49 protein-coding genes, 1 tRNA gene and 2 pseudogenes (2 of these 52 running past the window's edge) are annotated in these 56,218 nt (G+C 73.2%); 26 read left to right on the top strand and 26 right to left on the bottom strand.

From position 1 onward, the window contains the following. The 4 genes from IE217_RS10735 to IE217_RS10720 all read left to right on the top strand — a co-directional run. On the top strand, positions 1 to 193 hold the end of the coding sequence (locus IE217_RS10735; RefSeq protein WP_190177550.1) for an ABC transporter permease. The gene continues 689 nt to the left of window position 1, outside the view; 193 of the gene's 882 nt are visible here — the last part of the coding sequence; its start codon lies beyond the left edge, outside the window; the stop codon is at positions 191 to 193. Between the two features lie 57 nt (positions 194 to 250). Next, positions 251 to 1,345, top strand: coding sequence for an ABC transporter substrate-binding protein (locus IE217_RS10730; protein ID WP_229865203.1), 1,095 nt, complete (start codon positions 251 to 253; stop codon positions 1,343 to 1,345). A gap of 175 nt (positions 1,346 to 1,520) precedes the next feature. After that, a complete protein-coding gene (locus IE217_RS10725; RefSeq protein ID WP_190177548.1) occupies positions 1,521 to 1,781 on the top strand; it encodes a hypothetical protein in 261 nt (86 codons plus the stop codon). 121 nt (positions 1,782 to 1,902) lie between these two features. Continuing rightward, positions 1,903 to 2,139 carry a VOC family protein gene (locus tag IE217_RS10720; protein ID WP_190177547.1) on the top strand — a complete coding sequence of 79 codons (237 nt, stop codon included), beginning with the start codon at positions 1,903 to 1,905 and terminating at the stop codon, positions 2,137 to 2,139. A 103-nt stretch (positions 2,140 to 2,242) separates the two neighbouring features. Here the strand turns inward: IE217_RS10720 and IE217_RS10715 are convergent, their stop codons facing one another. Together IE217_RS10715 and IE217_RS10710 are read right to left on the bottom strand one after the other, a co-directional pair. Beyond that, positions 2,243 to 2,434 carry a DUF397 domain-containing protein gene (locus IE217_RS10715; protein WP_190177546.1) on the bottom strand — a complete coding sequence of 64 codons (192 nt, stop codon included), beginning with the start codon at positions 2,432 to 2,434 and terminating at the stop codon, positions 2,243 to 2,245. Then, positions 2,431 to 3,342, bottom strand: coding sequence for a helix-turn-helix domain-containing protein (locus IE217_RS10710; protein WP_190177545.1), 912 nt, complete (start codon positions 3,340 to 3,342; stop codon positions 2,431 to 2,433). The genes IE217_RS10715 and IE217_RS10710 overlap by 4 nt, the downstream gene beginning before the upstream one ends. A gap of 171 nt (positions 3,343 to 3,513) precedes the next feature. On the opposite strand from IE217_RS10710, the gene IE217_RS10705 reads away from it, so the two are divergent. Further along, the gene (locus IE217_RS10705; protein WP_190177544.1) at positions 3,514 to 3,966 is read left to right on the top strand and encodes an ATP-binding protein; all 453 of its coding nucleotides are present in this window, start codon (positions 3,514 to 3,516) and stop codon (positions 3,964 to 3,966) included. A gap of 83 nt (positions 3,967 to 4,049) precedes the next feature. On the opposite strand, the gene IE217_RS10700 is transcribed toward IE217_RS10705, so the two are convergent. Beyond that, complete coding sequence (locus IE217_RS10700; RefSeq protein ID WP_190177543.1) at positions 4,050 to 5,435, bottom strand: APC family permease; 1,386 nt, start codon at positions 5,433 to 5,435, stop codon at positions 4,050 to 4,052. After that, entirely contained in the window at positions 5,432 to 6,349 is a 918-nt protein-coding gene (locus IE217_RS10695) for a carbon-nitrogen hydrolase family protein (RefSeq protein ID WP_190177542.1), read from the bottom strand. The genes IE217_RS10700 and IE217_RS10695 overlap by 4 nt, the downstream gene beginning before the upstream one ends. Positions 6,350 to 6,472: 123 nt before the next feature. Between IE217_RS10695 and IE217_RS10690 the strand changes: the two genes are divergently transcribed. Then, positions 6,473 to 7,084: a TetR/AcrR family transcriptional regulator gene (locus IE217_RS10690; RefSeq protein WP_190177541.1), complete on the top strand. Its 612-nt coding sequence runs from the start codon at positions 6,473 to 6,475 to the stop codon at positions 7,082 to 7,084. A gap of 94 nt (positions 7,085 to 7,178) precedes the next feature. Here IE217_RS10690 and IE217_RS10685 read toward each other — a convergent pair whose 3' ends face one another. Together IE217_RS10685 and IE217_RS10680 are read right to left on the bottom strand one after the other, a co-directional pair. Continuing rightward, positions 7,179 to 7,376, bottom strand: coding sequence for an antitoxin (locus IE217_RS10685; RefSeq protein ID WP_190177540.1), 198 nt, complete (start codon positions 7,374 to 7,376; stop codon positions 7,179 to 7,181). A gap of 101 nt (positions 7,377 to 7,477) precedes the next feature. After that, positions 7,478 to 8,245: an AraC family transcriptional regulator gene (locus IE217_RS10680; RefSeq protein ID WP_190177539.1), complete on the bottom strand. Its 768-nt coding sequence runs from the start codon at positions 8,243 to 8,245 to the stop codon at positions 7,478 to 7,480. Positions 8,246 to 8,299: 54 nt separating this feature from the next. On the opposite strand from IE217_RS10680, the pseudogene IE217_RS10675 reads away from it, so the two are divergent. Together IE217_RS10675 and IE217_RS10670 are read left to right on the top strand one after the other, a co-directional pair. Then, positions 8,300 to 9,520 (top strand): annotated as a pseudogene (locus IE217_RS10675) (MFS transporter); the annotation flags it as partial. Between the two features lie 689 nt (positions 9,521 to 10,209). Next, complete coding sequence (locus IE217_RS10670; RefSeq protein WP_190177538.1) at positions 10,210 to 11,430, top strand: metallophosphoesterase; 1,221 nt, start codon at positions 10,210 to 10,212, stop codon at positions 11,428 to 11,430. 10 nt (positions 11,431 to 11,440) lie between these two features. Here IE217_RS10670 and IE217_RS10665 read toward each other — a convergent pair whose 3' ends face one another. The 3 genes from IE217_RS10665 to IE217_RS10655 all read right to left on the bottom strand — a co-directional run bounded on the left by IE217_RS10665 (position 11,441) and on the right by IE217_RS10655 (position 14,315). After that, positions 11,441 to 13,585: a SpoIIE family protein phosphatase gene (locus IE217_RS10665; protein ID WP_190177537.1), complete on the bottom strand. Its 2,145-nt coding sequence runs from the start codon at positions 13,583 to 13,585 to the stop codon at positions 11,441 to 11,443. 160 nt (positions 13,586 to 13,745) lie between these two features. Beyond that, complete coding sequence (locus IE217_RS10660; RefSeq protein WP_190177536.1) at positions 13,746 to 14,078, bottom strand: DUF3140 domain-containing protein; 333 nt, start codon at positions 14,076 to 14,078, stop codon at positions 13,746 to 13,748. Between the two features lie 6 nt (positions 14,079 to 14,084). Further along, complete coding sequence (locus IE217_RS10655) at positions 14,085 to 14,315, bottom strand: hypervirulence associated TUDOR domain-containing protein (protein ID WP_190177535.1); 231 nt, start codon at positions 14,313 to 14,315, stop codon at positions 14,085 to 14,087. A 250-nt stretch (positions 14,316 to 14,565) separates the two neighbouring features. Here IE217_RS10655 and IE217_RS10650 point away from each other — a divergent pair, with 250 nt between their 5' ends. The 3 genes from IE217_RS10650 to IE217_RS10640 all read left to right on the top strand — a co-directional run bounded on the left by IE217_RS10650 (position 14,566) and on the right by IE217_RS10640 (position 18,610). Then, complete coding sequence (locus IE217_RS10650) at positions 14,566 to 16,164, top strand: oleate hydratase (protein ID WP_190177534.1); 1,599 nt, start codon at positions 14,566 to 14,568, stop codon at positions 16,162 to 16,164. 144 nt (positions 16,165 to 16,308) lie between these two features. After that, positions 16,309 to 17,073, top strand: coding sequence for a crotonase/enoyl-CoA hydratase family protein (locus tag IE217_RS10645; protein WP_190177533.1), 765 nt, complete (start codon positions 16,309 to 16,311; stop codon positions 17,071 to 17,073). A gap of 460 nt (positions 17,074 to 17,533) precedes the next feature. Beyond that, the gene (locus IE217_RS10640; RefSeq protein ID WP_190177532.1) at positions 17,534 to 18,610 is read left to right on the top strand and encodes a mechanosensitive ion channel family protein; all 1,077 of its coding nucleotides are present in this window, start codon (positions 17,534 to 17,536) and stop codon (positions 18,608 to 18,610) included. 62 nt (positions 18,611 to 18,672) lie between these two features. On the opposite strand, the gene IE217_RS10635 is transcribed toward IE217_RS10640, so the two are convergent. Together IE217_RS10635 and IE217_RS10630 are read right to left on the bottom strand one after the other, a co-directional pair. Beyond that, the gene (locus IE217_RS10635) at positions 18,673 to 20,442 is read right to left on the bottom strand and encodes an outer membrane protein assembly factor BamB family protein (RefSeq protein ID WP_190177531.1); all 1,770 of its coding nucleotides are present in this window, start codon (positions 20,440 to 20,442) and stop codon (positions 18,673 to 18,675) included. Positions 20,443 to 20,588: 146 nt separating this feature from the next. Next, the gene (locus tag IE217_RS10630) at positions 20,589 to 21,641 is read right to left on the bottom strand and encodes a LacI family DNA-binding transcriptional regulator (protein ID WP_190177530.1); all 1,053 of its coding nucleotides are present in this window, start codon (positions 21,639 to 21,641) and stop codon (positions 20,589 to 20,591) included. Positions 21,642 to 21,884: 243 nt separating this feature from the next. Here IE217_RS10630 and IE217_RS10625 point away from each other — a divergent pair, with 243 nt between their 5' ends. From IE217_RS10625 to IE217_RS10615, 3 genes are all read left to right on the top strand, one after another. Further along, a complete protein-coding gene (locus IE217_RS10625) occupies positions 21,885 to 24,104 on the top strand; it encodes an NADP-dependent isocitrate dehydrogenase (protein WP_190177529.1) in 2,220 nt (739 codons plus the stop codon). 185 nt (positions 24,105 to 24,289) lie between these two features. Further along, complete coding sequence (locus tag IE217_RS10620) at positions 24,290 to 25,150, top strand: N-formylglutamate amidohydrolase (RefSeq protein ID WP_190177528.1); 861 nt, start codon at positions 24,290 to 24,292, stop codon at positions 25,148 to 25,150. 61 nt (positions 25,151 to 25,211) lie between these two features. Continuing rightward, positions 25,212 to 26,489, top strand: a complete 1,278-nt coding sequence (locus IE217_RS10615) for a cytochrome P450 (protein ID WP_190177527.1) — start codon at positions 25,212 to 25,214, stop codon at positions 26,487 to 26,489. Positions 26,490 to 26,513: 24 nt separating this feature from the next. On the opposite strand, the gene IE217_RS10610 is transcribed toward IE217_RS10615, so the two are convergent. The 3 genes from IE217_RS10610 to IE217_RS10600 are packed head-to-tail and all read right to left on the bottom strand — an operon-like array spanning position 26,514 to position 29,049. Then, positions 26,514 to 26,981, bottom strand: a complete 468-nt coding sequence (locus tag IE217_RS10610) for a hypothetical protein (RefSeq protein WP_190177526.1) — start codon at positions 26,979 to 26,981, stop codon at positions 26,514 to 26,516. Further along, entirely contained in the window at positions 26,978 to 27,616 is a 639-nt protein-coding gene (locus IE217_RS10605) for an RNA polymerase sigma factor (protein WP_190177525.1), read from the bottom strand. Before IE217_RS10605 ends, IE217_RS10610 begins: the two co-directional genes overlap by 4 nt. Next, a complete protein-coding gene (locus IE217_RS10600) occupies positions 27,613 to 29,049 on the bottom strand; it encodes a S8/S53 family peptidase (protein ID WP_190177524.1) in 1,437 nt (478 codons plus the stop codon). Before IE217_RS10600 ends, IE217_RS10605 begins: the two co-directional genes overlap by 4 nt. 183 nt (positions 29,050 to 29,232) lie before the next feature. On the opposite strand from IE217_RS10600, the gene IE217_RS10595 reads away from it, so the two are divergent. Beyond that, on the top strand, positions 29,233 to 31,797 hold the full coding sequence (locus IE217_RS10595; RefSeq protein WP_229865224.1) for a CHAT domain-containing protein: 2,565 nt from the start codon (positions 29,233 to 29,235) through the stop codon (positions 31,795 to 31,797). A gap of 80 nt (positions 31,798 to 31,877) precedes the next feature. On the opposite strand, the gene IE217_RS10590 is transcribed toward IE217_RS10595, so the two are convergent. Beyond that, positions 31,878 to 33,752: a LuxR family transcriptional regulator AbsR2 gene (locus IE217_RS10590; protein ID WP_190177522.1), complete on the bottom strand. Its 1,875-nt coding sequence runs from the start codon at positions 33,750 to 33,752 to the stop codon at positions 31,878 to 31,880. Between the two features lie 71 nt (positions 33,753 to 33,823). Here IE217_RS10590 and absR1 point away from each other — a divergent pair, with 71 nt between their 5' ends. Next, a complete protein-coding gene (gene absR1, locus IE217_RS10585; protein ID WP_190177521.1) occupies positions 33,824 to 34,909 on the top strand; it encodes a beta-glucuronidase AbsR1 in 1,086 nt (361 codons plus the stop codon). 205 nt (positions 34,910 to 35,114) lie between these two features. Here absR1 and IE217_RS10580 read toward each other — a convergent pair. Together IE217_RS10580 and IE217_RS10575 are read right to left on the bottom strand one after the other, a co-directional pair. Continuing rightward, positions 35,115 to 35,188 (bottom strand) — tRNA-Pro (locus IE217_RS10580). Between the two features lie 158 nt (positions 35,189 to 35,346). Next, positions 35,347 to 35,883 (bottom strand): MarR family winged helix-turn-helix transcriptional regulator, encoded by a 537-nt coding sequence (locus IE217_RS10575; RefSeq protein WP_190177520.1) that lies wholly within the window; start codon positions 35,881 to 35,883, stop codon positions 35,347 to 35,349. 216 nt (positions 35,884 to 36,099) lie between these two features. Between IE217_RS10575 and IE217_RS10570 the strand changes: the two genes are divergently transcribed. Next, positions 36,100 to 36,552, top strand: a complete 453-nt coding sequence (locus IE217_RS10570; RefSeq protein WP_190177519.1) for an SH3 domain-containing protein — start codon at positions 36,100 to 36,102, stop codon at positions 36,550 to 36,552. A 181-nt stretch (positions 36,553 to 36,733) separates the two neighbouring features. Next, complete coding sequence (locus IE217_RS10565) at positions 36,734 to 37,675, top strand: helix-turn-helix domain-containing protein (RefSeq protein ID WP_190177518.1); 942 nt, start codon at positions 36,734 to 36,736, stop codon at positions 37,673 to 37,675. 113 nt (positions 37,676 to 37,788) lie between these two features. Here IE217_RS10565 and IE217_RS10560 read toward each other — a convergent pair whose 3' ends face one another. Next, positions 37,789 to 38,301: a hypothetical protein gene (locus IE217_RS10560; protein WP_190177517.1), complete on the bottom strand. Its 513-nt coding sequence runs from the start codon at positions 38,299 to 38,301 to the stop codon at positions 37,789 to 37,791. A gap of 175 nt (positions 38,302 to 38,476) precedes the next feature. On the opposite strand from IE217_RS10560, the gene IE217_RS10555 reads away from it, so the two are divergent. Then, positions 38,477 to 38,821 carry a cupin domain-containing protein gene (locus IE217_RS10555; RefSeq protein ID WP_190177516.1) on the top strand — a complete coding sequence of 115 codons (345 nt, stop codon included), beginning with the start codon at positions 38,477 to 38,479 and terminating at the stop codon, positions 38,819 to 38,821. A gap of 36 nt (positions 38,822 to 38,857) precedes the next feature. Here IE217_RS10555 and IE217_RS10550 read toward each other — a convergent pair whose 3' ends face one another. Next, entirely contained in the window at positions 38,858 to 39,898 is a 1,041-nt protein-coding gene (locus tag IE217_RS10550) for a LacI family DNA-binding transcriptional regulator (protein ID WP_190177515.1), read from the bottom strand. Between the two features lie 138 nt (positions 39,899 to 40,036). On the opposite strand from IE217_RS10550, the gene IE217_RS10545 reads away from it, so the two are divergent. From IE217_RS10545 to IE217_RS10535, 3 genes are all read left to right on the top strand, one after another. Further along, entirely contained in the window at positions 40,037 to 41,212 is a 1,176-nt protein-coding gene (locus IE217_RS10545; protein ID WP_190177514.1) for a phytanoyl-CoA dioxygenase family protein, read from the top strand. Between the two features lie 52 nt (positions 41,213 to 41,264). Continuing rightward, a complete protein-coding gene (locus IE217_RS10540; RefSeq protein WP_190177513.1) occupies positions 41,265 to 42,053 on the top strand; it encodes an SDR family oxidoreductase in 789 nt (262 codons plus the stop codon). Positions 42,054 to 42,150: 97 nt separating this feature from the next. Further along, entirely contained in the window at positions 42,151 to 43,155 is a 1,005-nt protein-coding gene (locus IE217_RS10535; RefSeq protein ID WP_190177512.1) for a Gfo/Idh/MocA family protein, read from the top strand. A gap of 127 nt (positions 43,156 to 43,282) precedes the next feature. On the opposite strand, the gene nhaA is transcribed toward IE217_RS10535, so the two are convergent. The 7 genes from nhaA to IE217_RS10500 all read right to left on the bottom strand — a co-directional run bounded on the left by nhaA (position 43,283) and on the right by IE217_RS10500 (position 51,598). Then, positions 43,283 to 45,160: a Na+/H+ antiporter NhaA gene (gene nhaA / locus IE217_RS10530; protein ID WP_190177849.1), complete on the bottom strand. Its 1,878-nt coding sequence runs from the start codon at positions 45,158 to 45,160 to the stop codon at positions 43,283 to 43,285. A gap of 81 nt (positions 45,161 to 45,241) precedes the next feature. Next, positions 45,242 to 46,525 carry a serine hydrolase domain-containing protein gene (locus tag IE217_RS10525; RefSeq protein ID WP_190177511.1) on the bottom strand — a complete coding sequence of 428 codons (1,284 nt, stop codon included), beginning with the start codon at positions 46,523 to 46,525 and terminating at the stop codon, positions 45,242 to 45,244. Between the two features lie 247 nt (positions 46,526 to 46,772). Further along, positions 46,773 to 47,378, bottom strand: coding sequence for a GOLPH3/VPS74 family protein (locus IE217_RS10520; protein WP_190177510.1), 606 nt, complete (start codon positions 47,376 to 47,378; stop codon positions 46,773 to 46,775). A 240-nt stretch (positions 47,379 to 47,618) separates the two neighbouring features. After that, a complete protein-coding gene (locus IE217_RS10515; protein ID WP_190177509.1) occupies positions 47,619 to 48,521 on the bottom strand; it encodes a sugar phosphate isomerase/epimerase family protein in 903 nt (300 codons plus the stop codon). Between the two features lie 4 nt (positions 48,522 to 48,525). Then, entirely contained in the window at positions 48,526 to 49,503 is a 978-nt protein-coding gene (locus tag IE217_RS10510; RefSeq protein WP_229865200.1) for an ATP-binding cassette domain-containing protein, read from the bottom strand. Positions 49,504 to 49,508: 5 nt separating this feature from the next. Further along, entirely contained in the window at positions 49,509 to 50,585 is a 1,077-nt protein-coding gene (locus IE217_RS10505) for an ABC transporter permease (protein ID WP_190177848.1), read from the bottom strand. After that, positions 50,585 to 51,598 (bottom strand): sugar ABC transporter substrate-binding protein, encoded by a 1,014-nt coding sequence (locus IE217_RS10500; RefSeq protein WP_190177508.1) that lies wholly within the window; start codon positions 51,596 to 51,598, stop codon positions 50,585 to 50,587. The genes IE217_RS10505 and IE217_RS10500 overlap by 1 nt, the downstream gene beginning before the upstream one ends. Before the next feature lie 313 nt (positions 51,599 to 51,911). Between IE217_RS10500 and iolC the strand changes: the two genes are divergently transcribed. The 4 genes and pseudogenes from iolC to iolD form a co-directional block, all read left to right on the top strand. Further along, the gene (gene iolC / locus IE217_RS10495; RefSeq protein ID WP_190177507.1) at positions 51,912 to 52,910 is read left to right on the top strand and encodes a 5-dehydro-2-deoxygluconokinase; all 999 of its coding nucleotides are present in this window, start codon (positions 51,912 to 51,914) and stop codon (positions 52,908 to 52,910) included. Between the two features lie 51 nt (positions 52,911 to 52,961). Further along, positions 52,962 to 53,837, top strand: a pseudogene (locus IE217_RS10490) (Cgl0159 family (beta/alpha)8-fold protein); the annotation flags it as partial. A gap of 122 nt (positions 53,838 to 53,959) precedes the next feature. After that, complete coding sequence (gene iolB / locus IE217_RS10485) at positions 53,960 to 54,913, top strand: 5-deoxy-glucuronate isomerase (RefSeq protein ID WP_190177847.1); 954 nt, start codon at positions 53,960 to 53,962, stop codon at positions 54,911 to 54,913. A gap of 7 nt (positions 54,914 to 54,920) precedes the next feature. After that, a protein-coding gene (gene iolD / locus IE217_RS10480; RefSeq protein WP_190177506.1) for a 3D-(3,5/4)-trihydroxycyclohexane-1,2-dione acylhydrolase (decyclizing) crosses the window boundary here: on the top strand, positions 54,921 to 56,218 show its 5' portion. It continues 577 nt past the right edge of the window; the window shows 1,298 of its 1,875 coding nt (coding positions 1-1,298); it begins with the start codon at positions 54,921 to 54,923; the stop codon falls past the right edge of the window.

The following is a 56,218-nucleotide window of genomic DNA, read 5'->3' as shown; positions in this document are numbered from 1 at the left end:
GCTCGGCGCACAGAGCGGCCTCGGCCTGGTCATCAAGACCGCGCAGAACAACTTCGACCCCAACGGCGTGTTCGCCACGATGCTCGTCATCTCGGTCATCGTGCTCGGCGCCGAGTGGCTGATCAGCAAGCTCGAACACCGGCTGCTGTCCTGGCGCCCGCCGGCCCCGTCCGAGGCGTCGAACGCCCTCTGACCCACCCAGCCCCCTCCCTCTCGCTCATCCCACCCCAGAAAAGGAATGTGGCCAGCCATGTCCAGACGACCCGCCACCGTTGCCGCGTCTCTCCTCGCCGTTCTCGCCCTCGGCGCGGCCAGCGCCTGTTCCAGCAACTCCAGCGCCGGCACCGCGAGCAGCGGCTCTGGCGGCACACCGACGGTCAAGCTCATGGTCGGCGGCATCGACAAGCAGATCTACCTGCCCTACCAGCTCGCCCAGAACCTCGGCTACTACAAGAAGTACGGCGTCGACGTCCAGCTGAGCACCGAGCAGGACGGCGGTGTCGGCGCCGAGGAAGCCATGGCCTCGGGGCAGGTGGACATGGCGGGTGCCTGGTACAACCACACGATCGAGTTCCAGTTGAAGGGCAAGGCCGTCGAGGACGTCGTCCAGCTGTCCGGCGCGCCGGGCGAGCGCGAGATGTGCACCAAGAAGTCGGGCGTCACCTCGGGCGCCGACTTCAAGGGCAAAACCCTCGGCGTCACCGACCTGGGATCGGGCACCGACACGCTCACCCAGTTCCTGGCCGCCAAGAAGGGCGTCAAGACCGGCCAGTTCCACCGGATCGCGGTCGGCGCGGGCTCCACCGCCATCGCTGCCCTGCAGAACGGCAAGGTCGACTGCGTAATGACGACGCAGCCGACGGTCGCCGCGATCCAGAAGAAGGGCGTCGGCACCTCCGCGATCGACCTGGCCACCACGAAGGGCGCCACAGCGGCGATGGGCGGCGCCTACCCCGCGGCCGGCGTGCTCGCCCGCACCGACTGGGTGAACTCGCACAAGGACACGGTCCAGAAGGTCGTCGACGCGCTCGTCGCCACCATGCACTGGATCAACACACACAGCGCGGCCGACATCGCGAACAAGCTGCCGGCGTCGTTCGTGTCGAACCAGCTGGTGACCAAGGCCGACTACGTCACCGCGCTGACCGAGGACAAGGGCCAGTTCCTCCCGGACGGCATCATGCCGGTCGGCGGTCCCAGGACCTCCCTGGCGACGGAGCAACTGGTCGGCAACGCCAAGGGGTCCGTGGATCTCGGCAAGACGTTCACCAACGAGTTCGCCCTCCAGGCCAACAAGACCGAGGGCTTCAAGACCACCACGACCCCGGCAGGCCCCACCGGCTGATCCCCACCGTCCACGGGGCCGCTCAGGTGACATCCACCCGGGCGGCCCCGCACCACGCGCAACGTGCACACGGACGCGCCCGCAAGGCGGACGTCGGCCGGTGCGTCCTGGACGGCGCACTCCAGGAGTCCGCCGTCCTGGGCCGACGCCTGAGCGGGCGAAGGAGCCGGACGAGGTGATCCGGGTCGTTTTCCTGCCGACCCGCTGCCGGCGGATGGGAGAGAACGGCCAGCACACGACTGGAACCGGACAAACAACGTTCGGGGACAGCGGGTGGACCAAGTGCAGCGGGCGCTACACCACCCCGGGTCTCAAGTGCGTGCATGATGGCCACAAGGAGACGTACAACACCCAGGTGACCCTTCAGGTCGAGTATCACGGACGCTTCGGCGAACCCGGTATCGCGGACTCGCACAACACCGTGATCGACTGCTGAACCCCGTTCACCCGCAACGGCCTGCCGGATCAGTCCGGTAGGCCGTTTCCGGGTCCGGTTGCGCAGACGAAAGTGAGGCAGCAGCGTGCACGTTCATTTCGAGGCCATGGACCCAGAGAAAATGATCAAGTTCTGGGGCAGCATCCCGGGCCACGGTGAGTACAGCGTCGGGGAAGCGGAGTCTCCGGCTGTGCTGCCCGTCGTCACTGTCCTCGCCGGAACGGTCGCCGAGCAGGTTCAGACGCTGATCGCCAAGGGCGCCTCTCTGGTGGAACTCCACGAACCCCTGGAAGCCCTGATGACGGACCCGGAAGGCAACAGGTTCAGAGTGGTGCTCGACCCCGATCACGAAGCATGACGGTGTCCTTCGCAACGCCCTCACCTGACGCCCGCCGCGCTCAACAAGATGTGCCGTCCGCCGCTCCCTCATCGGACGCGACGGACGGCACACCCCAAGCTCTTCAGCACTCCGACGCGAACCGCACGAAGTGCCCCCAGCGTTCACGGCTCACCGCGAGGGCCGGGCGGGTCACGTCCTTGGAGTCCCTTACGTGGACGGCCTGTTGGGCGACAGCGACCTCCACACAGTCGTCACCCTCACTGCCGCTGTAGCTGGACTTGAACCAGGCGAGTTCCGTCGTACCGCTGCTCATAGCTCTCCTCGCAGTCGCTCCAGCAAGGCCCGGGATTCGTTCGGGCTCAGGGCCTGCGAGCGCAGTGTTTCATAGCGTCGGCAGAGCGCACTCACCTCTTTCGGGTCGGAGATCAGCCTCCCGTTCTTCTGTCCCTCGGAGTACCCGAGACGCTGCCCTGCAGGCGTCTCCAAGATCCGCATAGGACCATCCAGGCAGGGGTGCAACCCAGCCTCTAGCGGCACCACTTGAAGGGTCACGTTGCGCGGAGCACTGCACTCCAGGACATGGTCGAACAGCTCACGCATCGCCCCCGCGTCCCCGAACCGCCGCCGGAACACATGCTCCTCGACGATGAAGCTGAACGGCACCTTCGGCCGTTCCCGCATCATCGCCTGCCGCTCCATTCGGGCGGCGAGCTGCTGCTCCAGCTCCTCATCCGTGCGCAGCGGGATCGTGCCCTCGAACACCGCCCGCGCGTACGCCTCCGACTGCAACAACCACGGCACCAGCCGGCACTCGTACGTGCACAGGCTCACCGCCTCCCGCTCCAGCCGCGCCCACCGCCGGAACCACGCCGCGAGACCCGCCTCCCCCCGCGTCAGATGCCGGGCGGCCTTCCGCAGCGCACCGGTGTTGCCGAGCGCTTCCTCCGCGCGTTCCACGAACGCCTCGTCCGGCATCCGGCGGCCCAACTCCACCGATTCCACGGTGTGTTTGGAGTACCGCACCCGTTCGCCGAGGTCGGCCCGGCTGAGCCCCGCGTGCTCGCGTAAGGCCTGGACGAACGCGCCGAACGTGCGCAGACTGTCCGACGGATGCGGCTCCCGCTCCCACTCCCCCGCCGGAACCGCCCGTACGCCCACGTCGACGCCGACTCCCCCCGCTGCGTGCTCGACCTCGGCCGCGTCCCCTTCGACGATGCCCATCCGCCGACCCTCTCTCCGTACCGCGCCGCGACGGCCCGTACGCCGCCCCGCGCTCGGCACTCAGCGTGTCGGAGTGCTGTGCGTACTGTCTACTCCGAGTGCCCGTACGCTCACTGCGCGTACGGGGCGCCGGGCTCGCGCCCGCCCGCGCAGGGCCGCCACGCTGGCCCCATGGACCACGCCTCTCCCCAGCTCAGCGCGCCGACCCGCTGCTTCACGCAACTGCTCTCCGCCACACGACGCGGCGCCCGGCTCGCCCGATTGCTCGGCGTCACCGAGCTGCGTTCCTGGGGCGCTTCGGAGGGCCTTACGGAGCGTGCCGAGGCCGTCGTCGCGGAGCTTGCGGCCAACGCCGTCTTCCACGGCCGCGTGCCGGGCCGCTGCTTCCGGCTGACGCTCGTCCTCGACCCGTCGGCCGGCCGTCTGCGCGTGGAGGTGAGCGATGCCCGCGGGGACCTCTACCCGCAGATCGCGACGGGCGCCGACGGAGCCGGCGCCCTCCGCCTCGGTGGGCGCGGCCTGACGCTGGTCACCGCCCTCGCCGACCACTGGGACTGCGTCCCCTACCCGCCCAGCGGCAAGACGGTCCGGGCGGTGCTGTCGGCACCCGCGGCCGAGGCCTGAACCGTTCCGCTGGTACGCCGAGGCTCCCGGTCGCCGTCGTCGGCGGCCGGGAGCCTCGGGGTGGCCGGGAGCCTCGGGGGTGGTCAGGCCGTCGGGAGGAGCGGGCCGGAGGCCTCCGGCTCCGTGGGGCCGACGGCCTCGTCGGAGCCGAGGTGCATTTCCGGGGCGGGGCGGCGGAAGCCCTTGGTGATCACTCCGAGCCAGACGATGCCGAGGACCAGCCAGCCGAGGCCGAGCCTGACGGCGGTGCCGCCGAGCTGGGTGATCAGGTAGACGTCGACCGCGGCGCCGACGGCGGGCAGGAGCAGGTACCGCACGGGCGAGTGGCGGGTCCCGGAGCGCCACTGCCGCACGGCGTAGGCGATCACGCAGACGTTGACGAGCGTGAAGCCGAGGAAGGCGCCGAAGTTGATGAAGGAGGTGGCGTCGGCGAGCGAGAGGTTCATGGCGAGCAGGCCGACGGCGCCGATGATCAGCACGTTGACGACCGGGGTGAGCAGCTTGCGGTGCAGGCGCCCGAAGACCTGCCGGGGCAGGGCGCCGTCGCGGCCCATGACGAACATCAGGCGGCTGGTGCTGGCCTGGATGGCGACGCAGGATGCGAACCCGCCGAGCATGCCGACGATGTTGGCGACGTCCGCGAAGGTCTTCCCGCCGACGGTGGTGGACAGCAGGTACCCGGCGGAGTCCGGGTCGGGGAAGGAACCGCCCGGGTGGGCCCACTGCATCAGGAAGGAGATCACGACGAAGATGCCGCCGCCGGTCAGCACGGTCAGGATGATGCTGCGCGGGATGGTGCGCCGCGGGTCGCGCACCTCCTCGCTGAGGGTGCTCACCGCGTCGAAGCCGAGGAAGGCGTAGGCGGCGACGGCGGCGGCAGCGGTGACGGCGGAGAAGCTGGAGGCGTGGTTCCAGAAGGCGTGGCCGGCCGTGGCGGTGCCGCCATGCCCGAGGCCGTAGTGGACGCAGAGAGCCGCGAGCACGACCAGGACGGCCGTGACGCCGAGCAGCAGCACCCGGTTGATCCGGTCCGCGACCTTCAGACCGACGACGTTGATGACGGTGGCGAGCGCGACGTTGATGACCAGCCAGGCCCATTCCGGCACGGCCGGGAACTGGGCGTGCAGGTAGATGGCCTGGATGAGCCAGGCGACCATGGGCAGGAAGAGGTAGTCGAGCAGCAGGGCCCATCCGGCCAGGAAGCCGACGCGCGAGTCGAGCTCCTTGCGGGCGTAGGTGTAGACGGAGCCGGAGCTGGGGTGGACCTTGGCCATCTTGGCGTAGCTGAGGCCGGTCAGCAGCATGGCGCCGGTGGCGATCGCGTAGGCGGTGGGCGCGGCGCCCTTGCTGGTGGCGGCGATGACGCCGAAGATCGAGATGACGACGGCGGGGGCCATGTAGGCGACGCCGAAGGAGACCACGGACAGGAGTCCGAGGTCTCCTCTCATGCGGGTGGGCTGATCGGTCACGGGTTGCTCTCTTCCCCAAGGGTACGGCGGGTCTCGGTGCGGGCGCCGGTGTTGCCGGCCCAGGTGGCGGGGTCGATCCGGCCCTGGTAGAGCGGCAGCGCGAGGGGCTTGTCGCCGGGGCGGTACTGCTGCCACGGCCGGTTGAGCGCGGCGGTGCCGAGCCGGCGGACGTTGGTGACCTCGTCCAGGTCGATCACGTCGCTGAGGGTGGTGTCGCTGTCGGCCGCCGCCTCGGAGCGGACGGTGCCCTGCGGGTCCACGAGCAGACTGCGGCCGGTGCCGGCGGGCGCCGCGCAGTTGACGCTGGCGACGAACACCTGGTTGACGATGGCGTTGGCGCGGGCCAGCACGGTCTCCTGGGCCCGGTCGCTGCCGGAGGTCAGGACGAAGTTCAGCACCAGTTCGGCGCCCATCCAGGCCAGGTGGCGGGTGGTCTCGGGGAACCAGGCGTCGTAGCAGATCGACAGCCCCACCCGGCCGACGCCGTCGAGGTCGAAGACGGTGAACTCGGAGCCGGGGACGACGGTCTCGTAGGGCCGCCACGGGAAGACCTTGCGGTACGCCGCGACCCGCTCGCCGCGCGGGGAGTAGACCGGGGCGGTGTTGTAGACGTGCCCGTCGGCCCCGCGCTCGTAGACGCTGCCGGGGGCGAGCCAGACGCCGAGGTCGCCGGCGAGTTCCGCGAGGGCGCGGTCGCGCGGGCCGTCCAGAGGCTCGGCGAGGGCTTCGGGGAGCTCGTCGGGGGTGAGCGTGGCACCGCCCGCGGGGGCGCCGAGATGCAGCTCGGGATATACGACGAGCGGCGCGGCGGGGAGCCCGGCCGTGCGCCTGCGCACGTCGGCGGCCAGGCCGTCCAGGTCGTCTGCGGCGCGCTGGGCTGCCTGGGCCAGCACTAGGGGGAGGGGACGGGACATGGGTCACCAGGTCTGACTCGAGGGGATTAGTTAAACGAAATTTAGTTAACGAATGAAGGGAGGTCAATGGATTGCCACAGGTGAGATACGAACGGCGTTCGACGGTGTGCGAGCATGTCGACCATGGCCCGACCCAGGAACCAGGCGGAACGCCGAGCCCAGCTGATCGACGCGACCGCCAGGACCGTGGTCGAGCTCGGGGCCACGGCCACCAAGCTGCGGGACGTCGCCAGGGCCGCCGGCGTCACCCCCGCCTCGGTGCTCTACTACTACGCCGACATCCAGGAGCTGTTCGCCGCCGTCTTCGAGCGCAGTGCCGCGACGTACTTCGTCAGCCGCGAGGAGGCCATCGCGGCTGCGGACGGACCGGTGTCCAGGCTGCGTGCCTGCATCCGCTCCGGAGTGCCCTGGCCCGGAGAGGGCGAGGAGAGCACCCGGCTGCTGTTCGAGCTGTTCCCGGTGGCCCTGCGCAACGAGGGCGCCGCCGACCGGCAGCGCACCTTCGCCCACCAGCAGGCCGAGCTCTACCGCCAGGTGCTCGAACTGGGCCGGGACAGCGGCGACTTCACGCTCGCCGGCGACGCGTGGGCCCTGGGGCGCTCGTTCGTGGCGCTGGAGGACGGCTACGCGATGGACCTGCTGGTCGGCGACGCGACCGCCCAGGACATCGAGGACCGCCTGCTGGACCACGCCCGCGTGGTCACGGGCAATCCGGCCTTCGGCCGGGGCGACTGACCGGGCGCGATCCGCCTCCGCGGGGTCGCGGCCCGTCCGGCACGACCGGGCCCCGGCGATCGATCGCCGGGGCCCGGTCGCGGGTGTCGCGGGTTCAGCGGTCCGTCACTTCCTCGCCGCCGCCATAAGAACGGCGCACCGCGTCGGCGGCCTTGTCGGTCTGCGCGTCGTACTTGTCCCCCGTACGCTCGTCGACCATCCGCTCCGCACTGTCGACACCCTTGTCGGCCTGGTCCGGATGGGCCTTCGCCATCTCCTTGGCCTTGTTCGCCATGTCTCCCAGCTTCCCCATGAGGTACCTCCCGGCGATAGGCGTGTGTCGTACCCGACGGGGAGTACCCGGAGCATCCCGTCCGATGCGTACCGGGACAGCTCGGCACGCAAGTGCGGTCGTTACCCGTCCCCTCCCGTCGGCCGGGCCGCGCTCGCGGCGCGTCCTGGTGTGTGGCCGAAGGCGCGGCGGAAGACGTCGATGAACGCGCTCGCCGAGGACCAGCCACACCGGTGTGCCACCACCGTCACCGGCGTGTCCTCGGCGAGCAGCACCAGGGCGTGGGAGAGCCGCAGCTGAGTACGCCACTGCGGAAACGTCATGCCGAGGTCGGCCCTGAACAGCCGTGACAGCGTGCGGTCGCTTGCGCCGACCTGTCTGCCCAGGGCCGCCAGGGTGCGGTTGTCGGCCGGGTCGGCGTGCAGGATCTCGCACAGCGCCTTGAGCTGCGGGGCGGTCGGCGTCGGCACGTGCAGCTGCTGCTGGGGCGAGACGCGCAACTGGTCGCACAGGACGGCGCGCAGGCGCCGGTGTTCCGGGCTGTCGTCCGAACGGTCGCGGGTGCAGGCGAGGATCAGTTCCCTCAGCAGCGGGCTGACGGTCAGCACGGCGGGCTCGTCGAGGCCGAGCGGGTTGGTGTCGGCGGACAGGCCGATCAGGTGCAGCTCGAGCTCGCCGTGAGCCTGGTGGGAGTGCACGGTGCCGGCCGGCACCCAGATCGCCCGGGTGGCCGGGGCCGTCCACGAGCCGGCGCCGGTGGTGACGGCGAGCACGCCCCGGCCCGCGTAGACGAGTTGGTGGTCGTCGTGCCGGTGGGCGTCGATCGCTGCGCCCGGGGCCAGCCAGCGTGCGCTGGTCGGTGCCACCGACACATGGCGGATGTTCCTCATTGATTGGCAGATTATCGGAAGTGCGACAGGGTGGCCACGGACGACCATGGCGCCATGTCAAGGAACAAGTCGATCGTTCTGCTGTCGGCCGGACATGCCTGTGTGGACGTCTACCAGGGCGCCGTGGCCGCCCTGGTTCCGTTCTTCGCCGCCGAGCGTGCCTACACGTACGCCGCGGCCTCCGGCATCGTGCTTGCCGCCAGCCTGCTGTCCTCGGTGGCACAGCCCTTCTTCGGCGCACTCACCGACCGGCGCCCCATCCCCTGGCTGCTGCCGGTGAGCACGGTCCTCGGCGGGCTCGGCGTCGCGCTCAGCGGGGTCAGCGGCTCGTACCCGCTCACGCTGGCGTTCGTGGCGTTGTCCGGCATCGGGGTCGCCGCGTACCACCCGGAGTCCGCACGGGTCGCACGGGTCGCCAGCAAGGGCAGCCACAGCTCCATGGGATGGTTCTCCCTGGGCGGCAACATCGGTTTTTCGGCAGCTCCCCTACTGGTCACAGCCGTGATCGCCACGGGCGGGCTGCGGTTCTCCCCGCTGCTCATCCTGCCCGCGCTGATAGGCAGCGTGCTGACGCTGCCGGTACTGCGGGCGCTGGGCGAGGCGCCGTCCGCCGAGGGCGGCAAGGAGGCCGCGAAGGGGCAGAACGACTGGGCGTCGTTCGTCCGGCTGTCGCTGGCGGTGGTGTGCCGGTCGATCGTCTTCGTCGGCATGAGCACGTTCGTCGCCTTCCACGCCCGGGAGCAGACGGGCGGCGGTACGGCCGCGGGAACGGCCGCGCTGTTCGTGCTGTACCTCGGCGGTGCCGTCGGCACGGTCGTCGGCAGCAAGCTGGCCCACCGCTGGGACCGGGTCACGGTGGTGAGCATGTCGTACCTGATCACGGTCGCGGCCGTCGCCGGCGTGGTCTTCGTCCCCGGCCCCGCGATCTACCTGTTCGTGGCGCTGACCTCGATCGGTCTGTACGTCCCCTTCTCGCTTCAGGTCACACTCGCCCAGGACTATCTGCCCACGCGCGTCGGAACGGCCAGCGGGATCACCCTCGGCCTCATGGTCAGCGTCGGCGGTGTGACCAGTCCCCTCATCGGCAGCATCGCCGACGCCACCTCGCTGCGCACGGCTCTGACGCCCCTGATCGCGATGCCCGCCCTGAGCTGGCTGCTGTTCCGTACCCTGCCCGAACCGGCCGTGCCAAGCCGCTGCTGGGCGACGGTGACGAGGCCGCGCAGGAGACCGGGAGCCGCTCCTCGGAGCCCAGCAGCATCTGACCGGCCCGCGCCGCTGACCGAGAGCCCCGAAGGACCAGTCACGGAAGGACGACGAAGTGCGACCAGCAGCGAGCCGGCACATGGAGTCCCCTCCAGCCGCACCGGGGCAGCCGGGCGAGCACAACGGCACCTTCCCCGGCAACAACCCCGCCTTCCTCACCGCCACCGCCGCACTCGACGCCTACTTGGCCGACGACCAGTTGGAGAAACAGACCCTGCTGCTGGCCTGTGCGATGGGCGAGACCGTCCTGCTGAGCGAAGCGGCGTAGCCAGGGTCGGACGCCGTCGACGGGCTCACGGGCCTCGACCGTCCCCGTAGGCGTGGCTGATCATTCTGCAAGATCGCCACGCACACCCGGGGGGCGCAGCGTTACGCCGTGAAGGCTCTCGGCCTTCCGCGTGCGCGAGCCAAGCCAGGACCGACGACCTCGTGGCGGACGCTGCGCGCGGGGATGCCGGCTGTGCGGCATCCCGGCGATCGAAGGCGCCGTGAGCGCGGGCTCGGGGCACCGAGTTGGCGGACGGCTGCGCGGAACGGCTCGACTTGTTGCAGGTGGAGTTCCCTGACGGCGGCGCCCTGGTTGTTCGCGCCTGACTTGCCGGCAGCCGCCGTCAGGCCCCCGTCCACAGGGGCACCGGCCGGTGTGGAAGGGACCGGATACAGTGCGGGAGACGGCAGCCCGGTCAGGGAGGGGAAGCATGACCGCGACCAGTGACACCCGGTCCGCCGAGGGGGAAGCGCGCGCGCCGCGGCGGAGCCGGCTGCGCCGCCTGATGCGCTTCATCCCCCTGATCGCACCCGTCCTGCTGTGGGCCGTGCCCTGCTGGGTGCTCCTGTACACCGGCCAGCACTGGCCGCTGCCCGTCACGCTGGTCGCCACCGCCCTGTTCGCCCTCGGCCTCGTCGGTATGCCGCTCGCGATGGCGCGCGGCCACGGCCGGCGCCAGCAGGACCGGGCGGCGATCGTCGGTGACACCCTGCTCGGCAGCAGCTGGATCCTGTTCACCTGGTCCGTTCTGCTCGGCGTCCTGCTGCGGCTCGCCCTGACCGTGGCCGGTGTCGGCGAGGGTCAGGACCGGGCCCGTATCGTCACCTGGGCCGTCCTCGGCACCACCGCCGTACTGCTCGCGTGGGGGTACGCCGAGGCGCGCCGCGTGCCACGCGTGCGCCGGGTCGAGGTGCCGCTCCCGCGACTGGGCGCGGGGCTGGACGGTCTCCGCGTCGCCCTCATCACCGACACCCATTACGGGCCGCTCGACCGCGCCCGCTGGTCGGCACGGGTGTGCGAGACGGTGAACACCCTCGAGGCCGACCTGGTCTGCCACACCGGCGACATCGCGGACGGTACGGCCGAACGCCGCCGCGCCCAGGCCGCCCCCCTCGGTACCGTGCGGGCCACCCGGGCCCGCGTCTACGTCACCGGCAACCACGAGTACTACAGCGAGGCCCAGGGCTGGGTCGACCTGATGGACGAGCTGGGCTGGGAGCCGCTGCGCAACCGCCATCTGCTGCTCGAACGCGGCGGTGACGCCCTCGTGGTCGCCGGTGTGGACGACGTCACCGCCGAGTCCTCCGGCCTGCAGGGCCACCGCGCCCACCTCGCCGGAGCCCTGGACGGCGCCGACCCCGGCCTGCCCGTCCTGCTCCTGGCGCACCAGCCCAAGTTCGTCGACCGGGCGGCGGCCGAAGGCGTCGACCTCCAGCTCTCCGGCCACACCCACGGCGGCCAGATCTGGCCCTTCCACCACCTGGTCCGCATCGACCAGCCCGCCCTCGCCGGTCTCAGCCGCCACGGCGCCCGCACCCTCCTCTACACCAGCCGCGGCACCGGTTTCTGGGGACCGCCGTTCCGTGTCTTCGCCCCCAGCGAGATCACCCTGCTCGTGCTCCGCTCCCCGCACCCGGCCACGTCGCCCTGACACGGGGCTGTCAACGGTTCCGACCGCCCGGCTCGGCCGCCCGGTCCTGCAACAGCAGGAGGGCGACGTCGTCGGTCCGCTGCCCGGTCGTGCCGACGTCACTCACGAGATCGTCGATGAGCAGGTCCAGGTCCCGGTCGTCGGCGTGCGCCAGGTGCCGCGCGAGGTCGGCGATGGAGTCGTCCAGGTCGGCACCGGGCTTCTCGACGAGACCGTCGGTGTAGAAGGCGAGGATCATCCCGGGTACGAGCGGGACCTCGGTCACGGGGAACGCGGCGTCGTCGACGATTCCCAGGAGCGGTCCGGGCGGGACGACGACGGGCCGCGTGTCGCCGCCGGGCAGGCGCAGCAGTGGCGGCGGATGGCCGGCGCTGGCCAGGGTCACGCTGCGGTGGGAGAAGTCGAGGCGGGCGTAGAGGCAGCTGGTGAACAGGTCGGGGCCGAGGTCGGCGAGGAGCCGGTTGGTCTTGGTGAGGACCTCGTCGGGGAACGTGCCGAGCGCCGCGTGGGCGTGAACCGCGGTACGCACCTGCCCCATGAGAGCGGCGGCGGCGACGTTGTGGCCCTGTACGTCGCCGATGACGGCCGCGGCGGCGGTGTCCCCGAGGCGGACGAGGTCGTAGAAGTCCCCGCCGATGTCCATTCCGCGGGTGGCGGGCATGTAGCGGGCGGCGACCGCCAGGCCGTCGACCTCGGGCAGGGTGTGCGGGAGCAGTGCCTCCTGCAGGCCGCGGGCGAGCTCGTGTTTGGTGTCGTACAAGCGGGCACGGTCGAGGGCCTGGGCGATCAGCCCGGCCAGCGACGTCATGACGGCTCGCTCCTCGGCCCGGAACGCGTGCGGGCGGTCGTAGGACAGGACGCAGCACCCGACCGGCCGGCCGGAGGTGATCAGCGGCAGGAAGGCCCAGGCGTGGGCGCCGCTCACCTCCAGGGCCCCCGGATAGGTGCGCCGCATCTCCTCCCGGTCGGCGAAGAATTCCGGGATGCCGGTGGCGAGGGCGCGTCCCGCCGGGGTGAGACGGGTGTCGATCGGCAGACCGTCGAGGCGCTCCACGGTCTCGGCGGAGTAACCGCTGTGCCCGGTGATCCTCAGCCGGCCGCCCTCGGCGGCCGACAGCACCAGCCCCTGGGCGCCGAAGGCCGGCACGATCTGGTCGGCGACCATGTCGATCACGTCCTGCACGCCGACGACCTCGGTGAGCGCGGCGGCCAGGTGGGTGAGCTGGTAGAGCTGCCCGGCGCGAGCGGGCGCGGCACTGTCCGGGGACCGGTGGACCAGCGCGGGCGGAGACTCGTCGCCGGCGCGGATGATGCGGACGCTGATGCCGCTGGCGTCCGGGTACAGGTGGAACTCGAGCCACTGGTCCGGTGGGCGGCACGCGGTGAAGGCCACCGGCGCACGGCTGATCACCGCGGCACGGTAGCGGTCCTCGTAGGCGGGGTCGTCCATCCAGCGCAGGGACTGCCACGGCAGCGTGCCCAGCAGCCGGCCGGCGCCGACCCCGAGCAGCTCGCAGGCCCCGGCGCTCAGGTAGGTGAAGCGTCCCTCCAGGTCCAGGGCGCAACTGCCGCCGGGCAGTCGCTCGACGAAGTCGGCGAGGGCCGCCTCCGGGGTCGCGGAGGGGCGGCCGGTTCCCGCGGGGACGACACGTGTACCGCGGCCGGGCGTGACCGGGGGCCGGCCGTGCTCGGCGGCCTCCTCCAGCGCCCGGGCCACCCGTCGGCAGCTGGACACGATGTTGGCGCGCTCCCGCGCGGTCATGTGCTGGGGACGGGTGGCCGGCCACATCAGCAGCAGGGCGCCCCACCGCTGTGCGCCTTCGACGGGCGCGGCCGCCAGCGCCATCGGGTAGGGAAGCACCATCGCGGTACGCGGATACGAGCGGACCATCTCCTCCTGGCTGCCCACCCACACCGGACGGCCCTCCCGGACCGCGTCCGCCACGGGTGCCGGAGCGGCCAGCGGAACCGTCGTCCACGGCTCGGCCATCTGGGCGCCCGCCCCGCACAGCACGTCCAAGTGCAGCAGTTGCCCCTGCGGGGCGAGCAGGTACAAGGCGCCGACGGACGCGCCGGTCCGGCGTACCGTCTCCGCGATGACGGCATCCAGCTCCGCACTGTCAGTGACCGGACCGCCCGCGCCCGTACTGGTCACCAGGCACCTCCAGCATCGCCGGCGACCCCCGCATGCCTCCCCGCCCGTAGGGCAAGGTTATGCCCGTGCCCGGTGACGGGCACGCTGTCATGCCTGCGGCCCGGGTCCGTCGTCGGCGGGGCCGGCCCGGTTCGAGCGGGTCTCCTTGTCCGCGCTCGCGTCAGGCCAGCGGGTCGTGCCCCCAGTTCATCAGGGAGTGCCGCCACCGGGTGTCGCTCAAGTCTCCCGAGGGACGCTGGGCCAGATGACGGCGGACGTAGCCGACGACCTTGCGCATGTGCTGGTAGTCGTCGTCGGAGAGGTCGCTCTTCTTCGTCCGCAGGATCTCCGTGATGCGGCGGCCGGAGGCGTGTCCGGTGGACTCTCCCCCGTCCTTGTGCTGTCCGGCAGCGCGCGACTCGTCGGACTCCAGCCACTTGTCCAGCTCGGCCGGTGTCATGTTCACCAGTTCACGGAAGTCGTCCCAGGTCTCCTTGCGTTCCTCGTCGTCCACGCCGCCTCATTCCTTCTTTCTCAGCGCCGACGGCTTGTGCACCGCGGACCTGCCGGACTTGTCGCTGCGGACCTGGTACTGCGGGTCGTCCGGCGACGCGTCCACCGTGCGGCCGGCCGCCTCCGTGCGCTCGGTGATCTTCTTCTCCACCGTGCCCTCGGCCTCGCTGCCGTGGCTCCTCCAGGTGACCTCGTCGCCCTTCTTCAGCTTCTTGCCCCCACCCTGGCCCTTCGCCATACGGACTCTCCTTCGCGGATCGCGGGACTGTCCTCCCAGCGTGAACGCCCGGCGCCCGACTCGCAGCTCGTGCTCAGCGGAGGGGCGCTTGCGCGACCCGGCCGAAGAGCCGCCCCGTGGGTGGGCCCTTCAGCCCGTGGGCGGGGACGGCCGGCCCCTGCCGGGCGGGCCGCCGCGCGGGTTGGCTTGCACGCGGATCACTCGCATCATCCGCCGCCCACGGCATCGGGCGGCAGAACGGAGGAACGTCATGTCCGACGCTCCGCGCCAGCCACGTGCCCACCTCGTCGGCGGCGGCATCGCCTCGCTCGCGGCCGCCGCCTTCCTGATCCGGGACGGGCACTTCCCCGGCGAGCACATCCGCGTGCTGGAGGAACTCCCGGTGGCCGGCGGCTCCATGGACGGCCGCGGCGGACCCGCCGAGTCCGCCGGCTACGTCACGCGGGGCGGGCGGATGCTGGAGGAAGAGGCGTACACGTGCCTGTGGAACCTGCTGGAGACGATCCCCACCCTCACCGACGAGACGGTCTCGGTGCGCGAGGAGATCCGCGAGTTCAACGCGAAGTGGCCCACCTCGGCGAAGGCCCGGCTGATCGGCCGGGACGCCACCGTGCTGGACGCCTCCGACTACGGGCTCGACCTCCGCGACCGCATGGAGCTGGTGCGCCTGCTCGTACTGCCCGAGGCGGCGATCGGGGCGCGCCGGATCGAGGACTTCTTCTCCCCGCACTTCTTCGCCACGAACTTCTGGACGATGTGGCGCACCACGTTCGCCTTCCAGAACTGGCACAGCGCGGTCGAGCTGAGGCGCTACCTGCTGCGCTTCATGCAGGAGTTCCCGCGGATGCACACCCTCTCCGGGGTGCGCCGCACCCGCCTCAACCAGTACGACTCGGTCATCCGGCCGCTGCGCGCCTGGCTGGAGGCCCAGGGGGTGCTCTTCGAGCACGGAGTGCGGGTCACCGACGTGGACTTCGAGACCGACCGGGACGGCACCCGGCGGGTGCGACGCCTGCACCTGGAGCGGGACGGGAGGCCGGAGACCTGTGTGCTGGCCGCCACCGACCTCGCGTTCCTCACCGTGGGTTCGATGACCGCCGACGCGGCCTACGGCAGCGACGACACCGCGCCGGAGCTGATCCGCGACCGGCGGGACGGCGGGTGGCGGCTCTGGGAGGCGATCGCGGGCAAGGCCGAGGACTTCGGGCGCCCGGCGGCCTTCTACGGCAACGTCGACGAGGCGAAGTGGGAGTCCTTCACCCTCACCATGCGCAGCCCGCTTCTGCTGCACCGCATCGAGGAGTTGTCCGGCAACCTGCCCGGCACCGGCGCGCTGATGACGTTCAGGGACTCCGGCTGGCTGATGTCCGTGGTGGTCCCGCACGCCCCGCACTTCGAGGGCCAGCCGGAGGACGTCTACACGCTGTGGGGCTACGGGCTCTTCGTCGACGCCGACGGCGACTTCGTCCGCAAGCCGATGGCCCGGGCCACCGGCCGGGAGATCCTCACCGAACTCCTCGGCCACCTGGGCATGTCCGACATCGAGGAGCAGGTCGCGGCTACGACGACCGTGATCCCGGTGATGATGCCGTACATCACCAGCCAGTTCGCCCCGCGCACCGCCCACGACCGGCCACGGGTACTGCCGCGCGGCGCGGCCAACTTCGCGTTCCTCGGGCAGTTCACCGAGATCCCGGAGGACGTGGTGTTCACCGTCGAGTACTCGGTGCGCGGCGCCATGCACGCCGTGTACGGGCTGCTCGGCCTCGATCTGGAGATCCCCGGCATCCATCACGCGCTCGCCGATCCGAGGACGGCCTTCGACGTGCTCGGCGCGGCCCTCGCGTGAGCCGCCCGTGAGTGAGCCGCCCGCGCGGGACGACGGCGGTCCGGTGCCCGCGACGGGCACCGGGCCGTCCGGCCGGGGTGGCCCAGGTGGCCGGGGTGGTCCGGGAGTAGCCTGCCGGTCCCGTCACGTCGAAGGAGACCCAGCATGCCGGTCAGGATCGAACGCCAGGGACACGTGACCACGGTGGTCCTCTCCCGGCCGGAGGCCCGCAACGCGGTGGACGGTCCGACCGCCGCCGAACTCGCGGACGCCTTCCGCGCGTTCGAGGCGGACGACGGCGCGCGCGTGGCGGTGCTGTGGGGCGAGGGCGGCACGTTCTGCGCGGGTGCGGACCTCAAGGCGATCGGCGGCGACCGGGGCAACCGGGTGGCGCACGACGGCGACGGCCCGATGGGGCCGACGCGGCTGCGGCTGTCCAAGCCGGTGATCGCGGCCGTCGCCGGGCACGCCGTGGCCGGCGGGCTCGAACTGGCGCTGTGGTGCGATCTGCGGGTGGCCGAGGAGGACGCCGTGTTCGGGGTGTTCTGCCGCCGCTGGGGCGTGCCGCTGATCGACGGCGGCACGGTCCGCCTGCCCCGGCTGATCGGCACCGGCCGCGCCCTGGACATGATCCTCACCGGACGCCCGGTCCCCGCCGAGGAGGCGTACGGGATGGGGCTGGTCAATCGTGTCGTGCCCCGGGGGCGGGCCCGCGCCGAGGCCGAGGAACTGGCCGCCGGGATCGCCCGGTTCCCGCAGGCGTGCCTGCGCTCGGACAGGGCGTCGGTGCTGGACCAGGAGGGGCTGGAGGAGGAGGCGGCGATGCGGCGCGAGATCCGGCACGGCATGGGCGTGCTGGCCGAGAGCCTGGAGGGCGCGGCGCGGTTCGCCTCGGGGGCGGGACGGCACGGCTCGTTCACGGACGGATGAGCGCCGCGGCGGGCCCGCTCGGCCGTCGCCGTACTCGGCGTCCGCGTACCGGTGAACTGCGCGCCGGTGGCGCCGGCCGCCGTACTGGTTCCGGCCGGTGTGCGGTGGTACGTCGTCCGCCGTCCGGGCGGCGGTACGTCCGGTCCGGTCGCGTACGGCCCCGGGCCCGTCGCGTGCGGACCCGGGCGGGGCCAGGCCGAACTGGCCGAGCAGGTCGTCCGATACGGCCCTTGTCACCTCGGCCTCGGTGCGAACCGCCGTGCCGGATACGGCAGGATGAACGACCGCGCCGGGCGCGGAACGGTTTCCGTGGGGATCCGATTCCGGGAACTCGCCGGCGCGTTCGCACATTTCGGAACCGAGCAGGTGAGCACTACGTGACGCGACATCACATCCGGCCGTCGGCGGCCGCCGCCCCGTTCGCCGTGGCGTGCCCTTCGGGAGCGGGGGGTGGCAGCCGGTGAACCGCGCCGTGACGCTGGACGACCTCGTCCTGGCCGGCATCGCGCTGGCCGCCGGCCTGGCGGCCGCGTTCCTCTCCCGTACGGTGCTGCGGTGGCTGGCCAAGCACGCCAAGCGCACGCGGTGGAGCGGGGACGACGTCATCGTGGACGCGCTGCGGACGGTGGTGCCGTGGGCGGCGATCGCGGGCGGTGCGGCGTCGGGGGCGGCGGTGCTGCCGCTGACCCGGACGGTGCAGCACCATGTGAACCAGATCCTGACCGTGCTGCTCATCTTCGTGGTGACGGTGTCGGCGGCGCGGGTCATCGCCGGGCTGGTGCGGACGGTGACGCAGTCGCGGTCCGGGGTCGCCGGATCGGCCACGATCTTCGTCAACATCACGCGGATCCTGGTGCTGGCGATCGGGTTCCTGGTGGTCCTTCAGACGCTGGGCATCTCCATAGCGCCGCTGCTGACCGCCCTCGGCGTGGGCGGGCTCGCGGTCGCGCTGGCGCTCCAGGACACGCTCGCCAACCTGTTCGCGGGGGTGCACATCCTCGCCTCCAAGACCGTTCAGCCGGGGGACTACATCCGGCTGAGCAGCGGCGAGGAGGGGTATGTCGAGGACATCAACTGGCGGCAGACGACCGTGCGTCAGCTCTCCAACAACCTGGTGGTCATCCCCAACGGGCAGCTCGCCAAGACCAACATGACCAACTTCACCCGTCCCGAGCAGCGGTTGACGGTGCTGGTGCAGGTGGGGGTCGGCTACGACAGCGATCTGGAGCACGTGGAGCGGGTGACCCTCGAGGTCGTGGCCGAGGTGATGACCGAGATCACCGGGGCGCTGCCCGAGCACGAGCCCGCGATCCGGTTCCACACCTTCGGTGACTCGCGGATCGGGTTCACCGTGATTCTGGGGGTCGGGGAGTTCAGCGACCAGTACCGGATCAAGCACGAGTTCATCAAGCGGCTGCACCGGCGGTACGGGGAGGAGGGGATCCGGATCCCGGCGCCTGTGCGGAGCGTGGCGATCCAGGCGGCCCAGCCGGTGATTCCGGCGCCGCGAGGGGAGAAGGTGCCGGGGGGCAACTGAGGTGCCCCCCCGGCCCGGCGGGGACTTCGTCCCTGGGCCCCGGCCCCGTCGCAGGGTGGGGCTCATCCCTCACCGCGCTCTGCGTGCGGGTCGGCGCCGATGTGGGCCGGGGCGTGGGTCTGGTGGGCGAAGAGGGTCTCGTAGGGGAGCGTTTCGGGCGGGTGGGCGCGGATCAGGCGGCGGGCTCGTGGGCTGGTGAGGGCGAGGAGCGGGGAGGCCTTGAGCGCCGGCGCTGGGGCCGGGCCGGGCAGATCGGTGCGGGCGATCATCGCCGCGCTGAAACGGGCCAGTTGGGCGCGGGTCCGGATCGTGACCTCGACCGGTGCGGTCGTGGGGGCGGCGCTCAGCCATCGCCGTACGGGGTCCCATGGGGGGACCAGGCCGCCCAGGGCGAGCGGGGGGCGGCTCCGGCTCTCCACGCCGTTGTCGTGCCAGTGCTGGAAGGCGCCCGTGCGGAGGTCGACTGCCAGGCGGACGGGGACGCCCTCGTCGTAGAAGCGGGAGCCGTACTCCGCCACCGCGATCTCACGGCCCCGCACACGGACCACGCGGAAGGAGCCGTCGCCGAAGTCGTGCACACGGTGCTCCCGCTCCAGGCCCAGCAGGAAGCGGCGGCCGAAGCGCGGGACGGGCGCGGCCAGTTCTCCGGCCTCCTGGGGGGTTTCGTCGAAGACCTCGGCCCCCGTCGTGTCCCGGGGCGCGCGCACCGCCCCGTCGGGCGCCTCCAGGGCACGGATCTCGTCCCCGTACGTCACGTACACCAGGCCGTCGCGGACGGCGAGGACGCGGTGGACTTCCCGCCGGGCCCGCTCGCCGTCGCGCACGTCCCGCGGGGCGGGTGTGTGGCACCAGAGTTCGGAACCGTCACTCGCGGCGATCGCCCGCAGGTTTGTGCCCGAGGGGTGCAGCACGTACAGGACGTCGCCGCCGGCCACGATCTCGTGGCGCCACCGCGCCGTCTCCCGCCGCCACACCCGCACGCCCGTCGCGGCCCGGAACGCGGCGAGTAAACCGTCCGCCTGCACGCACAGGATCCCGTCCGTCACCACCGCGTCGTACAGGAAGGAGAAGCCGGTGCCCGGCCGTGACTTCACTCCGGGGCGTCTCCACCGCAGGAGGCCAGTGGCGATGTCGTAGGCGCGGATGCCGCGCTCGTTGACGCCGATCACGAGGGCCGCCTGCCGGTCGACGCAGATGTGGACCTGCTCGGAGCCCGGCCATCTGCGCGAGCGCCAGCGCACGGAGCCGTCGGTCGCGTCACGTGCGACGATCCGGCGCGAGGGAACGGAGAACTCCGGGACCGGGCGGGTCCAGGAGTCGTCGTAGTACGCGACCGCGGACCGCTGGTCGCGGGTGCGGCCGCGGGCGTCGAGTACGGCGATCTCGTTCGACACCTCCTCCGACTGGCCGTCGATGGAGTCGAACGTACGGGTCCACTCGCGGGTCACGGTGAACAGTTCCCTGCCGGGGGCGGCCTTGCCGACCGTCAGGACCGCCCGATGCCGGGGGCCCTCGACCGGCCGGCCGGGACCGATCACGCCCTGCCGCCGCCACAGCCGGGCGCCGTCGCCCGGGCGTAAGCCGTGCAGGCCGCGCTCGTCGTCGAGGACCGCGATAACCTCCTCGGTGCCGCCGAGTCCGGCCACCAGCCCGGGAACGCGGTGGCTCCACAGGGTGCGGCCGGTGGCCGGATCGAGGGCGAGGGCGGCGGAGTCCGCCCGGCTCGGCCCGCGGCTCAGGACAGCCAGGACCCCGCCCCGGAACTCGGCCGAGACGACCCGGTCCAGGGGCGCGGACGGAGTCCAGGTCCATGCGACACGTGGCTCGGTCATAGGCCGGTCCCTCCCCGACTTGTACACGTCGATCCCGCCGTCCGGGGCTCAGTATGGGGAACCCAAACGTTTGGCGCAATCGTTTGGGCAAACGTGGTGCGAGGCGGAGAACGGCTGGTGTCGGTGTCGCGTCGGGTCGGTGCGGATCACGCCGATGTCAGGGGCGGCCCGACCGGGTCGCCGCTGGAGGTGCGGACCATCAGCCGTGGTGCGAGCACCCGGGACTCAGGGGTCTCGCCGGCGATCCGGCGCAGCAGCAGCCGCACCGCGCACCTGCCCTGCTCGGTCATCGGGGAGCGCACGCTCGTGAGGGCGACGGGCAGCTCGGCCGCGAGCGGGGTGTCGTTGAAACCGGCCAGCGCCAGGTCGGCGCCCAGGGTCAGGCCCAGGTCGCGGGCGGCCCCGGCGACACCGATCGCGGCGAAGTCGTTGACCGCGAACAGGGCGCTGGGCCGGTCCGGACGGTCCAGGAGCTCCAGGGCGGCGCGGCGGCCTCCGGCGATGTCGAAGGAGGAGTCGCTGACGCGCTCGGCGGGGATCGGCAGTCCCGCCTCCCGGTAGCGCTCGGTGAATCCGGCGGTGCGGTCAGCGCCGGTGCTCGCGAAGGGCTTGCCCGCGACGACGGCCACGTGCCGGTGCCCGAGCGCCAGGAAGTGCTCCGCGACCAGGCGTCCGCCGAGTCTGTCGTCGCACGTCACCGAGACTCCCCCGAGGTCGGAGCGGCGGTTCACGAGGACGAAGGGCACGTCCCGCAGCTCGGGCCCCTTCAGGGCCGCGCCGTCGAGATGGGCGTCGCCGATGATCAGTCCGTCCACGCGGCGGGCGAGCACCATGCCGATCCGGTCACGCTGGAGCGCGGGGTCGTCGTGGGTGTTGGTGACGAAGGTCGACAGGCCCCGCTCGGTCGCCTCCGCCTCGATGCCCTCGTAGATGGTGGCCACCACGATCTCGGACAGCTGCGGGAAGAGGACGCCGATGAGGTTGCTGCGCCGGGTGCGCAGGCTCGCGGCGTGCGGGTTGGGCCGGTAGCCCAGCTCGTCGGCGAGGCGGCGGATGCGCCGGGCGGTCTCCTGGGACGCCGCCCGCTCCCGCTCGGCCGGGGGCCCGTTCAGTACCCGGGAGACGGTGGAGACGTCGAGCCCCAGCCGCTCCGCGATCCCCCGCAACGTGACGGGCCCGCCCTCGCTGCCCCTGCCCATACCCCTCCCCTGCCTGTCCGACCGCACCATTCTCACCCCCGCGGCCTGGTCGGCACGCCGTGCGGCTCCGGCCGGGGGGCCGGGGCGCGGCCGAGGGCGGTGTCCCGTGGTGCCCCTGCGCCCACCGAGCCGGGCGGGTGGGCCGGCGAAGACGGGGCGTGGCCCCGGGCCCCTGTCGAACCCCGCCTCTCCAAGAGATATCTTGATATCGAGCAATGTTGCAGACGTGGAGCGGAGCACCCGGTGACTGACTCGACCATCATCTACACACACACTGACGAGGCCCCGGCCCTGGCGACGTATTCCTTCCTGCCGGTGGTCCAGGCGTACGCCTCGCAGGCGGGTGTGGCTGTGGAGACCCGTGACATCTCCCTGGCCGGCCGCATCATCGCCGTGTTCCCGGAGTACCTCACCGAGGACCAGCGGATCCCGGACGCCCTGTCGGAGCTGGGCGAGCTGGCCAAGACGCCGGCCGCGAACATCATCAAGCTGCCGAACATCTCGGCGTCCATCCCCCAGCTCAAGGCCGCCATCGCCGAGCTTCAGGGCAAGGGCTACGCGCTGCCGGAGTACCCGGACGACCCGAAGACCGACGAGGAGCGCGAGATCCGCGCCCGCTACGACAAGATCAAGGGCTCCGCCGTGAACCCGGTCCTGCGTGAGGGCAACTCCGACCGCCGCGCCCCGGCCTCCGTGAAGAACTACGCCAAGACCCACCCGCACCGCATGGGCGCCTGGACCTCCGAGTCCAAGACCAACGTGGCCACGATGGCCGCCGACGACTTCCGCTCCACCGAGAAGTCCGTCGTCATCGCCGAGGACGGCGCCCTGCGCATCGAGCTCAAGGGCGACGACGGCTCCACCACCGTGCTGCGCGAGTCGGTCCCCGTCCTCAAGGGCGAGGTCGTCGACGCCTCGGTGATGCGCGTCGCCGCGCTGCGCGAGTTCCTCGCCGCGCAGGTCGCCCGCGCCAAGCAGGAGGGCGTCCTGTTCTCCGTGCACCTGAAGGCCACGATGATGAAGGTCTCCGACCCGATCATCTTCGGTCACGTCGTACGCGCCTTCTTCCCGAAGACGTTCGCCAAGTACGGCGAGACGTTCGCCGCGGCCGGCCTGACCCCGAACGACGGTCTGGGCGGCATCTTCAAGGGCCTGGAGAACCTCCCCGAGGGCGCCGAGATCAAGGCCTCCTTCGACGCCGAGCTCGCCGAGGGCCCCACGCTGGCGATGGTCGACTCCGACAAGGGCATCACCAACCTGCACGTCCCCTCCGACGTGATCGTCGACGCCTCCATGCCGGCCATGATCCGCACCTCGGGCCACATGTGGGGCCCGGACGGCCAGGAGCACGACACCCTCGCGGTCCTGCCGGACTCCTCGTACGCGGGCGTCTACCAGGCCGTCATCGAGGACTGCCGGGCCAACGGCGCCTACGACCCCGCCACCATGGGCTCGGTCCCCAACGTCGGTCTGATGGCGCAGAAGGCCGAGGAGTACGGCAGCCACGACAAGACCTTCGAGATCCCGGTCACCGGCACGGTCCGCCTGGTGGACCAGGCCGGCAACGCCGTGATCGAGCAGGCCGTCTCGGCCGGTGACGTCTTCCGCGCCTGCCAGACCAAGGACGCCCCGATCCGGGACTGGGTCAAGCTGGCCGTCACCCGCGCCCGCGCCACCGGCGACCCGGCGGTGTTCTGGCTGGACGCCGGCCGCGCGCACGACGCCAACCTGATCGCCAAGGTCGAGCAGTACCTGCCGGAGCACGACACCGAGGGCCTGGACATCCGGATCCTGTCCCCGGTCGAGGCCACCAAGCTGTCGGTGGAGCGCATCCGCCGCGGCGAGAACACCATCTCCGTCACCGGCAACGTGCTGCGCGACTACCTGACCGACCTGTTCCCGATCCTGGAGCTGGGCACCAGCGCCAAGATGCTGTCGGTGGTCCCGCTGATGGCGGGCGGCGGCCTGTTCGAGACGGGCGCCGGCGGCTCCGCGCCCAAGCACGTCCAGCAGCTGGTCAAGGAGAACTACCTGCGCTGGGACTCGCTCGGCGAGTTCTTCGCCCTGGTGCCGTCCCTGGAGCAGTACGCCGAGGTCACCGGCAACGCCCGCGCCAAGGTGCTCGCCGACACCCTCGACAGGGCGACGGCGACCTTCCTCGACGAGGACAAGTCCCCGACCCGCCGCGTCGGCGGCATCGACAACCGCGGCAGCCACTTCTACCTGTCCCTGTACTGGGCGCGGGAGCTGGCCGGCCAGACCGAGGACACCGACCTGGCCAAGGCCTTCGCGCCGCTCGCGGAGACGCTCGCCGCGAACGAGCAGAAGATCGTCGACGAGCTGATCGCCGTCCAGGGCAAGCCGGCCGAGATCGGCGGCTACTACCAGCCCGACCCGGCCAAGGCCGCCGAGGTCATGCGCCCGTCCGCCACCTGGAACGAGGCCCTGGCCTCCCTGAGCTGACCCGGCTCGCGTCCCGGCTCCGGGGGCCGTCCCACGGCCCCCGCCCTCCGCCCCGCCCGGCACCGCGCCAGCCGGGGCGGAGCCGTCCCCGGGGACGGGACGGCGTTGTCAGTGGGGTGCGGCATGATCGCCCCGTGATGTCCGTGAGGCCTTCCGGCGGGGCCGGGAGAGACGGGAGCCGCTCCGTGTCCGACGACGTGCCGTCCTTCGCACTGCTGCCCGGGGACGCCGGTTCGCCGGTGATCCTGCATGTGCCGCACTCGGCACGGCGGATACCGGAGGACGTACGGGCCGGGATCCTGCTCGACGACGCGGCCCTCGAGCGGGAGCTGGACCACATCACCGACGCGCACACCGCCGAGCTCGCCGAGGCGGCCGCCGGGCTGGCCTCGCTCGCTCCGTGGCGGTTCGTCAACCGGCTGTCGCGGCTGGTCGTAGACCCGGAGCGGTTCCCGGACGAGCGGGAGGAGATGCTCGCCGTGGGCATGGGCGCCGTCTACACGGCGACCACGCACCGGGGCGTGCTGCGGGCGCCGGACACCGATCCGGCGCCGCTCGTCGAGCGCTTCTTCCGCCCGTACGCGCGGGCCATGACCGAGGCCGTCGCCGGCCGGCTCGCCGCGACCGGGCGGGCCGTAATAGTCGACGTGCACTCCTACCCCACCGCCGCTCTCCCCTACGAACTGCACGGCGCCGGTCCCCGCCCGCCCGTGTGCCTGGGCACCGACGCCTTCCACACCCCGCCCCGGCTGGCCGCGCTCGCCCGCGAGGCGTTCGCCGGGTGCGGCGAGACGGGGCTCGACAGCCCCTTCGGCGGGGCGTACGTACCGCTGGAGTACTACGGGAGGGATGCGCGGGTCAGTGCGCTGATGGTGGAGATCAGACGGGACACGTACATGAGCGAGCCGGGCGGTCCCGCCGGGCCGGGTCTCACCCGGACGGCGTCGGCGCTGGCCCGCCTGGTCGACGGCCTCCACGAACTCCACGGCGTCCGCCGACCCGGTGGCGAGGGCGGCCCCGGCGGCCGCCGTGACACTCACGGGTGACCCTCCGCCGCCTGGAGCACTCCGGCGCGACAACCGGCCGGGCCGCGCCGAGGGTGGGTGTATGACGCAGGAGATCACCACGCCCCCGCCCAACCGGGTCACGTCCCCGCCGCCCCTTGGCGCGGCGCAGCCCCCGGGCGAGGGGACGGCGCCGCCCCCGGTCCGGGAGTGGCCCGCGCTCGACCTCGACGGCACCGCGTTCGACCCGGTGCTCGCCGACCTCATGCGCGAGGGTCCCCTGACCCGTATCCGGCTGCCGTACGGCGAGGGGTGGGCGTGGCTGGCGACCCGCTACGACGACGTGAAGCTGATCACCAACGATCCGCGGTTCAGCCGCGCCGAGGTCACCCGCCGTCAGGTGACCCGGCTGGCGCCGCACTTCAAGCCGCGCCCGGGTTCGCTGGCCTGGGCGGACCAGCCGGACCACAACCGGCTGCGCAAGCCGGTGTCGGGCGCGTTCACCGTGGGCGCGATGAAGCGGCTGCGACCGCGCGCGCAGGAGATGCTGGACGAGCTGGTCGACGGGCTGCTGCGGCAGGGGCCGCCCGCCGACCTGGTGGAGCGGGTGCTCGAGCCGTTCCCGATCGCGGTGGTCAGCGAGGTGATGGGGGTGCCGGCCGGGGAGCGGGAGCGGGTGCACACCTGGACCCGGCAGATCATCTCCATGTGCGGCGGTGCGGAGGCGGCCGACCGGGCCAAGGAGGCCATGTACGGCTGGATCGCCGCGACCGTCCGGGCCCGCCGGGACGGCGGCGGCGAGGACGTGCTGTCGCTGCTGGGCGCCGCGGTCGGCCGGGGCGAGATCAGCGAGGACGAGGCGGTGGGCCTGGCTGGCCCGCTGCAGATAGGCGGGGAGGCCGTCACCCACAACTGCGGGCAGATGCTGTACCTGCTGCTGACCCGGCCGGCGCTGATGGCCCGGATGCGGGAGCGGCCCGAGCAGCGCGGCCCGGTGCTGGACGAACTGCTGCGGTACGTGCCGCACCGCAGCACCGTGGGCCTGGCCCGGATCGCGCTGGAGGACGTCGAGCTGCACGGGGTGCGCATCGCCGCCGGTGATCCGGTCTACGTCTCCTACCTGGCAGCCAACCGCGACCCGGACGTCTTCGAGGACCCGGACCGCATCGAGCCCGACCGCGATCCCAACCCGCACCTGTCGTTCGGCAACGGGCCGCACTACTGCACGGGCGCCGTCCTCGCCCGGCTCCAGACCGAGCTGCTGGTCGGCACGCTGCTCGACCGGCTGCCGGGGCTGCGGCTCGCGGTTCCCGCCGAGCGGGTCGCCTGGCGGCGCCAGACGATGATCCGCGGTCCGCAGACCCTGCCGGTCACCTGGTGAGCGTGCGCGGGCCGGCCGGGCCGGTCAGGCGCGCAGCCACTCGGTGACCACCGTCTCGCCGCCCGTGCTCAGCCGCAGCGCGAACGGGCCGCTGGTCGGGGCCTGGCCGGTGAAGCGGCCGAGCTCGTCGGCGGTGAGCGCGGCGGTCTGCCGCGGCCCGTTCAGCACCTCGATGCCGGCCGGCTGCGGGGGCAGCACCTGCCCCATCAGGCCGTCCTTGGTGACCTCGACGTCGACGGTCAGCCCGCCCGCCTGGAAGGTCAGCATCCGCGGCACGTCCACGGCGCCCCTGACCGGGATGGCGTCGACCAGCGAGTCGAAGGTCAGCTCGGCGATGCGGGCGTCCAGGTCGTGCAGCGCGTAGGCCTCGACGGCGAGTTGGAGCAGGCCGGCGGGCACCGCGTCGAGGATGGCGGCCGCCTGCCGCAGTTCCTCCTCCAGCAGCGCGTCGTCGGCGCTGCCCGGGTCGTCGTGTGTGATGTGGTCGTTCACGTGGTCCCCCGTGCGTCGAGTCGGGCGCGCAGTCGCCGCAGACAGCGCTGGCGCAGTGGTCCGATGCTGCCCACGGCGACCCCCAGCGCGGCGGACACCTCCTGGTAGCTGGGCGGCGGCGAGGACATGAGGACGCGCAGCAACTGGCGGCAGCGCTCGCCCAGTTCCTCGAACTCCTGCCACAGCCGCCGGATCCGCTCGCTCTGCGCGGCGGCCTCCTCGGAGTCGAGCAGCGACTGCTCCGGCGTACGGTCCTCGCTCACCCGGTCCAGGAGTTGCGGGTCGTCCGTCACCGTGAGCCGGCTCAGGCCGCGCAGCGTCTTCAGGCACTCGTTGCGCGCGGTGCTGGCGAGCCAGGAGCCCGCTTTCTCCGGTTCCCTGATCCGGCCGAGGTGCTGGGCGAAGCGGAACCAGACGGTCTGGTACACCTCGTGCCCGTCGGCGTCGGAGAGCCGGTGCGCGCGCACGACGGACCACACCAGCGGACTGAGTCCCTCCACCAGTGCCTTCCATGCCGCCGCGTCGCCGTCGACGGCGGACTGGACGAGCACGCCGACATCTGCACGATCCACGACCTCACCCCTCGTGTACGGCATGTCATGGTACGCCGTGGAGGGGATGACTCCGGCCCTCATGCCGGCGGAGCGAGCCGCAGGACCGGTACGGGGCTCCAGGTGGACGGGCGCAGCGCCGGCACGTGCGCCCCGCGCACTTCGGCGTACTGCGTGTTGGACTCGAGGAGTTGGCGCCGGGCGGCGCGCGGGTCGCGCTCCTTGTGGGCGGTCATGTGGGCGGCGACCATGCCGGCGGCCACGGGGGTGGCGAAGGAGGTCCCGCTCCAGTGGGCGTACCCCTCGAACATCACCTGGTCCGCCTTGGCCCCGGTGCTCTCCTGGCCCTCGCTCAACAGGCCGGTGTGGCGCGGGTACTGGCAGGTGCAGGCGTAGGTGAAGCCGAACCGGCAGGCGTCGTAGGTGGAGTGCTGGTAGACGTAGGGCACGGGCGCGGTGAAGCCGGTGAGGGCGCTGGTGAGGCGCTCGCCGGGGGCGTACGCCTTGACCCAGGGGCCGTGGTTGCTGAAGCAGGCGCCGAACTCGCCGTCGCCGCGCAGCGCGCCGACGGACAGCACGGAGCCGGCGTACTCGGGCTGGTCGGCGTAGGCGGCGGGCCAGAACGGGGTGGCGCTCGCGTTGTTGCCGGCGGCGGCGACCAGCAGGGTGCCCTGTTCGCGCAGTTCCCGCATGAAGGCGTCGGCGCCGAGCAGGCCGTCGGTGCGGCCGTTGGAGGTGCCGGCGGACAGGCTGATGATGTCGGGCCAGCCGTGTGCGTCGACGGCCTCGAAGAGCTTGTGCCCGAAGTCGGATTCGAGGATGGCGCCGGCGTCGTTGAGGGTGCCCTTGACGCTGATGTCGGTGTTGGGGGCGACGGCGGCGACGAGGCCGGCGATGAACGTGCCGTGGCCGACGTACTGGCGCAGGACGCCCTGGCCGTCGGTCTCCTGCACCTGGGCGTCGCCCTCGGTGTGGACCAGCAGCGGCTCCGAGCGGTAGTCGTGCATGAGGCCGGTGTCGATGACGAGGACGCCGACGGCGGTGTCGGCGTCGTAGGCGGTGCCGGCGGGAGCGGGGTTGGTCCCCTGCGTGAGCGGGGCGGGCACGGGTTCGTCGCCGGGGCAGGCGTTGACCGCGATGGACACCACGTGGTTGCGGCTGACCAGGCGCCGGCCGGCCCGGCCCTCGTGCTCGCGCAGCGCGCGCAGGGCGTGCGCGACGGCGCGGTCGCCGCTGCGGTCGCCGTGGCCGGGGTCGCCGACCTGGATACGGGTGACGCCGGTGCGGTTGGTCTCCGGGCTCGCCCGGCGCACCCGGTCGGGGGTCAGGCCGGTGGCCTGGGTGAAGTGGGTGCGCACGGTGTCCTCCACCAGGCGGGCCTCCTCGCCGTCGCGGGCGAGGACGACTCCCTTCTCGTAGAAGAACTCGGCGGAGTCGTCCGGGCCCATGGCCAGCGGGACGTCGGGCATCGAGCGCTGGATCTGGTCGAACTGCTCGTGGAATCGCTGTGGGGCCATGGGGTGTCCTCCCGTTGGGGTGGTGGTCGTCAGTCAGAGCCGTGGGGCCGTCACTTGATACAGCGCCGAACGGCCCGTTCGGTACAGCGCCGAACGACTCTCCCGCGGTTCCTCGGTCACCGGTGGGCCACTACCATCCGACAAGTGACAGCGGGAGACGACTCGGTGCTCGAACTGCTTCCGATGGTGTTCGCCGCCCCGGGCGAGGCCGTGACCCGGGCCCGCGGGCTGCTGGAGGCCGGTGCGCCGCCGCTCCACGCCTCGGTGGCGCACCAGGTGATCGGCATCTGGCAGCGGGACTTCGGTGATCTGCGGCTGGCTCTGCGGCATCTGCGGCGGGCCCGCGACCTGGCGGCGCGGGCGGACTCCGCCGAGCGGGAGGCCGACGTACTGGCCACGCTCGGGGTCGCGTTGGTGCACGCGGGGCGCACTCGGCAGGGGCTGGTGGCGTTCGAGCGCGGGGTCGCGCGCGGGAGCGGGCACACGCGGGCGCGCGTGCTGTACCGGCGGGCGTACGTGTGGTGGGTGCTGGGGCGGCACCGCGAGGCGCTGGAGGACGTGCGCCGGGCCATTCCGGTGCTGCGGCAGGCCGAGGACGTCATCTGGACGGCGCGGGCGCTGACCCTGCGGGCCACCGTGCACCTGGCGCTGGGCGCGGTGGAGCGCGCCGACGCCGACTTCACCGCGGCCGAGGCGCTGTGGGACACCACGGGTCAGGAGCACGACAAGGCGGACGCGGTGGAGAGCCGGGGCCTGGCCGCGTTCCGCCGGGGCGACATCCCGGCGGCGCTGCGGCTGCTCGCCGAGGCGGAGGAGCGGTACGCCAAGCTGGACACGCCGACGTTCATGCTGAACATCCGGCGGTGCGAGGTGCTGATGGCGGCCGGGCTGGCCCCGGAGGCGCTGGCGGAGGCGGATGCGGCGATCGCCGAACTCGACGGTCTGGGCGGGCAGTCCACGCGGAAGGCGGAGCTGCTGCTGGTCGCGGCCCGAGCGGCGCGGCTGGCGGGCGAGGCGCACACGGCGATCGCGCGCGCGGACGTGGCGGTGCGGCTGTTCGCGGGGCAGCGGCGCACCTGGTGGGAGACGCACGCCCGGCTGGTGCTGATCGAGGCGCGGGTCGCCGCCGGGCGCCGCTCGGGGCGGCTGGTCGCGGACGCGGCGGCGGTGGCCGGACGGCTGGCCGCCTTCGGTTCGCCGGCCGCGCCGGAGGCGTCCCTGCTGGCGGGCCGGATCGCGCTCGCCCTGGGCTGGACGGCGGACGCCGAACGGCATCTGGCGGTGGCCGCGCGCAGCCGGCACAGCGGGCCGCCGCTGGCCCGGATGACCGGCTGGGCGGCGCAGGCCCTGCGGTCGCGGGCGGCCGGGTCGGGGCGGGGCGTGCTGGAGGCGTGCCGGCGCGGCCTGGACGTGCTGGACGACCACCGTACGACGCTGGGGGCCTCGGAGTTGCGGGCGCGGGCCACCGCACAGGGCGCCGAACTGGCCGCGCTGGCCCAGGAGGCCGGGCTGGCCTCGGGTGAGCCGCGCCGGCTGCTGGTGTGGAGCGAGCGCTGGCGGGCCACCGTGCTGTCCGCGCCGCCGACGAAGCCGCCCGCCGATCCGGCGCTGCTCAGCGGTCTGACCGCGTTCCGCGAGATCGCGGCCCGCGCCGAGGAGGCCCGGCAGGAGGGGCACCCGGTGCCCGCGCTGGAGCGCGAACAGCGGCGCCTGGAGCGGGAGATCCGCGCCCGCACCCTGCGGCTGCGCGGCCGGTCCCCCGGCGGCGGCGACCGCTTCGAGCCGGGCCGGCTGCTCGCGCGGCTCGGCGAGGCCCGGCTGGTGGAACTGGCCGTGCTGGACGGGCGGGTGCACGTGCTGCTGTGCGGTCAGGGCCGGGTACGGCGCTTCGAGGCCGGGCGGCTCGCGGACGCGGTGGCCGAGGCCGAGCACGTGCAGGCGGGGCTGCGGCGGCTGGCGCATCCGGGCGCGGCGGCCCGGCTGCCGCTGGTGGAGGCGGCGGGCCGCCGGCTGGAGGAACTGCTGCTCGGGCCGGCCGCCCGGCACCTGGGCTCCGGGCCGGTCGTGGTGGTGCCGCCGGGCTCGCTGCACCAAGTGCCGTGGGCGCTGCTGCCGTCGCTGCGGGAGCGGGTGCTGAGCGTGTCGCCGTCGGCGGGCAGCTGGCTGCGGGCGCGGGAGACCGAGCCGCCGCCGGGCGGGCGGCAGGTGCTGGTGCGCGGGCCTGGGCTGGCCACCGGCGGCGCGGAGGTGCCCCAGCTCGCGGACCGCTACGAGGCGCCGACCGTTCTTGAGGGGCCGGACGCGCACGTGTCGCGGGTGCTGCGGGAGCTGGACGGGGCCGCGCTCGCGCACATCGCCGCGCACGGCGCCTTCCGCGCGGACAGTCCCCTGTTCTCGTCGCTGACCATGGCGGACGGGCCGATCGTCGTGCACGACTTCGAGCGCCTGGACCGCAGCCCGTACCGGATCATCCTGTCCTGCTGCGAGACGGCGCGGTTCGCGTCGGTCGGCGCGGACGAACTCCTCGGTCTGGTCACCGCGCTGCTGCCGCTGGGCACGGCCGGGGTGGTGGCCTGCAGCGCGCCGGTCAACGACGAGGCCGTGGTGCCGCTGATGCTCGCCCTGCACAAGGGGCTGGGGGCCGGGCTGTCGCTGGCCGAGGCGCTGCGCGACGCCCGCGCCGCCCTGCCGGGGGACGCCACGCACCAGGCCACCGGGTGGGCGTTCTCGGCGTTCGGGGCGGCCTGACGTTCGGGGCGGCCCGGGCCCGCTGATCGCGGGCGGCCGCCGGTTCGGGTGAGCTCGGCGGCCCAGGAGGACTGGGCGGCTCAGGCGGGCTGTTCCACCAGGCACGGCAGTGCGCCCCGGTCGCCGGCGCCCAGGCGGGTGTAGGCGCTGTGCAGGTGGTTGCCCACGGTCCGCACCGACAGGGTGAGGCGCTCGGCGATCTGACGGTTGCTGAGGCCCGCGGCGGCCAGGGTGACGATCTGCCGTTGCCTGGCGGTCAGTTCGCCCAGCACCAGGCCCGCCAGCGCGGGCGTGCGGGGGCCCTGGCAGCGGCGGGCCAGCGCGAGCGCGCGGATGCGGGAGGTGCGGGCGGCGCGCGGGTCGCGGTGGGCGCGGACGGCCTGGGCGTGCGCCTCCGCCGCGAACAGCAGGAAACCGCGCTCGGCGAGGGCCTCGGCCGCGCGGTCGAGGGCGGCCCCGTCGCCGTGGGCGAGGGCGTCCGCGTGCCGGGCGAACAGGCCGTGCCCGAGGTCGCGCAACCGGCCGGCGATCCGCGCGGGGGTCTCGTCGGCGCGTACGGCGTCGAGGCGTACGGCGTCGTGGAGGGAGTACGGGTCGTCCTCGTCGATGTGCCGCACGGCGCCCTCGACGTCTCCGCGCGCGACCGCCTGCCAGGTGGCCACGCGGGCGCCGTCCGCCTCCGTGGGCGCGGTGTCGGCCGACTGGGCGGTGGCCAGGGCGAGTTCGGCCCGGCAGTCCTGGTCGCCCGGGGTCGACCGCAGCCCCTGCCGGGCCCATGCCGCCGCGTCCCGCAACTCGCCCCGCAGCCGAGCGAGAGAGGCCCGTACGGCCGCGTACCCGGCGGGTATCCGGGCACCCTGGTCCACCAGCCAGTCCCCCACCGGCGCGGGCACGGACCGTACGTCGGCCCGTGCGACCAGCGCGGCCAGCGCCCGCTGTTCGGCGCTCAGGGCGGCCTGGCACTGCTGCGGGGTGCGGGCCAGGCGCAGGGCGCGCAGCCGCCCGGCGGCGGCGCGCAGGGCCGCGCCGTGCAGGGGGTGCGCCAGGCGTACGGCTCCGTGCTCGTCCACGGTGATCAGGCCCTCGGCCTCGAGCTGTTCGAGCAGGCGCAGGTCGAAGGCGTCCGTGTGGGGCGGGAGGGGTTCGGCGAAGGCGAGGTGCTCCAGGAGCCGCCGGTCCTCGGCGCCGGCGGTGTCGAGGACGCGCGCGGCCCGCTCCCGCACGGTCGCCGTGAGCGGAAGCGGGCCCCGCCAGGCCCACTCGCCCGTGTCCGTGTCCGGGGCGGTCAGCCCCTGGTCGCGCAGCGCGCCGAGCAGGTCGCGCAGGAGGCGCAGGTCGCCGCCGCACAGGCGGTGCAGCCGGTCCGCGGTGAGCGCGTCCGGGGCGCCGGCCGTACCGGCCGCCATCAGCCGGGTGGTCTCCTCCCGGGGCAGCGGGGCGAGGGCGAGCCGGGGCAGCAGTTCGCCGGTCCACAGCCGGGAGACGGCATCGGGCACACCCGGACCGCCGGCCTGGTCGCCGGACGCCTCGTCGGACGCGACGACGAGCAGCCGCGTACGGCCCTGCACGGCGAGCTGGTGGACGAGGGCGGCCGAGGCGTCGTCCAGGAGGTGGGCGTCGTCGACCAGCAGCAGCCGTACGCCCGACAGGAGCCGGACCGCGCGGTGCAGGGAGACGGTGCCGGGGAGCAGGTGCGCGAACGCGGCGAAGGGTATCCGGCGGGCCGCGGGCGTGCCGGTCACCCGGGCCCAGTCGGTGCCGCGGACGGCCTGGAGCGCGAGCCGGGTCTTACCGCAGCCCGCCGGTCCGGTCACCACCAGGCCGGGGCGGCCGGTGGCCACCGAGCCCCTGATCAGTTCGAGTTCGTCCTCCCGGCCGGTGAACGGCCAGGGCAGCTCAAGGGTGTTCGCGTCGCGTTCGAAAGTCGTCACGACAACTGGAGCCCGCGTACTCATCCTTGATACAGGGCGACTTGAGTAGCCCCCGACTCAGGCGCCCGGGCGCGCGCCGGGGCAGGCTTGCCCCCATGACCGCCCGCTACTGCTCGCTGCCCCGGCAGCCGGCCCCGTCGTACGCGCCGGGGCTCGCCGCCGAGCGGCTCGCCGCGCTCCTCGGCGGCCGGCGGATGTGGGTCAACGGGACGGTCCTGCACTACTACTTCTTCGACGACGCGGCCGACGGCTCGGTCATCACCGTCCCGTCGACCGGGCAGACCCGCCGGGTGCCGTGGGCCGGTGCGCCGGAGCAGCGGGAGGTGGTGCGCGGCTGCTTCCGGGAGTGGCAGGACCTGGGACTCGGCGTCACCTTCGCCGAGGTCGGGGACCGTTCGGAGGCGGAGCTGCGGATCGGGTTCCAGGCCGGTGACGGCTCCTGGTCGGCGATCGGGCGCGACGCGCTGCGCGCGGGCCTCAACGAGCGCACGATGAACCTCGGCTGGGACCTGACCGCGCCGGGCGCGCGTGCCATAGCCCTGCACGAGATCGGGCACGCCCTCGGCATGCGGCACGAGCACCAGAGCCCGCTGGCCGGGCTGCACTTCGACGACGAGGCGGTGTACGCGGACCTCGCCGGCCCGCCGAACCACTTCAGCCGGGACACGACGTACGTCAACGTCCTGCGCAAGCTGGACGCGAGCGAGGCCAACGGCTCCGTGTGGGACCCGCTGTCCATCATGGAGGCGCCGTTCGCCCCGGGGCTGATCCTGGAGCCCGAGCAGTACCGGCGGGGCATGGAGCCGCCCGGCACCCTCTCCCCGGCCGACAAGGAGTTCGTACTGCGCTGGTACCCGCCGGCGGATCCGGCCGCGCCGCCCGCGCTGGTGCCCTTCCGCTCGGCGCCGCTGCGGCTCGGCCCGGGCGAACAGGCGGACTTCACGGTGGAGCCGCCGGAGACCCGCACGTACACCGTGCGCACCTTCGGGGAGTGCGACGCGGTCGTGGTGGTCTTCGAGGAGCGCGAGGGCGAACCGCGGTTCCTGTGCGGGCGGGACGACGAGGGCTCCGCGGACAACGCCACGCTGACGGTCCGCCTCGTCAAGGGCCGTCGGTACTTCGTCCGGGTACGCCTGTACTCGGCCTGGGGTTCGGGCGAGACCGCCGTCATGTGCTGGTGAGCCCGGGCCACACCATGGACCAGCGCCGGGGGACGGCCGGGCGCGCCTCCTTCGGGGGAGGGAGACGCGCCCGGCCACGACGCTGCCGGGTGGAAGCGGGGAGGGCGGACCGTGCTGGGGTCGATCGGCGCGGACCGGCGGTCAAGGGGACGGAAAACCGAAGGGCCCCCGCGGACTTCCGTCCGCGAAGGCCCTTCCGTTCACGTCGGGACGACAGGATTTGAACCTGCGACCCCTTGACCCCCAGTCAAGTGCGCTACCAAGCTGCGCCACGTCCCGGTGCGCCCGCGCGGTGGTGGTCCGCGTGAACGCGCAGGTAAACCCTACCGCACGCGGGCGGGTGGCTTCGCGTGGGCGCGGTGGGCCCAGTGGGCGCGGTGGGCCCAGTGGGCGCGGTGGGCCCAGTGGGCCTGGTGGACCGGGTGGGCTCGGCGGGCTCAGTGGCCGCGCGGGGGCGCCTCCGTTGGCTCGTGCTCCTGCTCGCGGTCGTCGTCGATGTGCTTGGAGTAGGCGAGGAAGTCGTCGACCATGCGGTGGAAGAGGGTCGCGAGCCGGCCCAGCTCCTCCGGGGACCAGTCCGCCAGGGCGAGCTGCATGCCGCGGGCGCCGGCCTCGCGGATGCGGGCGATCGCGTCCCGGCCCAGCTCGGTGAGCTGGATGCGCTGGGCGCGGCGGTCGTCGGGGTCGGGGACCCGGGTGACATGGCCGGACTTCTGCAGCTGCTGGACCGTGCGCGTGACGTGCGAGGGTTCCACGCCCAGGCGGTGGGCCAGCTCGCCCGGCCGCTGCGGCTCGCAGTCGGCGATCTGTCGCAGCAGGGCCACCGCCGCACGGTCCAGCGGGACCCCGGCCAGGCCCATCAGTCGCTCGTGCTGCCGGGCCCGGGTGCTCAGATAGGTGATGCGCGTGAGAGCGCGCTCGATGTCGGCCACTTCGGGGGAGACCGGTCCGGCGGGCGGGGATGACGTGGGCATACACCCGAGTTTACCATATCGTTGCGTTACTCAAGCATTTTGCCCTTGGGGCGCCTGCGACACGCTCCCCGCCCCCGGGAACGTCCCCGGCGTCCCCGGGAACGTCCCCGCCGTCCCCGGGACGCGGGGACGGCATCCGGCGCGGCCGGCGCGGAAACGCTGGGCGGCAGGTGATCACGGCACGTGGTCGCCGCCAACGAAAGCCCGGAGGTTGCCATGATCCGACGGACCCTCACCAGCGGACTGCTGGCCACGGTCGCGGTGCTCGCTCTCGTGCCGGCGGCCGACGCCGCCCCGGCCGTCCCCGCTCCGCACCCCGCCACGTCGGCGCTCGCGCCCCACCTGCTGCCCGCGCTGCTCCCGGCGCCCGCCCACGTACGGTACGCCCACCACGTCAACCAGCACATGACGCACCGCCGTTCGACCCCCCTACTCGGGCGGGTGACCACCCACCGAGTCCCGCTGAACGTCCGCTCCGGTCCCGGCACCGCCCACCGCGTGATCGGCGTCCGCCGTGCGGGCCGCCTGATCGCCGTGCAGTGCCGGACCTACGGCTCCTGGGTGCACGGCGACCGCCAGTGGTACCGGCTCGCGCACATCCAGGGCCACCTGCGGGGCTATGTCTCCGCGCACTACGTGCGGGTGCGCCGCACCGTGCCGTGGTGCTGACGCGCCCCCTTCACCGCCCTACGGCATGACGGCCCGGCCGGCCCGTCGGGGAACCCGCGCGGTCCCTGACGGGCCGTCGGTTTTCGCCGGAGCGGATGTGTGGCGCCCCGCCGGCCCGGGGAAGCCATTGCGGCAACCGGGGCGAAACGCCCAAAGCGGGAATGGAGTCGGGAGCGGCAGCATGCGGCAGCCCCAGGAAGCCGAACCAGGAGCAGAAGCAGAGTCCGGACCGGGGGCCGGGTCGGGGGGCGGTCCGGCGGCCGGGCCGGATGCCGGGTCCCCGCCCCTGTCCCCTCCCTTCCCACCCTCCCCACCGGCGTCGTCGTCGCCGTCGACACCGCCCGCGCCGCTGGTCGCCGCGCTGGGTGAGCTGCGGGACCGTACCGGGCTCAGCCTGGCCGCCCTCGCCGCGCGCACCCCGTACAGCAAGTCCGCCTGGCACCGCTATCTGACCGGCGCCAAGCACCCGCCCCGCTCGGCCGTGGAGGCGCTCGCCCGGCTGGCCGGGGCCGATCCCGCCCCTGCGCTGGCCTTGTGGGCGACGGCTGCCGAACCGCGGCCCGCGCCCGCCGGGCCGCCCGCGAAGGACGGCCCACGGCTGCCACGGCTGCCGCTGCTGCCGGTGGTCACCCTGCTCACCACGGTGGCCGCTGTGGCTGCGGTGGCCGCCCTGCCGACCGAGGCCCTCCGGGGCGCCACGCCCGGCACCAAGGGCACCGCGCCGGCCGCGACCGCCGCGACCGCCACGCCCACCGCGGCTGCCGCCCGGCGTTGCCGCCCGGGGTCGTCCTGCCAGGGCGGGCTGCCGGGCGCCTCCGCCTGCGCCGGGGACGCCCAGACCAAGAGCGTGGTGAGCGAGGCCTCGTACACCGTGCGGCTGCGCTGGTCGCCGTCCTGCGGAACCGCCTGGTCGCAGGTGCGGGTGCGGGGCGCGGTGGCCCGGGAGGTCTCGGTGCGCACGGACGAGGACACCCTGTCGGCCACCTACTCCGCCGACGACATGCGCGACGACACCAGCCCCATGCTCGCCGTCCGCTCCCCCCGGGGCGTGGAAGCCTGCGCCGAGGTGAACGGGGAGGTGGCGTGCACGGGTCTGGGCGACGGGCCGGACGGGGGGCCCTGATCCGGTGGGGACCCCGGCCGGCGTGAAGGCGGTGAAGCGCCGGTCGCCGTGGTCGGCGGCGAGGAGCTGCCCGCCGTCTCTTCCGGGGCGTCCGTTCCTCCCGACGTCCCGCGTTACTTGATGACCGCGTTGGCCACGACGACGAGCATCCCGAGGAGCGCGTCCCCCAGGCCGGTCGCCAGGGCCGCGGCCCACCGGCGGCCGGCGGCCCGCGCCGTGTAGAGGCCGAGGCCGAACAGGAGCGCGATGTTGAAGACGAAGGCCGGGGGTTCGACGCTGTCCGCCGGCCACCAACCCCAGCCGCCGCCCGCGAGGATAAGCGCGCTCGGCAGCATGGCCACCACCAGAGGCCACTCGGCGGCCAGGGCGCGCAGCGCCTGCCCGCGCCGGCGGGGGCCGCGCTCGGCGATGTAGTGGGCGTAGCCGTGCGCGAGGGCGGAGGCGATGGCGGTCACCACCAGCCAGGCGGCGTCGTAGCGGCGGCTGGCGCGGGAGGTGTGCCCGTACTCGGTGAGCGCGGCGACCATGGCGCTGGCGACCACGGCCCCGTAGACACCGCCGAAGAGCACCATCGACCGGGTGTCGTGCGCGGGCCGTCGCGGGGCGCCCGCCGGGGTGTCCGCCATGGGCCGCTTCCTTCACGGACGTACGTGGGCCGGGTCCCTCAACGATCACCCGGCCCCCGCGTCCCCGCCACTCAGGCCCGCCCGCCCCGGACCCGGCGAAGTGTCCTGGCGCCCCCGCCGATCCCTGACACTCTGTCCACACCGGCACCCGCCCCGGTCCGGCTAGGGTCCCCGCATGAACGAGAGCTTCGCCCTGCACGTGCCCGACGCCGAACTCGTGCCCGACCCGCTCGACCCGCGGCAGATCGTCTCCGGGACGCCGGAGGTGACCGGCAAGGTGGTGTGGGAGTCGGCGGACGGGCGGCAGGCGCGCGGGATCTGGCAGATCACGCCCGGGGTCGTCACCGACACCGAGGCCGACGAGGTGTTCGTCGTCCTCAGCGGTTCGGCCACCGTCGAGATCGAGGGCGGCCCCACCCTGCGCGTCGGTCCGGGCGACATGGCGGTGCTGCGCGAGGGCGACCGCACCACGTGGACGGTCCACGAGACGCTGCGCAAGGTGTACGCCGTCAACCTCTGAGGCCGTCAGCCCATGAGGCCCAGCCCCTGGGGTCCGTCAGCCTCTGAGGTCCGGGCTCTGCGGGGGCATGTTGTACGGCGTCACGACCTGGATCGCGGACGGCAGCGTCGGTCCGGCGGGCGGCAGGGCGCCGTGGGCGCGCATCACCAGGTGGCAGGCCTCCCGCATGTCCTGGCGCAGGTCGTGGTGGAGCACGGCGGACAGGCGGTGCTCGCGCAGCAGCCGGGTGTTGTCGTGGTCCAGGTCGTGGGCGATGAACACCGCGCACTCGCGGCCGAGTTCCGCGAAGGCCCTCAGCGTGGCGATGTTGCCGCCGCCGATCGAGTAGACCGCGTTGATCTCCGGATCGCGCTCCAGCGCGGCCCGCACGAGGTCGTACTGGGTGGCGTCCAGGCCCTGGCCCTCGGCGATCTCCACCAGCGCGCGCCGCGGGTGGCGGGCCCGCATGGCGCCGCGGAAGCCCATCTCGCGCTCCTCCTCGTTGCGGAAGAAGCCGCTGCTGAGGCTGGTGAGCACATTGCCGGGCCGGTCGCCGAGCCACTGGCCCATCAGATACGCGGCCGTCGCCCCCGCCGCCCGGTTGTCGCTGCCGACGTAGGCGAGGCGGGGGCTCGCGGGCAGGTCGGTGACCAGGGTGACGACCGGGATGCCGGCCGCCACCAGCCGGCCGACGGCCGCGGTGACCTCGGGGACGTCCGGCGCCTTGAGGACGACGCCCTGGGAGCCGCGCCGCGCGATCCGGTCGAGCGTCGCCACCTGCTCGCGGACCGGGCCGGTCTCGCGGAAGTGGAAGCGGGAGCGCACCACCGCCGGGTGCAGGGACGGCAGTTCGGCTTCCAGGGCGGCCCGCACGGCGGTGGTGAACCGCTCGGGCGCCCGGACCACGATGTCGAGCATGAAGGTGCGCCCGACCAGCCGCACCTGGGTGCGCTGCCGGTCCAGGTCGGCGATGGCCCGGTGCACCTCCCGCGCGGTGCTCTCCCGCACCCCGCCCCGGCCGTTGAGCACACGGTCGACGGTGGCCTCGCTCAGCCCGGCCTGACGGGCGATCTCACGGATCGGGAAGGGGTGCCCCATGCGGGCTCCTTGAGGGGTTTTTGATGGGTGACTGCTGGTTGTTCGAGGTGTTTGTCAGGACAAGAATGACAGAGCCGCGTCGCCCCGTGCGACGGAAAGGGCCCGATGCGAGGGCCCTACGCGACCGAAAGGACGAGGATGTCCTCCACCCCCGCCTTCACCTCAGCGCTCCCCCGCGTCCGCCTGTCCGAGCGGGACTGCGACCTCGACGACTTCCGCGCCCTCGTCGAGCGGACCACGGACCCGGCCGGCTACCCGCACGCCTCGGCGGTCGAGCGGAACGTCCTGGTCTACGACGCCGGACGGCTCACGGCGGCCGACCGCGACGGCGTGCGGGAGGAACTGGTCCACGCCCTCACCGCCGGCCCCGGCATCGTGGTCGTCCGGGGCGCCTTCCCCGACCCGGAGGTCGTCGACCGGGCCACGGCCGTGTTCGAGGCGCTGATCGCCGCGCAGCGCGTTTCGGGAGCGGGCGCCGGCGACCACTTCGCCCCGCCGGGCGCCAACGACCGGGTGTGGAACGCGCTGGAGAAGGCCGCCCTGCACGACCCGGACGCCTTCGCCGCGTACTACGCCAACGACGTGCTCGCGCTGGTAGCCGAGGCCTGGCTGGGCCCCGGCTACCAGGTCACCTCCCAGGTCAACGTCGTCAACCCCGGCGGCGCCGCCCAGACCGCGCACCGCGACTACCACCTCGGCTTCCTCAGTGCCGAGGCCGCCGCCGCCTACCCGGCGCACGTGCACCGCCTCTCCCCGGTGCTCACCCTCCAGGGCGCGGTCGCCCACTGCGACATGCCGGTGGAGTCCGGGCCGACCATGTACCTGCCCTACTCGCAGACCTACGAGCCGGGTTACCTCGCCTGGCGACTGCCCGCGTTCCAGGCGTACTTCGACGCGCACCACGTGCAGCTGCCGCTGGCCAAGGGCGACGCCGCCTTCTTCAACCCGGCGCTGTTCCACGCGGCCGGGACGAACCGGTCGGCGGACGTGCGGCGCATGGCCAATCTGCTCCAGATCTCCTCCGCCTTCGGGCGCGCGATGGAGACCGTGGACCGCGAGGCCGTGGTGAACGCCGTCTACCCGGTGCTGCTCGAGCGGCGGGCCGAGGGCGCCGGCGCCGCACGGCTGGAGAACGTCGTCGCCGTCTGCGCGGAGGGCTACCCCTTTCCCACCAACCTCGACCGGGACCCGCCGGTCGACGGCATGGCCCCGCCCTCGCAGGCGGACCTCGTGCGCCGGGCGCTGCGCGAGGAGTGGGCGCCGGACCGGCTCCGCGCCGAGCTGCGGGCGGGCGCGGCGCGGCGCGAGAGCTGAGGGCACGGCCCTGATGACGGCACACGGCAGGCACGACAGGACAGGGGACTCCATGGGACCGAGGGGACTTCTCGAGGACAAGGTGGTCCTCGTCAACGGCGGCACGCAAGGCGTCGGGGCGGCGATCGCGCGGGCCGCCGCCGGCGCGGGCGCCGCCGTGGTCGCCGTGACGGGACGGCGGCCGGAGGCCGGCGAGGCGCTGGTGGCCGAGCTGACGGCCGCCGGGGGCAAGGCGGTGTTCGTACGCGCCGACCTCGCCGACGCCGGACAGGCCAAGGGTGCGGTGGCCGAGGTGGTCTCGGCGTACGGGCGGATCGACTGCCTGGTGAACTCGGCGGGCCTGACCTCGCGCGGCACCCTGCTGGACACCACGCCCGAGCTGTTCGACGCGCATGTCGCTGTGAACCTCAAGGGGCCGTTCTTCGCGATGCAGGCGGCGGTGGCGGACATGCTGGCCCGGAAGGCGCCCGGCACGATCGTCAACATCATCACCTCCTCCGCGCACGGCGGACAGCCCTTCCTCGCGCCGTACGTCGCCGCCAAGGCCGGGCTCGCCGGCCTGACCCGCAACGCCGCGCACGCGCACCGCTTCGACCGCATCCGGATCAACGGCCTCAACATCGGCTGGACCGCCACCGAGGGCGAGGACGCCACCCAGCGCGCCTTCCACGGCGCCGGGGACGACTGGCGCGAACAGGCCGCCGCGCGGCTGCCGATGGGCCGGCTCGGCCAACCGGACGAGATCGCCGACTTCGTGGTGCTGCTGCTGTCCGAGCGGTCCGGGGTGGTCACCGGCTCGGTGATCGACTGGGACCAGAACGTCCTCGGCGGCCTCGACTGACCCGGCACCCGCCCCAACGCGCCCCCGTACACCGCACCGCACGCACCGCAGGCACCGCACCGCACGCACCGCACCACACTCAGGAGCAGTAACGCCCATGCGCATCGCAATCCTCGGCCTCGGCCGTATCGGCGCCTTCCACGCCGAGACCCTGTCCGGACTCGACGCGGTCACCTCGCTCGTCGTCGCCGACCCGTTCGCGGACGCCGCCAAGGCGGCCGCCGAGCGGTTCGGGGCCGAGGTCGCCGACTCGCCCGAGGCCGCGCTGGCCGCCGGCGTCGACGGCGTCGTCGTGGCCGCCGCGACCGACGCCCACCCCGCACTGATCCTCGCCGCCGTCGAGGCGGGCGTCCCGGTCTTCTGCGAGAAGCCGGTGGCGCGCACCATGGCGGAGGGCGTCGAGGTGCTCAAGGCGGTACGGGAGCACGAGGTGCCCGTGCAGATCGGGTTCAACCGCCGCTTCGACGCCGGTTTCGCGGCCGCCCGTGCCGCCGTGCGCGCCGGTGAGCTCGGCCGGCTGCACACCGTACGGTGCACCACACTGGACCCGGCCCCGCCGCCGGCCGCGTACGTCGCCGCCTCGGGAGGCATCTTCCGGGACTGCTCGGTGCACGACTTCGACGTCATCCGCTGGGTGACCGGACATGAGGTGACCGAGGTGTACGCCGTCGGCGGCAACCGGGGCGCCGACTACATCCGGGAGGCGGGTGACGCCGACACCACCGGCGCGGTCCTCACCCTGGATGACGGCACGATCGCGGTGGTGTCCAACAGCCGCCACAACGCCCGGGGTTACGACGTGCGCATGGAGCTGCACGGCTTCGCCGACTCGATCGCGGTCGGCCTGGACGACAAGCTGCCTCTGCGCTCGGTCGAACCGGGGGTGACCTTCCCGGGCGGGACCCCGCACGACTTCTTCATGGACCGGTTCACCGCCGCCTACCGCGCCGAACTGAGCGCGTTCACCGAGGTGGTGGCGGGCAGGCTGCCCTCGCCGTGCACGGTCGCGGACGCGCTGGAGGCCGGGTGGATCGCGGAGGCGTGCACGCTGTCGCTGCACGAGCACCGCCCGGTGCGCGTGGCGGAGGTCCGCACGAACTGACGGGTTGGTCGGGGCGGTGACAGAGACCGACCCGGCCGGTCGAAGCGGTGACACGGACCGGCCGGGTCGGGGCAGGCGCGGGCGCCGCCCGTCGTCAGCCGTCCTCAGCCGTGAGCCGGGCCCGTCGTCAGCCGCGCGGGGACGCGCCGGCGAGGGCGGCCCGCTCGCGAGCGGTGCGGACCGCTGCCGAGAGGGTGCCGATGTCGTACGCGCCGTGGTGGCGGCGGCCGTTGACGAAGAAGGTGGGGGTGCCCGAGACGTCGCTCAGGTCGGCCGACTCGACGTCCTCGGCGACCCGCTCCGCGCCCGCGCGGTCGCGCAGGTCCCGGCGGAAGCGTTCCATGTCGAGGCCCACCTGTGCGGCGTAGCGCAGCAGGTCCTTGGCGCGCAGGTCGCCCTGGTGGCTGATGAGGATGTCGTGCATCTCCCAGTAGCGGCCCTGGCGTGCGGCGGCCTCCGCGGCCTCGGCGGCGAGCTGCGCGCTGGGGTGGACGTCGGTCAGCGGCAGGTGCCGCCAGACGTAGCGCACGTCGTCGCCGAACTCGGCGAGCAGTTCGCGTACGACGGGCTCGGCCAGTCCGCAGTACGGGCACTCGTAGTCGCCGTACTCGACGAGGGTGACCGGTGCGTCGAGCGGGCCGCGGATGTGGTCGCGGGCCACGTCGACGGGCTCGCTGAGGTCGACGATGACGTCGCCGGTGCCCAGCAGGGCGCGGGCGCGGCGGCGCGGCGGCAGCAGCGCGAGCACCCGCGTCACCAGCCAGGTCACGAGGAAGGAGCACAGCACGGCGGAGAGGATGCCGATCTTCGCCTCCTCCAGCCGGGCCCCGCGGAAGGCGAGCGTGGCGATCAGCAGGGACACGGTGAAGCCCACCCCGGCCAGGCCGCCGCCCGCGACGATGGCGCCCCAGCCGATCGGCGGGCGCAGCCGGCCCCGGCTGAGCCGGGAGGCGAGCCACGTGGAGCCGACGATGCCGATGGGCTTGCCGAGGACGAGGCCGAGCAGGATCCCGAGGGTGACGGGCGAGGTGAAGGCGTCGGCGAGCCGGGCCGCGCTCACCGTGAGTCCGGCGTTGGCGAGGGCGAACAGCGGCACGATCACATGGCTGGTCCAGGGGTGGAACATGCGCTGGAGCCGCTCGTTGGGCGAGAGCGTGGAGGCCAGGCCCCGGCGCAGGGTGCGTTCCAGTTCGGGGGTGGGCTGCTCGCGGTAGCGGCGGAAGAGCCGGCTCGCGCGTTCCAGGGCGTGCCGCTGGGCGGGGTGGGCGTAGGTGAGCAGGCCCATGACGAGGCCGCTGACCACCGGGTCCACGCCGGAGCGCAGCAGGGCTCCCCACAGGGCGACGGCGGGCAGCAGGTAGACGGCGGAGATGCGCACGCCGGCCGCGCGCATGGCGAGGAGGACGGCGAGGACGCCGAGCGCGGTGAGCAGGGCGGGGACGTAGAGGGTGCTGCTGTAGGCGAAGGCGATGACAGCCAGGGCGAGGAAGTCGTCGGCGACGGCGACGCCGAGGACGAACACGCGCAGCCCGCCGGGCAGCCGGGAGCCGAAGACGGCGAGGAAGCCGAGCGCGAAGGCGGTGTCGGTGGACATGGCGGCGCCCCAGCCCTGCGCGGAGGCGTGCCCGGCGTTGAGGGCGAGGTAGATCGCCACGGGTACGGCCATGCCGCTGACCCCGGCGATCGCGGAGAGCGCGAGGCGCCGGCGCTCGCGCAGTTCGCCGATGTCGAACTCGCGGCGGGCCTCGAGTCCGACGACGAAGAAGAACAGCGTCATCAGCCCGCTGTTGACCCACTCGCGCAAGGTCAGGGAGACGCCGGTGCGCCCGGCGCTGAGGCTCACGTGGGTGTGCCAGAAGGACTCGTAGCCGCCGGGTGAGACGTTGGCCCACACCAGTGCGGCGGCCGCGGCCGCGAGCAGGACGGCGGCGCTGCCCGTCTCGGTCCGCAGGAAGGTGCGCAGCGGGCTGCGCGCGGCGGCCGTGCAGGCGGTCGTGCCGGTCATGGGCCGGTCGTCGGCCGGCACGGGGGTGTGGGCCTGGGACACGAGGTTCAGTCTAGGGACCCGTGGCGGAGGGGCCGGGGATCATCTCGCGGTCGGCTCGGCGGGCAGGTCGAACACGTGGCGCGGTGTGACGATCTTCGTGATGGCCTCGCCGAAGAGGGTGCTGGGTTCGCTGCCCTTGTGGTCGATGTCGGTGTTCAGCAGGACGACGAGGGTGGTGCGGGCGGAGGGCAGGTGGACGGTGAGCGACTCGTAGCCCGGGATGGAGCCGTTGTGGCCGATCCAGCCCTGGACGTCGAAGATGCCGAGGCCGTAGCCGGCGCCGGGGACCGCGGTGGGCGGGGTGGTGAGGCGCTGCTTCTGCATGGCCGGGCCGACCATCCTCCTGCCGTCGGGGAAGACGCCGGTGGCGACGGTGCGGGCCCAGGTGCGCAGGTCGTCCAGGGTGGAGACCATCGCGCCGGCGGCCCAGGCCCAGGAGCTGCTCCAGCCGGCGGTGGCGGCGACCCTGCCGTTCGCGGTCTGGTTGGTGTAGCCCTGCGCGTGCGGCCGGGGGAACTCGGTGCCGGCGGGGAAGGAGGTGTGCTCCATGCCGGCGGGGGCGAGGACGTGGGCGTGGATGTAGTCGGCGAGCGACTGGCCGCTCGTCTTCTCGACGACCAGGCCGAGCAGGATGAGGTTGGTGTTGCAGTAGTAGAACTTCGCACCCGGCGGGAAGAGTACGGGGTGCCGGAAGGCGTAGCCGAGGAGCTGCCGCGGGGTGAATCTTCGTCGCGGGTCGGAGGTCAGGGCCTTGTAGAAGCCGTCGTCGGCCGAGTAGTTGAACAGCCCGCTGCGCATGCCGGCCAGGTCGCGCAGGGTGATCCTCTCGCCGTTCGGTACGCCGTCGACGTACTTGCCGATGGGGTCGTCGAGGCCCACCTTGTGCTGGTCGGCCAGTTGCAGCAGCGCGGTCACGGTGAAGGTCTTGGTCTCGCTGCCGATCCGCATGAACAGGTCCGGGGACATCTTGCGCCCGCTGCTCATGTCGGCGACGCCGAAGGACTTCACGTACTGGCCCCGGCCGGGTGCCCACAGCCCGACCGTGACTCCGGGCACGCCGGCCTGCCGCATGACACGCCGCACGGCCTCGTCGAGCTGCCGGGTGACCGCCGCGTCGAGGGTGCGGACGTCGGGGGAGGGCGAGGGCGGCGAGCCGGACGACCGGGACGCGCCGGGCGGTGCCGTCACCGGCCCCGCGGTGACGAGACCGCCGGGGGCACCGGTGCCGGCGGCGGCGCCGGTCGCCGCGACCGGCACCATGAGCATCCCCGCGGCGGTCGCGGTGACGGCCGAACGGCACAGCCTTGAGCACGCGTGCGTCATGTGCCGACTCCCAACGCCCGAGTACGGAGCCGTGACCCGCCACCGGCGACGACGGCACCACACAGCGCCCCGCCGAGGGGGACGCCGGACGACCGGTCGGCCACGAAGCGGGCGGCGCCCGCGTACCGCGAACCCCAGCTCCCGCCTCCTCAGGATAGGAGGCCCCCTCCCCCACCGCCTGCCGACCACGACGGCAGCGGCGACGTACGAAGACGTACGAGTGGGAAGGCGGGCCGGCCCCTTGGGGCTAGGCGCCGCGCCAGACGTTGGCGAAGGCGGCGTCTTCGATGGCGCGCCGCTGGCGCACCGCCTCCAGTTCCATGACGGCGTCGTGGACGGCGGCCAGTACCGTCAGCACGGCTTCGTCGGTGATCGGCGGGTCCCACGCCGTGGGCTCGTCACGGATGCCGACGGCCGCCGCCAGGGTCAGCAGCACGGGCTCGTCGGCGGCCCACCGGTAGGCCGCCCGCCGTCGCTCCTGCGTGTCGGCCAGGACCGCCCGCCCGCCGCGGAACGGCAGCCAGCGGCTGCGCTCCCAGGTGACGCCGCCCTCCTGCTCCAGCTCGGCCATGTACGCCGGCGCCAGGCCCTGGCCGCGCCGCCACAGCCAGTCCTCCAGGGACTCGTAGGGCACCTGGCCGACCAGCGAGGCCGCGGCCTCGTCCAGCAGCCGGTCGCCGAGCCCGGTCCCCGGCCGGGGCACGATCCGCTCGCCGTCCAGCCCGATCACCTCGGCGCGCAGCATGTCGTACGCCTCCGCCCCGGCCAGCGCGAGCGACAGGTCGCCGCGCTCCAGCGGCCGGCTCGGCGCCACGTCCAGGGCGGTGATCATCAGGTCACGCGGTGTGCTCATGCGGCTCCCCGTCGAGGACGTGGCGGACGCGGCGCCCCTGGCGACGGGCGCGGGAGGTGGCGCTCGGATCCCGTACCAGGCCGACTGTAGCGCGGCAAGGTCACGACCGGGCACCGCGGGCGCGACGCCTGTGCCGCCCGGCACCGGGCGGCCACCCAGCGGCGCGGCCCGGGCAGGTGTCCACCGGCGCGGACACGGGCCGGTGCCCGCCGGGCGCCGCCCAGGAAGGCGGGGGTCGCGTCAGGCGCCGCAGGAGCGCAGGAACCTGCGGGTGCGCACCGCGATCGGCAGCGGCTTGTCCGGGTCGCACGGGTACATGTCCTGCTCGACGATCGCGAACAGGTCCACGCCCAGTTTCTGCGCGGCCGTGAGGACCGGCCCGAGCTCGGGTACGCCCGCCGGCGGCTCGCACATCACGCCGCGCGCGACGGCCGGCCCGAACGGGACCTGGCCGGCGACCACGTCGGCGAGGATCGCCGGGTCGACCTGCTTGAGGTGCAGGTAGCCGATGCGCTCGCCGTAGGTCTCGATCAGCTTGACGCTGTCGCCGCCGCAGTAGGCGTAGTGCCCGGTGTCCAGGCACAGGTTGACCAGCTCGGAGTCGGTGGAGTCCAGGAAGCGCTCGACGTGCGCCTCGGTGTCGACGTGGGTGTCGGCGTGCGGGTGGACGACGATGTCGAGGCCGTACGTCTCCTTGACCTCGTGGCCGAGCCGTTCCATGCCCTTGGTCAGGTGGGCCCACTGCTCGGCGGTCAGCTCCGGCGGTTCGAGGATCTCGGCGGTCTTGTCGTCGCGCCAGAAGGAGGGGATGACGACGAGGTGCCGGGCGCCCATGGCCTGAGTGAGCGCGGCGACCTGGCTGACGTGGGCCCAGGTGGACTCCCATACGGCGGGGCCGCGGTGCAGGCCGGTGAAGACCGTGCCCGCGGAGACCTTCAGGCCGCGCCGGTCCACCTCGTCGGTGAGGCGGGCGGGGTCGGTGGGCAGGTAGCCGTAGGGGCCGAGCTCGATCCAGGAGTAGCCGGCCTCGGCGACCTCGTCGAGGAAGCGTTCCCAGGGGACCTGCCGGGGGTCGTCGGGGAACCACACGCCCCAGGAGTCGGGGGCGGAGCCGACCCGGATGCGGTCCAGCACAGGGGTCATGTCGTCATTTCCCTTCCGGGGCCGGTAGTACGGGGGCCGCGGACGTCGCGCTCTCGGCGGGCGCGGCGGGCGCGGTGGGCGCCGTGGTCGTGGTCGCGGTGAGGTCCCGCTCCTCGGGGAGCCCGTCCACGTCGACGCCCCGTACCTGGGCCAGTTCGTGCTTGAGGGCGGCCAGTTCGGCGCCGCCCGCCATGTGGTTGGTCAGCTCCTCGAGGCTCACCTCGCTGCGGTCGGCGGACAGTTCGAGGGTGCCCAGGCGCAGCACGCTGAAGTGGTCGCCGACCATGTAGGCGTGGTGGGGGTTGTGGGTGATGAAGATGACGCCGAGGCCGCGGTCGCGGGCGGCGGCGATGTACTTGAGGACCACGCCGGACTGCTTGACGCCGAGGGCGGCGGTGGGCTCGTCGAGGATGAGGACGCGGGCGCCGAAGTGGACGGCGCGGGCGATCGCCACGCACTGCCGCTGGCCGCCCGAGAGAGTGCCGATGGGCTGCTCCAGGTCGTCCAGGACGATGCCCATGTTGCGCAGCTCCTCGTCCGCGGTCCGCTTCATGCGGGCGATGTCGAGACGGCGTACGGGCCAGGGACCCTTGGTCATCTCGGAGCCGAGGAAGAAGTTGCGCCACACCGGCATGAGGGGCACGGTGGCGAGGTCCTGGTAGACGGCGGCGATGCCCTTGTCGAGGGCCTCGCGCGGGGTGCTGAACCGCACGGGGGCGCCGTCCACGAGGAACTCGCCCTCGGAGTGCTGGTGCAGCCCCGAGATGATCTTGATGAGGGTGGACTTGCCGGCGCCGTTGTCGCCGAGCACGCAGGTGACCCTGCCGGAGTGGACGGCGAGGTCGACGCCGTGCAGGGCGCGGATGTTGCCGTAGGACTTGCCGGCGCCGCGCAGTTCGACGACCGGGCCCTCGCCGTCGGGCGGGGTGTCCTCGAGGATCGCGCCGTGGGTCCCGGGCCTGCCGGCCGCGTTGGTCGTCATGTCGGTCACCTCCGGGTCGCCGTGCGCTGGACCCACAGATTGATGAGTACGGCTCCGAGCAGCATCACGCCGAGGAACGCCTTGAACCAGTCGGGGTTCCAGCCCGCGTAGACGATGCCCTGGTTCACCATGCCGAACATGAAGGCGCCGAAGACCGGGCCGACGGCGGAGCCGTAGCCGCCGGTGAGCAGGCAGCCGCCGATGACCGCCGCCGCGATGTAGATGAGCTCCTGGCCGACGCCCTCGCCGGACTGGACGGTGTTGAACGAGAACAGCTGGTGCATGCCGACGAACCAGGCGCCGAAGCCGACCAGCATGAACAGCGTGATCTTGGTGAAGGCGACGGGGACGCCGACCGCGCGGGCGCTGTCCTTGTTGCCGCCGACGGCGAAGACCCAGTTGCCGTACTTGGTGCGCAGCAGCACCCAGGTGGCGATCGCCGCGAAGACCAGCCACCACACCACGGTGATCTTCACCTGGACCCCGCCGACGTCGAAGGACGAGGCGAACAGGGCCTTGGCCTGGTCGAATCCGTCCATGTTGCTGATGTCGTCGGTGGCGACGTTGCCGGTGACGAGCTTGGTGACGGCGAGGTTGACGCCCTGGAGGATCAGGAAGGTGCCGAGGGTGACGAGGAAGCTCGGCAGCCCCGTCTTCACCAGCATCCAGCCGTTGAAGGCGCCGACGCCCAGGGAGACCACCAGGGCGACGATCACGCCGGCCCAGACGTTGAGGGTGAGCTGGTAGCTGAGCATGCTCGCGGTCAGCGCCGAGGTGATGACGGCGACGCCGGCCGAGAGGTCGAACTCGCCGCCGATCATGAGCAGCGCCACGGGCAGGGCCATGATGCCGATGGTCGACGACTGGTAGAGGATCGTCGCCATCGAGCTGCCCTGGCGGACCGAGGGCGCGGCGACCAGGAAGAACACGAGCACGGCGACGGCGCCGAGGAAGACGCCGACCTCCGGGCGGGCGAGCAGCCTGAGCGCCGGCGGGCGGCGCGCGGTCCGCCCGTCGCGCTGCCCGGAGCCGGGAGCCGGCGGTGTGCCCACCGCCGGCGCGGCCTGCTGGGACATGTCGATCACCGAGTGCCCTTCGCGGCGAACTCCGCGACCTTGTCGACGTTGGACTTGTCGACGAAGGCCGGGCCGGTGAGCACCGGCTGCACGCCGCCGCCGCTGTAGTTGCCGTTGTTCTTGTAGAGCCACAGGGAGTCGACCGCGAGGTAGCCCTGGAGGTAGGGCTGCTGGTCGACGGCGAACTGGATGGTGCCCTTCTGGATCGCCCCGGTGAGGTCCTTGTTGAGGTCGAAGGTGGCGATCTTCGCCTTGCTGCCGGCGTCGCTGACCGACTGCACGGCGGTCAGGGCGAAGGGCGCGCCCAGGGTGACGACGTAGTCGATTCCGCTGTCCTGCTTGAGCTTGGCGGTGATCGTCGACTTCACGGACGGCATGTCGGTGCCGTTCACGTACAGCGTCTCGGTGGTGCCCTTGAAGGTCTTCTTCACGCCGTCGCAGCGCTGGGTCAGGCCGACGTTGCCCTGCTCCTGGATCACGCAGACGGCCTTCTTGGCGCCGACCTCGTTGAGCTTGTCGCCGAAGGCCTCGCCGGCCACGCTCTCGTCCTGGCCGAAGAACTCGGTGAGGCCGAGCTTCTTCCAGTCGCTGACGCCGGAGTTGAGGCCGACCACGGGTATGCCGGCGCTGGTGGCCTTGCCGATGACGCCCTTCATGGCGTCGGGCTTGGCGAGGGTGACCGCGATGCCGTCGACCTTCTGGTCGATCGCGTTCTGCACCAGGTTGGCCTGGTTGCCGGCGTTGGGGTCGGCGGAGTAGACGAGCTTGATGTTGTCCTTGGCGGCCGCCGCCTCGGCGCCCTTGCGGACGATGTCCCAGAAGGTGTCGCCGGGCGCCTGGTGCGTGACCAGCGCGACCGTCATCCGCGGTGTGGAGGCCTTGCCCGCGGATGCGGCGCCACCGCCCTCCTCGGACTTCTTTCCGCCCGAGCTGCTGGAGCAGCCGGCGAGGGTCAGGGCCGCCGCCGCGGCCACGGCCACGACGGGGGCGAGTCTGCGGGAGCGAGAAGAGCGGTCCATCTTTCCTGCACCTCACTGTGCTGTGCGACGGGGGAAAGGGAGAGATCGGAGGGATCCTGGAGCCGGCGCCCTGCTGGCGCCGGTCCGTGTGCCGCCGGGGCGGCTGGTGCGTTGTGCCGCCTGGGCGGCTGGTGCGTTGGGACGGGATCCAATCCCCTGGCGCGCCCGCTGTCAATACTTTGTTAAGACATCATTTCACGAGCTAGTCCGAATGTAAGTACAAACTATTGACAGCGTGGGCCCGGGAGTCCTACACCTGGGAGGCGGCAGGCCCCCGGGGCCCACCCCCGGCACAGCTCGAGGAGCGTCGCGCATGGCAGAGCCCGTTGAGTCCGTACCGTCCGGCACCGACTCCGACTCCGTACCGTCGTTCGACCTGATCACGATGGGCCGCATCGGAGTCGATCTCTACCCGCTCCAGTCGGGCGTACCCCTGGCGCGGGTGGAGACCTTCGGCAAGTTCCTCGGCGGCTCGGCCGCCAACGTGGCCGTGGCCGCGGCCCGCCTGGGCCGGGCCTCCGCGGTGATCACCCGCACCGGCGACGACCCCTTCGGCGCCTATCTGCACGAGGCGCTGAAGGAGTTCGGGGTGGACGACCGCTGGGTGACGCCCGTGGCCGCGTACCCGACCCCGGTCACCTTCTGCGAGATCTTCCCGCCGGACGACTTCCCGCTCTACTTCTACCGCCGGCCCAAGGCGCCCGACTTGGAGATCCACACCGCGGAGCTGGACCTCGCCGCCGTCCGCGCGGCCCGGATCTTCTGGATCACCGGCACCGGGCTGAGCGAGGAGCCGAGCCGTTCGGCCACCCTCGCCGCGCTCGCCCACCGCGCGAAGTCCGGCATCACAGTCTTCGACCTGGACTGGCGCCCCATGTTCTGGCGGGACCCCGACGAGGCCCGCCCCCACTACGCCGAGGCGCTGCGGCACGCCACCGTGGCGGTCGGCAACGTCGACGAGTGCGAGATCGCCACCGGGGCGCGCGAACCGGAGGCCTGCGCGCAGGCGCTGCTGGCGGGCGGGGTCGAGCTGGCCGTCGTCAAGCAGGGCCCCAAGGGCGTGCTGGCCGTGCACCGCGACGGCTCCCGCGCCGAGGTCCCGCCGGTGCCCGTGGAGGTCGTCAACGGGCTCGGCGCCGGCGACGCCTTCGGCGGCGCGCTGTGCCACGGACTGCTCTCCGGCTGGGACCTGACCCGCACCATGCGGTACGCCAACGCCGCCGGCGCCCTCGTCGCCTCCCGCCTCGCCTGCTCCTCCGCGATGCCCACCACGGCGGAGGTCGACGGCCTCCTCGTACGGGACCCCGCCTGACCACCGCCTGCCAGGAGTGCCGACCGGCCACTCCCCGAACGGAGCCCCGCCTTGACCCTCAGCATCCCCGACCTCACCTCGGTCCGCGCCCGGCACCCCGAGGCCGTCGCCGAGGCGGCCGCGCGCCGGGTGCGCCGCCCGCTGCTCGGCGACAGCGGCCGGCTGATGATCGTGGCCGCCGACCATCCCGCGCGCGGCGCCCTCGGTGTCGGCGACCGGTCCCTGGCCATGGCCAATCGCGCCGACCTGCTGGAGCGCTTGTGCACAGCGCTGGCGCGGCCCGGCGTGGACGGGGTGCTCGCCACCGCCGACGTCCTGGAGGACCTGCTGCTCCTCGGGGCGCTCGAGGGCAAGGTGGTCATGGGTTCCATGAACCGCGGCGGCCTCGCGGGCGCCTCCTTCGAGATGGACGACCGCTTCACCGGCCACCGCGCCCGGGACATCGCCCGGCTCCGCTTCGACGCGGGCAAGCTGCTGCTGCGCATCGACTACGACGACCCGGGCTCGCTGACCACCCTGGAGGCGACCGCCCGCGCGGTCGACGAGATGGCCGAGCTGCGGCTGCCCCTCTTCGTCGAGCCGTTCATCTCCCGGCGCCGCGGCGGCAGGGTCGTCAACGACCTGTCCGCCGGGGCCGTCACCCGTTCCATCGCCATAGCGTCCGGGCTCGGCGGGACCTCCGCGTACACCTGGCTGAAGCTGCCGGTGACCGAGGACCCGGACGACATGGCCGAGGTGCTCCAGACCTCCACGCTGCCCGTCGTCCTCCTCGGCGGCGAGGTCGGCGACGACCAGGAGGGCGCGTACGAACGCTGGCGCAAGGCGCTGCGGCTGCCCACCGTGCGGGGCATGGTGGTGGGCCGCTCCCTGCTCTACCCGGCCACCGGCACCGTCGAGACGGCCGTCGACACGGCCGTGAGCCTGCTCTCGGAAGGAGTCGACGCGGCCGTGAGCCCGCTCTCGGAAGGATCGGAAGGATCGGAAGGAGGCGAGCACCGATGACACACCCGACGTCACCCTCGTCGAAGGACGCGCCGGCGCCGGGCGCCGTGCGCCACCACCTGCCCGCGGGCAGCTCCTCAGGCGGCCCCTACGCCGTCGACGTCGGCCCCGAGTCCGCGGGCTGGGCCCACTCCAGCCTGCGCGTCCTCGAACTGCCGCCCGGCGGCACGCACACCTTCGACACCGGCGACAGCGAGTGGATCGTGCTGCCGCTGTCCGGCGCGTGCACCGTGGCGGCGGCGGACGACTTCGGCCACGACACCTTCGAACTCACCGGCCGGGAGAGCGTGTTCAGCGGGGTGAGCGACTTCGCGTACGTGCCGCGCGACGCCCGTACGACCCTCACGTCGGCCGGCGGCGGGCGGTTCGCGCTCACCGGCGCCCGCTGCACCCGCCGCCTGCCCGCCCGGTACGGGCCGGCCGGGGCCGTACCGGTGGAACTGCGCGGCACCGGCACCTGCTCGCGCCAGGTCAACAACTTCGGCGCGGCCGGGGTGTTCGAGTGCGACCGGCTGATCGCCGTGGAGGTGATCACCCCCGGCGGCAACTGGTCCTCCTTCCCTCCGCACAAGCACGACGAGCACCGGCCGGGCGAGGAGTCGGTCCTGGAGGAGATCTACTACTTCGAGTTCGCGGGCCACGACGGCATCCCCGGGCTCGGCTACCAGCGGGTCTCGCCCTCCGGGGCCGGCCGGGACACGGACGTGCTGGCCGAGGTGCGCGACGGCGACGTGGTGCTGATCCCGGACGGCTGGCACGGGCCGTCGATGGCGGTGCCCGGCCACCACATGTACTACCTCAACGTCATGGCGGGCCCGGACGCCGAACGCGCCTGGCTGATCAGCGACCACCCCGACCACGCCTGGATCCGCGGCACCTGGCCCGGCCAGCCCGTGGACCCCCGCCTGCCCCTCTACACGTCCCCGCCCGCCGCCCCCGCCGACACCGGCTCCTATGTCTCCGACACGCCCGTCCCCGGCTCCTCCCCCGTCTCCGAGTGAGGTCCCCATGAGCCAGTCCACCACCCGACTCACCGTCGCCCAGGCCCTGGTGCGGTTCCTGGCCGCCCAGTACACCGAGCGGGACGGCGTCCGGCAGCGGCTGATCGCCGGCATGTGGGGCATCTTCGGCCACGGCAACGTGGCCGGCGTCGGCCAGGCACTGGTCGAGGCGGGCGAGGAGCTGATGCCGTATCACCAGGGCCGCAACGAACAGGCGATGGTGCACGCGGCCGTGGGGTACGCCCGCCAGCGCGATCGCCTGTCCACGCAGGCGGTGACCACGTCCATCGGCCCCGGCGCCACCAACCTCGTCACCGGGGCCGCGCTGGCCACGATCAACCGCCTGCCCGTACTGCTGCTGCCCGGCGACTACTTCGCCGCGCGCCCCGCCGACCCGCTGCTCCAGCAGCTGGAGCACCCGAGCGAGGCGGACGTCTCGGTCAACGACACCCTGCGCCCCGTCTCGCGGTACTTCGACCGCGTCACCCGCCCGGAGGCGCTGATCCCATCCGCGCTGAACGCGATGCGCGTCCTCACCGACCCCGCCGAGACCGGCGCGGTCACCCTCGCGCTGCCGCAGGACGTGCAGGCCGAAGTCCTCGACTGGCCGCGGGAGTTCTTCGCCGACCGTGTCTGGCGGGTACGGCGTCCCGCCGCCGATCCGGCCGAACTCGCCGACGCGGTAAGGGCGATCCGCGCCGCCGCCCGCCCGCTGATCGTCGCCGGCGGCGGTGTCCACCACAGTGCGGCCGAGGACGCCCTGAAGGCGCTGGTGGACGCCACCGGCATCCCGGTCGCCTCGACCCAGGCGGGCAAGGGCTCCCTGCGCCACGACCACCCGGCCGACCTCGGCGGCATCGGGCACACCGGCACCGCGGTCGCCGACGACCTCGCGCGCACCGCCGACCTGGTGATCGGCGTGGGCACCCGCCACACCGACTTCACCACGGCCTCCGGCACCCTCTTCCAGAACCCGGACGTCCGCTTCCTCAACCTCAACATCACCGCCTTCGACGCCCACAAGCTCGCGGCGTCGACCCTCGTCTGCGACGCCCGCGCCGGTCTCACCGCGCTCGCCGAGGCGCTCTCGGGGCACCGCGTCCCGGCCGCGTACGAGGCCGCGTACCGGGCCGGCAAGGAGCGCTGGGAGCGGGTGGTCGCGGACGCCTACCGGGCCGGCGACGACAGCGCCGTGCCGACCCAGACGCAGGTGCTGGGCGCGCTGGACGCGGTGGCCGGCGAGGAGGACGTGGTGATCAACGCGGCCGGCTCGCTCCCCGGGGACCTGCACAAGCTGTGGCGGGC

It is taken from the genome of Streptomyces naganishii JCM 4654, from assembly GCF_014650575.1.
GTDB lineage: Bacteria > Actinomycetota > Actinomycetes > Streptomycetales > Streptomycetaceae > Streptomyces > Streptomyces naganishii.
The sequence above is the reverse complement of the archived record's forward strand: the minus strand, read 5'-3'. Positions and strand labels throughout refer to the sequence as shown.

Coding starts and splice junctions, on each gene's coding strand:
- IE217_RS10730 (WP_229865203.1), top strand. CDS start 251: ATGTCCAGACGACCCGCCACCGTTGCCGCGTCTCTCCTCGCCGTTCTC.
- IE217_RS10720 (WP_190177547.1), top strand. CDS start 1,903: ATGATCAAGTTCTGGGGCAGCATCCCGGGCCACGGTGAGTACAGCGTC.
- IE217_RS10715 (WP_190177546.1), bottom strand. CDS start 2,434: ATGAGCAGCGGTACGACGGAACTCGCCTGGTTCAAGTCCAGCTACAGC.
- IE217_RS10710 (WP_190177545.1), bottom strand. CDS start 3,342: ATGGGCATCGTCGAAGGGGACGCGGCCGAGGTCGAGCACGCAGCGGGG.
- IE217_RS10705 (WP_190177544.1), top strand. CDS start 3,514: ATGGACCACGCCTCTCCCCAGCTCAGCGCGCCGACCCGCTGCTTCACG.
- IE217_RS10695 (WP_190177542.1), bottom strand. CDS start 6,349: ATGTCCCGTCCCCTCCCCCTAGTGCTGGCCCAGGCAGCCCAGCGCGCC.
- IE217_RS10690 (WP_190177541.1), top strand. CDS start 6,473: ATGGCCCGACCCAGGAACCAGGCGGAACGCCGAGCCCAGCTGATCGAC.
- IE217_RS10685 (WP_190177540.1), bottom strand. CDS start 7,376: ATGGGGAAGCTGGGAGACATGGCGAACAAGGCCAAGGAGATGGCGAAG.
- IE217_RS10680 (WP_190177539.1), bottom strand. CDS start 8,245: ATGAGGAACATCCGCCATGTGTCGGTGGCACCGACCAGCGCACGCTGG.
- IE217_RS10670 (WP_190177538.1), top strand. CDS start 10,210: ATGACCGCGACCAGTGACACCCGGTCCGCCGAGGGGGAAGCGCGCGCG.
- IE217_RS10655 (WP_190177535.1), bottom strand. CDS start 14,315: ATGGCGAAGGGCCAGGGTGGGGGCAAGAAGCTGAAGAAGGGCGACGAG.
- IE217_RS10650 (WP_190177534.1), top strand. CDS start 14,566: ATGTCCGACGCTCCGCGCCAGCCACGTGCCCACCTCGTCGGCGGCGGC.
- IE217_RS10645 (WP_190177533.1), top strand. CDS start 16,309: ATGCCGGTCAGGATCGAACGCCAGGGACACGTGACCACGGTGGTCCTC.
- IE217_RS10635 (WP_190177531.1), bottom strand. CDS start 20,442: ATGACCGAGCCACGTGTCGCATGGACCTGGACTCCGTCCGCGCCCCTG.
- IE217_RS10630 (WP_190177530.1), bottom strand. CDS start 21,641: ATGGGCAGGGGCAGCGAGGGCGGGCCCGTCACGTTGCGGGGGATCGCG.
- IE217_RS10615 (WP_190177527.1), top strand. CDS start 25,212: ATGACGCAGGAGATCACCACGCCCCCGCCCAACCGGGTCACGTCCCCG.
- IE217_RS10605 (WP_190177525.1), bottom strand. CDS start 27,616: ATGAGGGCCGGAGTCATCCCCTCCACGGCGTACCATGACATGCCGTAC.
- IE217_RS10600 (WP_190177524.1), bottom strand. CDS start 29,049: ATGGCCCCACAGCGATTCCACGAGCAGTTCGACCAGATCCAGCGCTCG.
- IE217_RS10595 (WP_229865224.1), top strand. CDS start 29,233: ATGGTGTTCGCCGCCCCGGGCGAGGCCGTGACCCGGGCCCGCGGGCTG.
- IE217_RS10590 (WP_190177522.1), bottom strand. CDS start 33,752: ATGAGTACGCGGGCTCCAGTTGTCGTGACGACTTTCGAACGCGACGCG.
- absR1 (WP_190177521.1), top strand. CDS start 33,824: ATGACCGCCCGCTACTGCTCGCTGCCCCGGCAGCCGGCCCCGTCGTAC.
- IE217_RS10575 (WP_190177520.1), bottom strand. CDS start 35,883: ATGCCCACGTCATCCCCGCCCGCCGGACCGGTCTCCCCCGAAGTGGCC.
- IE217_RS10570 (WP_190177519.1), top strand. CDS start 36,100: ATGATCCGACGGACCCTCACCAGCGGACTGCTGGCCACGGTCGCGGTG.
- IE217_RS10565 (WP_190177518.1), top strand. CDS start 36,734: ATGCGGCAGCCCCAGGAAGCCGAACCAGGAGCAGAAGCAGAGTCCGGA.
- IE217_RS10560 (WP_190177517.1), bottom strand. CDS start 38,301: ATGGCGGACACCCCGGCGGGCGCCCCGCGACGGCCCGCGCACGACACC.
- IE217_RS10555 (WP_190177516.1), top strand. CDS start 38,477: ATGAACGAGAGCTTCGCCCTGCACGTGCCCGACGCCGAACTCGTGCCC.
- IE217_RS10550 (WP_190177515.1), bottom strand. CDS start 39,898: ATGGGGCACCCCTTCCCGATCCGTGAGATCGCCCGTCAGGCCGGGCTG.
- IE217_RS10545 (WP_190177514.1), top strand. CDS start 40,037: ATGTCCTCCACCCCCGCCTTCACCTCAGCGCTCCCCCGCGTCCGCCTG.
- IE217_RS10540 (WP_190177513.1), top strand. CDS start 41,265: ATGGGACCGAGGGGACTTCTCGAGGACAAGGTGGTCCTCGTCAACGGC.
- IE217_RS10535 (WP_190177512.1), top strand. CDS start 42,151: ATGCGCATCGCAATCCTCGGCCTCGGCCGTATCGGCGCCTTCCACGCC.
- nhaA (WP_190177849.1), bottom strand. CDS start 45,160: ATGACCGGCACGACCGCCTGCACGGCCGCCGCGCGCAGCCCGCTGCGC.
- IE217_RS10525 (WP_190177511.1), bottom strand. CDS start 46,525: ATGACGCACGCGTGCTCAAGGCTGTGCCGTTCGGCCGTCACCGCGACC.
- IE217_RS10520 (WP_190177510.1), bottom strand. CDS start 47,378: ATGAGCACACCGCGTGACCTGATGATCACCGCCCTGGACGTGGCGCCG.
- IE217_RS10515 (WP_190177509.1), bottom strand. CDS start 48,521: ATGACCCCTGTGCTGGACCGCATCCGGGTCGGCTCCGCCCCCGACTCC.
- IE217_RS10510 (WP_229865200.1), bottom strand. CDS start 49,503: ATGACGACCAACGCGGCCGGCAGGCCCGGGACCCACGGCGCGATCCTC.
- IE217_RS10500 (WP_190177508.1), bottom strand. CDS start 51,598: ATGGACCGCTCTTCTCGCTCCCGCAGACTCGCCCCCGTCGTGGCCGTG.
- iolC (WP_190177507.1), top strand. CDS start 51,912: ATGGCAGAGCCCGTTGAGTCCGTACCGTCCGGCACCGACTCCGACTCC.